This window comes from Prosthecobacter dejongeii (assembly GCF_014203045.1).
Lineage (GTDB): Bacteria > Verrucomicrobiota > Verrucomicrobiia > Verrucomicrobiales > Verrucomicrobiaceae > Prosthecobacter > Prosthecobacter dejongeii.
This window is the reverse complement of the sequence record NZ_JACHIF010000002.1, coordinates 1-57671: the sequence shown is the minus strand read 5'-3', so window position 1 is coordinate 57671 and position 57671 is coordinate 1. Positions and strand designations below refer to the sequence as shown.

Sequence of the window (57671 nt, the reverse complement as noted above, 5' to 3'; positions counted from 1 at the left end):
ATCATGGGTGCGTAGCAGTTCGGGGATCCGATTGGTCCAGCCGATGATCTCCACCCGAGCCTGAGGCATGGCATCGGTAAACTTGCGCAAGACGTGATACAGGCGAGAACTGTGCTTGCCCACAGGGATCGTCAGTTTCACGCCTGCTTCCAGCAAAGGTTTCAGTGCAGCCAAAGTGGTGGCCACCCGACGTCCCGTGGTCGAAGGTAGATAGAGAATACGCTGAACACCGGGCTGAGTGGCCCCTGGAGGCAGTGTTTCAGTAAATTGCAGACTGACCGGAAAGCCCGTGATGGTGACTTTGTTTGCGGGGATGCCCAGTTTCTCCACCACCTCATGAGTTTCCGCATCGGCGACACAGTAGAGATCGCTCGGCTGCATGAGCCAGATGCGGTGCACGCTGATCGAATCCGTGATGATGGTGACTAAGCGAGGTAGCGGCACATGCTGCTTACGCAGGGCATCCATCAGCGCTGCATACAAGGGGTAGGTACTGATGATGAGACGCGGCTGGAGGGTCTCGATCTTCTCACGCAAGCCGCGCACCAGGGGGGCTAGCCAAGCACTGTCCTGGGGGTCCACGTCAGACTTTTCTAACATCCGATAGACCAACCGCCAGCCACTGGGAAAGTGGGTGATGGCTTGCTGATACAGATTCTTCAACACGGTCGCGATGCGGGGCTGCACCTCGCTGATGAGATCACATGTTTGCACATCTTCCCCTGGGCAGAGGCGCCGTAGCGCTTCAGCCGTGGAAAAAGCAGCGGTGTTGTGCCCATCGCCAAAGCCTGCAGTCAGGACAAGAATCACAAAGCTATCGCTGGCGGAAATTTGACGGAACTCAAACAAAATGTCAGTCCGCAGACTCCAGACTGGCAAAGTCTGTCTCATCCCGCATACTGCTGCCATGAATAAAGGCAGTGCTCTTTTAGCTCTCCCCCTCGCTTTGGTGGCCCTAGTTGTTTTCGTGGCTTGTGGCTCGCCCGCAGGCCGCTCAAAAATCGCCATGTGGGAAGCCCGCTACAATGACAATTCGTTGGGCCGAGTCACTCCAGAGCAATTGCTCCGCGAAGTCGGCCTGCGGCCCGACCTGATCCCCGCAGGCAAAGTAGGCCGATATAAATATCGGCCCATGACCCCCAAATACATCACCATCCACAGCACCCAAAACTACAGTGGCGATGCCTACAATCATGCCCTAGCCCTGAAACGTGGGGCGCTGCGGGCCACCAAGCGCCCAGGTGGAAATCGTATCGGCTTTCTCACCTGGCACTTCACCACCCAGTCGAATGTTGCCATCCAGCACCTGCCTTGCCGTGAGCAGGGAGAGCACGCTGACTTCGACGGACCGGGGAATAATTACAGCATTGGGATCGAGATGTGTGAACATCGCGGCAACGACATCGCGCTGACCATTGATAAAACCGCCCGCCTCACGGCCTACCTCATGTATGTGTATGGCATTCCGCTGAACCATGTCGTACCCCACTACCACTGGCCACGCATCAGCCCCAGCATTAAAGACCCACACAAAAATTGCCCGCACTTTCTGTTAGATCGTGGGCGCCCAGGCCCCACCTGGCAGTGGTATTTGCGACGGGTAAATTTGCATTACAATCGCCTTGTCCCAGGCCCAGCACGTACTCTTGGCTGATTCCAAATCCAGCCGATGAATAAACCATCTCTGGCCATCTTGTGTTGCCTTTTGGCAGGCCCCTGCCTGGGCCAGAAGGCTCTTCTATTCCAGGCAGATAAGCCGATCATCCTCGCGGACAAACGCATCCATGAAAGCAGTGGCCTCACTCGCAGCGTTCGGCATCCATGCGTCTTCTGGACACTGAATGACTCGGGTGGTGAGCCGTGTGTCTTTGCCATCGATGAAAAAGGCCAAACACGGGCCAAAGTACGCCTCCCCAAAGCCGTAAACTTCGACTGGGAAGACCTCGCCTCAGGCACGGATGAGAAGGGCCGACCATGTTTATTAATCGCCGATATTGGAGACAATTTAAAAGTCCGGGCCAGCCTCCAAATCTATCGCATCCCTGAACCCGATCTGCCGGAGGACACGAGCAAAGAAATCCAAAGTGCTGAACCTGAGATCTGGCATCTGGCTTACCCCGATGGCCGTCAGAATGCGGAATGTCTCATCGTCCATCCACAGACCCAACAGATGTGGATCCTAACCAAGGAAGAAAATGGCGTAAGCACTCTTTATGAGGTCACAGGTAAACGCCGACCTGACACCGCCCTCAAATTGGAGAAAATCACCACGCTCACCTTCCCCGCCAAAGCCCGTGAGGGCAAACGCCCGGGCATGGCCTGCATGACCACAGCCGCGACGATCTCACCCGATGGCAGACGTCTTCTGGTCGCCACTTACAGCTATCTGCATGAGTGGAAACTCACCCCTGGGCAGCCCCTCATTCAGGCCCTCCAATCCCCGGCATCCATCATCGCACCTCCCCTCACCCGCCAGATGGAAGGTGTCTGTTATGGAGATGACAGTTCCACGATTTGGTTCACCAGCGAGCAGCTCCCCTCTCCACTCTATCGGCTGCGCCGAAAGTAATTTTCACCCATTCCTCCTCCCATGAATCCATCACAGGACTTCATCCCCGACATCCTGGAAGACACGCCTGAAGCCGCGACCTTGAAAAATCTGGGTCGGCGCGATTGGCTCAAAATGAGTGGCCTCGGTGCACTCGCCTTCGCGGGGGGTGGCGCCGGCGTTTATTATTACTCGCAGATCCCCCTGCTGCATTTTGATGGAAGGTATGCACGGGCCACGGCCTACCACCCGCCCGTTCTTCATCACCTCGTTCATTACGCTAATCAACTGGTGGACAAACCTTACAAGTGGGGAGGCGGCCACAAGCAACTGTTTGACAATGGATTCGACTGCTCCGGCTCCATCTCCCACATCCTCTATCGTGCCGGACTGCTGGTGCAGCCGCTTAATTCACGAGGCTTTGCAGGTTATGGAAAGTCTGGTCCCGGGCGCTACGTCTCCATCTTTGTGAAACCTGGTAACCATGTCTTCATGTCCGTCTGCGGCCTGCGGTTTGACACCTCGGGCACGCAAACAGGCGAAGGTCCGCGCTGGCGCTCCTCGGCACGTGGCACCACCGGATTTATCAATCGTCACCCGCACGGTTTGTAGATGCCCTCGCTGTTATGAAACTCCTGCTTCTCCTCACGGCCCTTTCCTTTTCCCTTTCGCTAACCGCAGGTGAGAATTTAGCCCCAGGAGTCCAGTATCCAAAACTGGTGGGAAAATGGGCTTCCTTCAATGTCACCAGCGGCATCAATGGGAAATCCGTCATCGAAGTCAGCCCAGGGCATTATTACCTATTGCATCCCATCTCAGGCAAAGCCAGCACTGGCCTCTACCATACGTCCGATCCGGCAGAGTTTGATCCCACCACGACCCGAATTAATATCAACGCCCTGCATCTAGTGGCGGAGTTTTCGTTGACGGAAGCACGATTTATCCCAGGTGCTTCAGGCGCAGAGCCACAATGGCGGCTAGTGGGCAAACGCCCCAAGACCCAGGAGCTCCAGGCCATTGCGATCACTTGGCATGACCTCGCCCCGCTGGCCCCCATCAAGCGCGGTGAGGGCCCTGTGAGAGTGGCTCTGTTTGATGACTACGGCAGCTTTGGCAAAGGAGTGCCGCGTTGCACAGAACTCCTCAGCCAAGCCTCAGGAGTCAAGGTCACGACCGTTAAACCGCAGCTCATTCGGTCAGGTGGGCTCAAAGATTTCGATGTCGTGATCTTCACCGGTGGTAGCGGTGGCAAACAGGCGGGCACACTCGGTCTTGTAGGCCGTGAGCAGGTGCGCCGTTTCATTGAGGCTGGGGGTGGTTACGTGGGCATCTGCGCGGGCAATTATCTAGCCTGCGATGGTTTTTCCTGGGGATTGAAGATCCTGGATGCCAAGACCAAGTCCTCGAAATGGGCGCGCGGTGTCGGTGATGTGAAGATCGAATTCACCTCAAAAGGTCGTGAAATTCTAGGCATGCCGGAAGGGCTGCTGGACATTCGTTATGCCAATGGCCCCGTCTTCAATCCCGCAGGAGATGACACCATCCCAGACTTCGAACCCCTGGCGTATTTCCGCAGTGAGCTAGCGGAAAATGGATCCCCCCCAGGAGCCCAAGTGAACTCCCCCGCGATGGTTGCAGGCACTTATGGGAAAGGCCGCCTGCTTTGCAGCAGCCCACATCCAGAGCAGCAGGCGGGGATGGAGACCTTCGTCCTCAAGGCTGTGCAGTGGGTGGCAGGGCAATAATTATGCGCACTTCACCGCTGACCTTTTTTCCATGGCCTCCCACACGGCCTCCACCACACGCATGTAGCACACTCCTTCGGTAAAGTCCGGCTTTGGCCGCGGAGCTGCGGGGTTCATGACGGCCTGGATGAAGTCACTCTCCACGGTCCATTCGCGCTGCATTTCGTAAGGCACAGGCACCACCTCCAGGCTGCCGCCAGGTTTGCCGATGCAGACTTCATCCGTGACAAAGTCATAACTCAGCGTGCCTTCGCTACCAAAGAGCCAAAGCTTGTCCGTAGGCGCATGCGCCGCGACACCGCTAAACAGCATCGTAGCCTCTAGACCACTGCGGAATTTGGCCATGACGTGCACAAAATCTGGCGTTTCTACCGTGAAACCCTGGCGCTCTGGGATGACCACATTCCCCCGCGCCTCAACCTCCACAATGTGACCTAACCAACGTTGCAATACCTCTGTGTAAATACCCAAGGTGAGAATTTGAATCCCGCTGACATCCACTTTTTGCCTCCAGTGCGCAGGCTGGTTAGCATCCAACCAAGCCCCATTGAAGCTGTGCAAAAGCGCTTGATGAGGTTTCCCGATCGCGCCTTCCACCAGCAGCTTTTTCACCATCTCCCCAGCCTTCATGCCTTGAGGAGCGGGGCAGATGGCCGTCACTAGATCTGGACAGCTCTGCGCGCGCTCCCACATGTGTTCGGCCTCCTGCAAAGTCGCCGCCATGCGCGCCTGAGTGAAGACATGCTTGCCACATTGCAGGCCAAAGTCCGTCGCATCGTGGTGCATCACGGGGTGCGCGCCGATCCACACCACATCCACGTCCTCATTGTCCACCACATCTTCCCAGCGTGCATGGGCCTTAGCCTCAGGCGCGAACTCCTGGCAAAAAGCTTCCGCGCTGGCCAACGATGAATTGGCCACCGCGGTAATGCGCACATTCGGAAGCGCACGCAAGCCCGGTAGATGACGCTGTTTCACAATGCCACCTGCGCCTACGATCCCGATCCGGATGATTCTCTCTGAACTCATAGCCGCACTACTCCCAAGAAAAGACGGAGGATGCAAAGACTCATTCCGTTCTTGGCGGAGCCCCAGGTTTGGGTGAGAGTCTTCCCATGCAGATCCTCCACATCTACATTTCACCTGAGCACAACTACTTCGGCCACCATGGCCAACCTCCAGGGGAGTCACCTGCGCAGGAAGTAGAAACCGTGGAATGCGTGGCGGGGAAAGGTCTGGTGGGGGATCGCTTTTTCGATTTTAAGGAGAAATACAAAGGCCAGGTCACCTTCTTTGCCCACGAAGTGTATGAACGCCTGTGTGAAGAATTCCAGGCCATGGGAGTTTCCCCTTCCGTTTTCCGCCGGAACATCATCACCAAAGGGGTAAATCTCAATGACCTTGTCGGCGAGGAATTCGAGATCCAAGGCGTGCGCTTTAAAGGCACCGAAGAGTGTAAACCCTGCTACTGGATGGACCAAGCCCTGGCCCCCGGAGCCGAAGCTGCGATGAAGGGCAACGGGGGGCTGCGCGCCCAGATTCTCAGAAGCGGCCTGCTTAAAAGAGGCTGAGAGATAGCCATCTCCACTGCAACTTTCCGCTCGAACTGAGGTTTCTGCAACGCTGTCATACAAGACCGACGACTGCGTCACCCAGTCAAAACCGCATGAAACGTTTTATTCTTTTGCTGCCCTTTGTCCTCACCGCTCCCTTGGCAGCCCAGGCCGCTAGCGTGGCCGAGCGCTTTGCCGGATTCGACAAAAACAAAGATGGCCTCATCGCGGGCGAAGAAATGCAGGCCGCGCCTTTCTTGCCCAAACTGGACCTGAATGGCGATGGATCTCTCACTCTAGAAGAAGCCGAGAAGGCAGTGCAACTGGCTGACCGTGCGAAACAACGCAAGGTCGAATCTCCGCCTGTGGGCAAGACGGGCATCGCTGAATTTGATAACCTCGACAAAAATGGTGATGGTCTATTGACCGAAAATGAGATGCCGCAAAAGCGCTGGATGCGTTTTCTGGATCAGGATAACAACGGCACTGTGACCCTGGCGGAGGCGACTGAAGCCATGGCCCGCCTGCGCCGCAAAGGGGCCACGCCTGAATCCCCTCTTCCCGCCATTCCAGCCGACAAAGATCCAGAACTGAAAGAGGCTCCCATCGTCCTGAAAGCTTCTGATCACGGCGTGGGTCATCTTGTTGCTGATCTGGCTCTCAACGACAGCACAGGCCATAGCCATCAACTAAGTGAACGCATCCACGGCCAGCAAGGCCTCATCATCGCCTTCTTTGGGGCCACCTGCCCCATCAGCGGCAAGCTGGGCCCCGAACTCGCCCGTTTGGAAAAAGTCGCTCAGGAACAGAAAGTCGGCATGCTCCTCGTCTGCCCAGTGGCGGTCGAAACACAGAATGACATCCAGACTTTCGTCACGACTCACGGGCTCAAATCTCCCGTGGTGCATGATCAGGATGGCCGTCTCGCCTCCGCCTTGACCGCCACAACCACCACCGAAGTCTTCTTGCTCGATGCCGCTCGTACTCTGATCTATCGCGGTGCCATCAATGACCAATACGGGCTGGGCTACACGAAAGAACGGCCTAACAAAACGTATCTACGTGATGCCCTCGCGGCCATGCTTGCCCACCAGGCACCCGCCATCGCCGCTACCACCGCCCCGGGTTGTGCTCTGGACATCAAGCCAGCCACCGTTGTCGCCCAGACAGCCGTCACCTATCACCACCAAATCTCCCGCATTCTGCAGGCGAACTGCGTGGAGTGTCATCGCAAAGACAGCATTGGCCCCTTCAGCCTGGAGACCTACGAAGACGTTATCGAAAACGCCGCCATGATCCGCAAGCAAGTGGAGCGTGGGGCCATGCCACCGTGGTTTGCCGCCTCGCCTCCTGAGGGCACACACACACCCTGGATCAATGACAGCTCCCTTTCACCTCAGGATAAAAAAGACCTGCTGACTTGGCTAGCCAGTGACCGCCCTCTAGGTCAAGTAACCGATGCCCCCCAGCCTCGCAGCTTCCCAAAGGAGTGGGCCATCGGAACCCCAGACGCCATCATTCAACTGCCCAAACCTATCGCGATCAAAGCAGAGGGCACCATGCCCTACCAGTTTGTCACAGCGACCACCGCCTTTGCAGAAGACCGTTGGGTGCAGGGTTATGAGATCATGCCGACCGACCGGGGCGTCGTGCATCACGTTATTGTCCAAGTTCACCCGAAGGGCAGCAATGTGAGAGACCGAGGCGAGGGCACTGAGGGCTACTGGGCCGCTTATGTGCCGGGCAATGCAGCCCACATCTGGCCCACAGGCTTTGCCAAAAAACTACCCGCAGGTGCCATCGTCAGCTTTCAAATTCACTACACACCTAACGGCAAAAAGACCGAGGATCAGCTCCGTATGGGACTCGTCTTTGCCAAAGAGAAACCTCGTTACATTGTCCATACCGCCGCCGTGGCCCACCCACGTTTAAACATCCCCGCAGGTGCTCCAGACCATCTGGAGGTAAAGGAGCAAACCGTGCCTATGGATATGAATGTGATGGCCTACATGGCCCACATGCACGTGCGCGGGAAAGCCTTCAAATTTGAGGTCACACCTCCCGGCGGCCAAAGTGAAGTGCTGCTGGATATCCCTCGTTACGACTTCAACTGGCAGCTCCGTTACGACTATGCTCAACCGAAATTTCTCCCGCGTGGTAGTCAGGTAAAAATCACCGCAGTCTTTGACAACAGCGAAGGCAACCCCGCCAATCCTGACCCGACTAAAAACATCCGTTGGGGACCGCAGACCCAGGATGAAATGATGATCGGCTATTTTGAATACTACACTTCAAACGAGGATGTGGCCGCGCGGTAAGCCGCTTCACTTCAGCTTTTCATAGGCATCCTTCACCAGCCAGCCACTCTCATTCAGCGCCTCTCGTGCCCTCTCTTTGGTACAGCCTGTAAGTTCTGAAAGGATACGCACCGCACGGTCCCGCAGCTTCACGTTGGACGGATTTAGATCCACCATCAGATTGCTGATCACCTTGCCCACTTTGGTCATGGCAAGCGTGGTGATGATGTTCAACACCAGTTTAGTAGCTGTTCCAGATTTCAATCTCGTAGAGCCCGTGAGGACCTCCGGGCCAACATTGGGGGTGATCATCACCTGCGGCTTCCAGCTTTTATCTTTCAGTCTGCCCACAGCCCCGCGCATCGCTGGATTGAAAGACAGCAGCACCGTGTAAGCTCCGCGCTGATTGGCCTCATGGATCGCACCCCAGACGAAAGGCGTACGACCGCTGGACGCAATGCCGATCAAAACATCGTCCGCCCCCAGCTCTCGGTGCTGGATGGCCATGGCACCAGCCAGCAAATCATCCTCAGCCCCCTCCACCGCGCTCCACAAAGCCTGCCTGCCACCTGCGATGATGCCCTGCACCTGCTCCCGTGGAGCACGAAAGGTCGGAGGAATTTCACTGGCATCCAGCACGCCCAAGCGGCCGCTCGTGCCTGCACCCGCGTAAAAGAGACGTCCCCCCTTTTCAAAGACCTTGGCCACCTGGGCTACCACCTGACTTATGGAGCGCTTTTCTGCCAAAATGGCGGCAGGAATCTGCGCATCTTCACTGAGCATGAGCTCAATGCCTGCACCTAACGACAAGTGATCCAATTTCAGTGACTTTGGATTTCGCTGTTCCGTAGGCGACTGAGCGAGGACGGCCAGATCAGCGAGGCATCCCGGCAATGCGAAGGTACTCTCCTGCGGCACAGTGCGTGAGCCTCCCGCCTGACTCCCTGCATTCATCCGCTCTGCCTCTTGGCGGGCCAGCTCCACGGCCCCGGCCACAGAGGGCACCTTCAGCGGTGTCACCTGGGCCTGCGGCCAGCAGGAGCGGATCTGCCGTGTCACCTGCCGCATGAAACCGGGATTGCTAAGCAACACCCCACCATTGAAAATAAATTCCACAGGCGTTCCCATGGGCACCAGTTGGTTGGCGCAGGCACAGGCATCGGCTGCCAGAGTCACGGCGGAATCGGACAAAATTTTCTTTGCGAGAGCATCCCCTTTACCCGCCACTGCAAAGACGGTGATGGCAAGATTGGCGATCTCTGTCTTCGGCGCATGCACTGACCAGGGAATCAGTTCGTCAGGCTCATTGAACATCAGCGCGTTCAGCATCGCGGCCCCCAGCGCCCCCAGGCGACCGCGATGATCCAGGTCAGCCATCACGGTGCGCAGAGCCCGCAGGCCGATGTCACAGGCGCTGCCTCGGTCGCCAATCACATGCCCGCGCCCGCCCACCTTCGCAGTTCGCCCATCTGGAGTCCGGCCAAAGCAGCAGGAGCCCGTACCGCTGAGCACCAACACACGCGGGATCGGTTTCTTCAAAGCCGGAGCTGCCGCCAGGGCGGTCTCCAGATCATTCGTTGCCACACAGGGAACGTTAGGCCACACCCGCGCCACCGCCCGCCGCAGTCTCTCCTGGTCTGCTGCCGTGCGTGCTCCGGCTAGGCCGACGCCCACCGCCTGCGGCCAGTGGGGTAAGCGCCCGGCAATGTCCTTGAGGTGCCACTGCAATTCACGATCCGTCAGCAACGAAAGCACCGCTGGCCCAGTTTGGAAACGTGCTAATATGCTGCCTTGTCCATCCACCAAGCGAACACTGGTGCGCGTTCCCCCCCCTTCGATACCGAGGAGCAATGGGCCAGAAACTGCTACAGGCTTTTGACGCTTCATGGCAGGACTTTACGAGATTCCCCCCCGGGCTGCCACTGCGGAGATCACGAAGATGTGAGGGGAGTAAGGAGTTTGTAAAGCCCCCCAAGGACCATTGATTCTATAATTTGAGACGCTAACATGGGCATGTTCTCATTTTTGAAACATCCTCATGGCCACCTCACTCCGCCGCATCATTCGAATCGCCCTGCTCATTTCGGCGCTTCAAGCGGCTGTTCTGACGGCCTTGCCTCCAACTCGCCTCATGGTGGATCTCTCTACCACGCCTGATGCGGTCATGCTCAGCGCCTTCAATCTCTGCATCGTAGATAACGCGGCTGTGGTGGATCTGGAGGCCCAGCATTCTTTGGGGAATCAAATGCTGGCTCGCGTGAACGTCCTGGAAATCCGGCAAAGCTCACCCGAGGCCCTCGCAGCCCAATCGGTCGGCATTCCCCTTCTCGAATCCACACGCCCAGGCTACGTCCGGCTGGATGCCACCCATCCGCATTGGATTCCTCTGGTGGTTTATGAAATCATCCAAAACGCCGCCGAAAAAGGCTTCGATGGCTTTGTCCTCACCGGACTGGAAACCATCAGCCAAGATGCCGTACGGGCCGCCTGCCTCAAAGTCATTGCCGAATTGGACAAGGTCTATCCCGACAAACAACTCGTCATCGAGGGGGGGTTCGACCTGATAGCTGAATCACGCCGCGCTCTTGAAGGAGCCCTCTTTATCGGTCCCCAGGGCACAGTGGAGGAAAGAGATCAACGCATTCGCGAAGTGAAGCGGCTGGGAGTACGCCCTCTCGTCGTGGATTACGCGCCGCCGGATGTCTCGCGCGAGGAAATCATCGCCCGCACACAGCACTTGAGTGCCCTCGGGGCCATCCCCTACTTCACCACGCCGGAGCTCAACGGCCTGCACCTGGGGCCGCTTCATGAGGTGATGCGTCGCGTATTAGTCATTCATTCTGGAGCGGCGGAGGAAACCTTTACCGCTAAAGTTTTGCAGGGCTCTCTGGAATGGCTCGGATACCAGGCACACTACATGGCAGCACCAGCAGCCACCGAACTTGCCTGGGAAAGTGAAGTCCTTCAAGCGGCAGCAGTCATCCTGGATGCTAGCCTTAAACCTCTGCCCTCACACCAGCCCGCCCTCCTCGCGATGGTGAGCCAACTGAAAAAAAATCATACGCCCCTTTTGATCACAGGCATTCCATGGGGCAGTGCGGAAGATTTTGCGGCCTGGGCATCACATCTGGGTTTCAAAGGCAGCGGTCAATCCATCCCGCTAGAAATCCCAGCGACTCTGCGCGTTATCCAAAATGACTGGCTGCAAGACTCTGGAGTCATACGTCCACGCCCCCAGGGCTTTCGTGATCTTCAGGCTCCATCCGGAGCACGCATTCTCAGTTCAGTGAAGGCGGGAAAGATCTTTGATCAAGCCTTTCTGACGACCTGGGGAGGACTGTGGCTTGACCCCCAAGCCACCGTCATCGGCCCACAACTAAAGCCTTTCAAAATTCTAAATGCCTGGTTAGGCCAAAAGGCACTCGCGCCCATCATGGATGTGGCCAGTCAGAATGGCCGCCGCCTCATGGTGCCTACCATCAGCAGTGAAGGCTTCACTCAACTCACCAGTCTCAAAGGCCTGCCTATTGCTGGAGAGGCCATGACCTCACGCATCCTATCTCGGTACTCTCTGCCCTTCACCGCAGCAATCTGTGAAGGCGACATTCGCAGCACCAATCCTGGTCTAGACCCACGCGAGGCCCTGCGATACGAAGCCGCTGCCCGTGCGCTTTTCTCGCTGCCTCAAGTTCATGCTGCATCCGCCAGTCGCACCCGCCCTCAAGACTGGACCACCTGCCAGGACATGGAGCGCGAGATCGCAGGTTCTCTAGCTTACCTTCACCGTCAGATTCTTCCTGCGGGTCGCCACATGGAGCTTATGCTGTGGCCCGAAGGTAGCCATCCTAGCCCTGCTTCTGTTGCTTTCAGTCGGCGTATGGGCGTAGAAAATCTTCAGCTCTTTTTTGACCGTCCTCAGCCTGGCCGGACATCCCCACCTGCGCCCATGATGGCTGGTCAAAAGGAAACTCACCAAACGTTAGCGCCCAGCCCTCGGCAAGCTGGTCCGCTCAATGCCAATACATTCATCGCACGAGCCACGACCGTGGGGGACAATCGATGGATGGCCCCCCTCCATGTCGCGCTCAATTTTCAGGATGCCCAAAGTGAAGCCAGCCTATGGGAAGTGGAACGTGTCCTGGATTGGTGCGCCGCCCAACCCTTCCACGCCATGAGTGCAGCCGACCACGCTAAGCTGGTGCGTGATGCAGCGCAAACTCGCCTCTTCCAGCAGGGCCCAGCGCACTGGATCATCGTCAATGCAGGACACGCCCGCACCCTGCGACTACCCGCCAGTGCGGGCCTGCCGGATCTTAGCCGCTGCGTCGGTATCGCTGGTTATACCCTCCGTGGAGAGGATCTCTACGTCCACACTCTGGGACGCCGCAGAACCGAGTTGGTGCTTTCCGCTGGAGGTAGCCCCGTTTACCTCAGGCTAGCCAGCAGCAGTGGTGAGGTTCGTTACCTGGAAGCAGGGCATCAGCGCGCCTTGCTTCAGGTGTCAGATCTGCGCCCTGTAGAACTGGCCTTTGAGGGCATCCAGCCCGGGGCGATCTGCCAGATCTCCACCACCGAGCAGCCACAGTTCATCACGGCTGACGCTCATGGCCGAGTCGAGGTCACGATCCCTGCACAAACGACGCTTCGCCTCCAAGTTCTCCCCCTCCAGCAGGCTGCCATGAGGTAATCGAATCCTGATATTTTCGTATGAAAGCCACCCGCCGCTCTGCTGGACTGCTCCTGCTTCTTTACACCGCTCTAGTGGCGGTCTGGGTGTTGCGGCTCGCACCGCCCTCTAACAAGAACGTCGTTGCCGAAGAATCCACGTCTCAAGAACGTCAGGAAAAGATCGCTGCGTATCTGGCCAAGGCCCCGAAAGACACCGCCATGCCGGCGCTGATGCGGCTGATGCGACTGCCGGAGGATCAACTCCAAGCGCTTTCAGACTGGGTCAATCTACCCGCCATCTCTCAAGTGCGCCAACTCACGGTGCAACAAGCCCCCATCTCAAAGCTAGGCCCTGAATGGGGAGAGGCCTTATTGCAGACCTTGTTAGGCCACGCACGCCCCATGAATCTCATGGAAGCCCATTTAATGATCGCAGCCTCTGGAGATCGCCTTCGTGATGAAGCCCGACTCGAAGCCCTTCAGGCCTTGGCACGCAAAGCCCTCGCACAGGGAGATTCCGCGGATGCCACCACCATTCTAGGACGTGCCTGTGAACTCCCCTCCGCGAACTGGGAAACCCTGCAAACGCTGGCACAAGCCTGCCGCCGAGGAAACCATCCAGCGCCCGCATTAAAAGCACTCCAAATTTGGATTCAACGAAACGTGGATGGCCCGGATTCAGCACTTGAAGAAGCCCGTGACCTGGAACTGAGCCTGATGCTGGATGCAGATCTCACTGCCGAGGCCTTATCCCTGCAACTCAGTCACCTCACTGGGAAAGCCCCCTACCCCGAACGAGCCCTGGACCGGACCTTTCTAGCAGCCAGGCGCGCTCATCAGGGGTCACGCTTCCTTCCCATTTTAGAGCGTCATTTGCAGAGCTTCCCGGAGCACGTAGTGGAGGCGAGCAAACTCGCCTTTCAATCTCAGGTGAATGCCGACTACTTACGCTGGCTTTCGGCACATGCCGCCATTTGTGATGACGAACAGCCAGGCGCTTTCGCTTTTCAATCCTATCTCCGCCTGGCTGCGGCACGGGTTCCTCATGCCCTGCCCCGCTTGTGTGCACTCGCCACGACTTCAGCCTTGAAAGCTCAGGCGGAACAAGCCTTAGCGCTTGCTCTGGAACGGCCAGAAATGCAACTCACCTTTCTTCAACTGGCCCAAACCGATGCCATCGCCAAAAAAGTCCTGGCCACAAAACTGCGTCTTTCGCCTCACAATCGCGAGCTGCATTTCACGGCGACACTGGCTGCTGTCACTCATCAGAACAATGCCTCCACGGCCATTCTTTGGCAGGAGTTTTTGCACCGATTCCCAGGAGACATCTCAGGTCAGCGAAGACTGATTCAGGCCTACATTCAAGAAGGCCAGCCTGCCCTCGCACTGCGAGCTTATGCCGCCATACCTACGAAGGCTCTGACGGAAGAAGACCAACGGCAGCAGGAAATCCTGCGGCAGCTTTAGATTCATCAGCGAGTCACAAACGATAGTCCAGACTCACAAAGTCCAGCATCTTCATCCACAGTATTTGCCAGACCTGGACCTTATCTCCATGGATTCGCACTGTGCCTGTCATTCCCGGCCGCAGAGTTTCATCTTCATTGGTTAGCTGAACCAAAATGCCATAGGTTACCTCCAAAGGTTTCAACCGTCCCTCTGCATCCGGCTGTGCGGCGACATCCCCGCCAAGAGTGGCGATGAGATTCGGTGGCAACTCTGCATTAGGCGGCGTTTTCAGGTCTTCCTTCACCTCCCCCACATAGGTTCGGTTAGGCTGGGCACTCACTCTTAACTCCACTCTTTGTCCGGGGCTTATGTGCCGCGCCTGTCGTTCATTCAGGGGAATGTAGATTTGCACCGGGCTAAAAGGGGCGACCTCACACAAGGCGTCTCCCGGCCGCAAGCTCCCCGCAGTGAGTCGCTCTAAATCAGGCGTCAACACCACTCCCGAAAGGGGGGCACGAAGGATCAATTTCTCCGCCAAGCGACGAGCTTCCCGCAGTTCCACCTCAGCACTCGCCAGCATCGCTTGAGCTTGCTGATGATAGGCTGGTGCATCAGCGCCTAAGGTCAGATCCACCTGTCGTCTCGCTTTTTCCACGGCCAGACTTGCAGTTTCCACATCTCCTGTCAGTCGAAGATTCTCCAACACCGCCATCGCAGCATCCTTCTCCACGCGCTGCCCAGTCTTTACGTGCACCCTCAAGATACGCCCAGGCACCTCTGCCCGCACCCATCCGACTTGTACGGGCCGTAAAACAGCAGGTCGCTCCACCTTGATTTGCCAGGGCAATAACATCAACATCATGAGGATGAGCACGCCCCCCAGAATGATGCCCACGGGCCGCCGCCAACCGCCTACGATAGCGGCTGACTTCGCCAAATGACCTTTAAAAAACGCACTCACAGGAACAATCAACATCGAGACCACAGCCCCCGCACCAATGGCATCGCCCAACCACCCGAGTCCATAGGGATCGAGCAGATAGTGAAAAATCATCGCGATCCCCAAGGTAATCTGCAACAGATAGAGTTGCGCCGCGAGGCTGTATAAAACAAACCAGACACGATTTCGCCGAGGCAAAAGTCGCTCCACCTGAGGTGGCGTGCACCCACCAAAGATCCAACGCCGGAAAAGATCCCCTACGCACATCTGCGCTTTCACACGCAGATTCGGCACCCCGAGAATATCCGTCAGCATGTAATAACCATCGAATTTCATCAGCGGATTCGCATTGAAAAGAATCGTCCAGACACTGGTGATCAGCATCAAGTTAAACAATAACTGCTGAGTCGGCCCTGGCTGCGAAACAGCCCATAGCAAGGTGGCGATGGCTGCGAGGATCAACTCAATGTAAATACCCGCTGCTGCCACTAAGATGCGATGCCGCTTTTTGGGAAACAGGTAACTATCCGTCACGTCGGCATACAGGAAGGGACTGAAGACGATGACCATTGCACCCATCTCATGCACTTCCCCGCCATAGTGCTTGCAGGTCAGCCCATGACCAAATTCGTGAATGATTTTCACCACGATGGTCAGCACCCACACCAGCGCTAGATTTGGCAAAGTCAGGAAATCATTCAGAGCGGGAGCAATGCGCGGAAAATTCACCGCGAAAACCACCGTGCCTGCCATCAAGATCAGGAGGCTTATGACAAAACCTGACCACGACCACAGCCATCGCAGCGGCCGTTCCAGCCGGATCAACAAGGCATCCGGATCCCACAAAGGCAGCTTCAGGAAGAGAGCCTTCATAAAAAGTCCCCACGGCGTCAGCGGTTTATGACGGAGCTTTTTCAGTTCGATTTGCCTCCGCGCACCCGCTGCCGTCGCCTCCAAAAAACCTGCGGCGAGCAATTCGTTGGCAAAGCTCACGATACGGGCGGCTATGGCCGGACTCCCATCTACCAATCCAGCGTGAGGATAAGCCTGAAGGAAGGCTTCACGAATTTCCTTCACACTGCGCACTCCATCAAAGAGGGCTGCTAGAGCATAGTCCTCTGCTGGTAACCGAAAGTATTTCAAAGACAAAGGATCTTTAATAATCGCAAAGGCACGACCTTCAAAAAGCTGGTGGCTGATCGCTAAATCTGACCTCAGTGCCGAAGGCACGATTGCCTCCACAGACGAGGAAGACTCTGTCGTGACTTCAGTGATGGCTATGGCGTGTGACATGGTCAAGGCTGGGCTAGATCGGCCTCCACCCTCATGCCTGCCTTCAGCCGTAGATCCGCATTATCCACACGCAACTTTACCCGATAAAGCCCACTCTCCGCGTCCATTCGGGGGTCCAGAAAAACGACCTCTCCGAGGATTTCCGCAGACTCGGGTAACGAAGAAACTCGCAGTTTCCGCTTTTCACCCTTCTTAACTTTTAGAGCCTGCGCAGGCTCTAAATAAAACTGAGCCTCAACCTGCCGAATGTGCACGATCTCTAACAACACCTCGTGCAGTTGTACGGCCTCACCAGGTTCCTTCCCGCGATTTACCACCACCCCTTGCAGGGGAGCACGCAGAGTCTTCTGTTCTAATCGCACCCGAGCAGCATCACGCTGAATCCGCGCCAGATCATGCTCGATGCTTTTTCGTAAAGCCTCCTCACGCGTGCTGATGTTTTCCTTCAAAAGTTTTTGCGCCGCTTCATGGTCAAACTTCGCCTTCTCCAGTACCTTCTCAGCTCGCTCAAGATCCAGCTTTTCCAGATCATCCGTTAGCTGGACCACGACCTGTCCAGATTCCACACTGTCCCCTTCGCTCACGAGGACCTCTTTGACCAAGCCTTCCACAGGCGTGCCCACTTTCACTTCATGCAGAGGAATGATGAGCCCTGGTACCGCACCAGCTTCCGCCACACTCACCATCAACAACATGGCAAAAGCAAAAAACCTGAGAGAGCAAAAAAGTCTAGCCATTCCGCTCTATTCTACGTCCCGAAGGCAGTGCAGCAAGCTTGAGCGTTAAAGTTAAGCCGTAGAAATGCCCACAAGCATGGATCTCTAAAATATGCCGAATTAAAATAGCCTGTTCTTTCCCCAATAAATTCCCACTTCAATCGTCCTATTGAGGTGGGCGGTCTGATGACAGACACAACTGCATTGGCCGCGCAGAATCGTGGCCCGACCTGCAAACCGTTCATAAGAACAAGTCTGAAATACAGCCTTGTTTCTCAAGATTCGTTCTGATAAACCGCTTCGGAATTCCAGCACGCCATGTCATCCCGGATCCGCACCTCTCAACCGTTGAAGGTCAATCACCAGCCCCTCCCCCCTGCCAAGATGCGCTTTTGGCTAAAAATCATTGGGCTCAGTCTGACGGGTATGTTTGGCACTCTAGAGACACGCGTGCTTGCGCAGTCTGAGCAAGCCACCCGTTACCATGACATGCTGCTCAAGCGCCCTCAAACTGGGCTGGTGCTAGACCGATTCATCGGTGCCTGGTTAGAGACAGGCACCTCAGACTCTCTCGCCAGTTTTCTCAAGCAACGCAGTAGCACTGCGGCAGACCTCCTGGTGCTGGCGCTCTTTCACGAATATGAAGGTCGCGAACAAGACGCGCTCAAAGCATACACAGAGGCCCTAACCAAAGATAACCAAAACGCCAGCGCCTGGTTACAGCGTGCAAAACTCGAGGCACGACTTTTAGACTTCGAGCCCGCGCTCAAGTCACTCGATCAAGCCTCAGCCCAAAAACCGTCTGCGGAACTTGCACTGGACATTGGCAAGATGCGTGGCCGTTTATTGCTTCGTGTTGGACGCACGGAGGAAGCCTTGAAAACTTGGCAAAGTTTGTTAGCAGCTCGTCCTGAAGACGAGGATCTTACGGAAGAAGTCATCGAACTGCAACTAGACGAAGCCCTTTTCCAAGACGCGGCTAACTTAACGTCCAGCCTCATCGACAAGACCCGCGACCCCTCGGTCAAGGTCACACGACGTCTCCTGCTAGGAGACATGTTCATGCGGAGTTCCAAGCAGAAAGAGGCCCTAAAGGTCTATAGTGAAGCTCTTGCCCAGTCAGGTCAAGATACCTGGGTGGAGAGAGAAGTCTTATCCCAGATCGAGACCGCTTTCCGACGCGGGGGTGACCTCGCAGGTCTATTGGACCATTTGGAAAAACTAGCGAAGGAGCACCCCCAACGAACGGGACTCATTCAGCAGCGAGCCCGCCTCCAAGCGGAAACTGGAGCCGGAGACAAAGCCCTCGCCACCTACCAGGAATTGCTCCAGCGCACTCCCGGCCAGCGCGAACTGCGAGAAACCTATCTGGACCTTCTCACACGCCAACAAAAATACTCCGAGGCCATTGCTCAGACGAAGCTGCTCCAAGAACAAAATCCCACGGATGCAGAACTGCATTTACGTCTTGCTAGCCTACAGCAAAAGCAAGGCGACATACCTTCGGCTAAAGCAGCCCTCGCTGCCTATCTGGCCCAACCTGCCATCGGTGAATACGAGCACCTGCGCGTGGCACGCTTGCTAGAAAGTTGGGATCTAAAGCCTGAGACCAAGGCAGCCTACGAAACGCTCGTGAAAGCTTTTCCTGAAAGCCCAACCGCCAAGGATGCTCAAGCCCACTACCTACACCGGACGGGTGAGAAAGAGCCTGCACTCACCCTCTGGCGTGGCCTGGCCAATACGCAGGATCTGGATCAACTCCTAGCTGTTGCACAAGCTTTGACGACCCGGCAGGAATCGAACACCGCACGTGAAGTGCTCCATGCGCATCAAAAAACTTGGGGGCAAAATGACCGCTTCTTAACGGCCCTCATCGCAGCAACTCTAACGGCTAAAGACAGTGCCGTTAAAGAAGGTCAAGACGCTGCCCAACTGCGCCTCCAGCAACTTACCGAGGCCGTTCCATGGGCGCTGGACCGGGTGCGATTAGCTCAAGAAAGTGGCCAGTTGGATGATGCCATCCGTCAAGCTACGGACTTAATGACACAAGCCGCTGCCATCCAAAACACCGTCAGCAAACTGACCGACAAGAAAAATCTTACCATCCAAGAACGCGCACTTCTTTCAGCCTTGCAAGAAAATTTAGGTGCAACAGAAGCAGCCGAACAAACTTTGCGTTCTTCGTCAAATGAAGATAAACTTACTGCGCAAGGGCGACTTGTACGGCTGCTCGAAAAACGCCAGGACTGGCCTCGGGCAGCCTTAGAAGCGGAAAAGTTACTGTCCTTACCAGAGGGCCGCACATCTGCCCATATCCAACGTGTGGTGGACTTCCACAACCGCTCAGGCGATCCTGAAAAGGCTCTCGCCAGAATCAGCGACTGGAAGGCAATTTCGCCCACCGCTTCTCAACCGTGGTTGATCGAAGCACAAATTCTGGGCAACACTGGTAAAACCACGGAGGCCGTCAAGGTGCTACGCACGGCTGTTCGCAAGTTTGAAGATGAAGAAGCTCTCAGTGTGGCTCTAGCCGCTATGCTTAACGTCAACGGACAGGCGGCGGAAGCACAGCGCATTTACTTACGCTTTTATGAGACTGCCGAATCCCCAGAAGAAAAAAAACGCTGGGTCACCACTCTAGCGCAGTCAGCCTACTCAAGGGGAGAACTCAGCCGCATCCTCGAACTCTTCAAAGAACGCCAGCGTGCGAATCGGGAAGATCCTCAGGCCTGGATGGCGCTGGCTGAAATTCAACGCGTCGGCCAAAATGAAAACGAATATCGGCAGGCCCTCACCGAAGCCTCACGCCTGCAACCTCGGGACGTGGGCCTCCTCCTCCAACTAGCCCGTGCAGAGGAAGAGAGTGGGCAGTGGCAGCAATCCCTACGGACCTTGGAAAAAGCAGCCTCTCTGGATACCAGCAATCGCAGTCGCCAGCAAATGGCCAGCGTCCACATCACATACGGCGATGAGAATGCCGGTTATCGGATGCTCTTTGAAATCGCCGGCGGCAGCCAAATGGATCCCAAAGATGCCCTTCGCATGGCTGATGCGATGGCGGCAAAAGGAGACTGGGCACGACTGAAAGAGTTTTTAGAACCTCTGAGTCTAGCGCATCCCAAAGACTACCGGCTCGCTTATTTCAAAGCCGTAGCTCTGGAAGAAAACGGCCAAACGCCTGAAGCAATCCAGGCCTTTTTGAACCTGATGCAACTCAAGGAAGAGCTACCCGAAATCAAAAAAGCATCGGCGAACACCAACCCGCTCACAGCCATTTATTTACGCATGCAGAAGGCTGCTGAAGAAAATCTGCCGTCAGATTTTAAGACCTTCATGAACCTCATGGGTCCTGGAGTTTACCAGAGCTACTACCATCAATACGTCAAACGCTACAATGTGCGCAGTAGCTCGGGGGTCGTGCGCCTGCCTAGCACGGCGGAGGAATTGCCTTCCCTCGCCGCGCATCATTTGATCATGCTGAGCCAATCGTTAGATGCGGCCCAAACAGCGGAGCTTTGGCAGAAAGCTGCGGCTGCGGGCATGCCAAATACGAAGCAACTTCAGCACCTACAAATTGACATCACTCGCCTGAATATCAAAACAGCGGAAGGTGCCACAGAAAAGTCAGGCTGGGATCCCACCTTGCTCGCCTATGACGCGACACGCAATGCCAGCGAACTCACACCTGAAGCGATCCAGCGAGTGTATCAAACCTTCGGTGCCAAAAGCCCAAACATTGCCTTCTCTGCTGCCCTTGTGGCTTTGCGTAATCAGCCAGAACTAGGCAGCAAGTGGATGGATGAACTTTTGGAAGTCTATGAAAAGCGCCCAGATGCCCCTATAGATTGCCTTTACCCGTTCAGCCAACTTCTAGGGGGTGGCCAGCGCATCAACCCGTCCGACACTCCTGCAGCTCTCACGGATAACCAGAAGCACCGATTTCAAAAACTACTCGTAGCGATCCTCAAAGCTCACCCAGTAGATGCCTCACGCGTGATGCCCTTTGCTTATGTGGCCAATGCCTTGGTAGCCTCGGGAGGTTGGAAAGAGCTGATCGTTTTATTGGAAGAAGAAATCCGACTTTTTGAAGGCGATGGGCTCAAACATAATAGTGCGGTCAAAAGCACGATGGCCCAGTTTGGCAACTCTCACCAGACGCTCCTTGAGCCGCTCCCCTTCCCTGTGGCGGTTGCTTTCCCCAGCCATTTAGCTCTGTGGTTTTACCGCAAAGACATCTACAACCCCAATCCTACCGAAGACGGGCAGCCGGACTTAGCCTTTATAGAGATCAAGCCCTTCCTCTCCGAGGTAAAGCCCCCTCTGCTGAGGATGGCGCTGGCCTACAAGGCCGATGACTTTGCCCAGATTGAAAAAGAGCTAGCAACACGTGCAGACTCCCCAGATGCTAGTCAGGCCGAGTTACTTCAAGCGGCGGCCTTTGCTCAGCGAAGGGATGACCACGTGAGGGCGGTCAAGCTCCTGATCCAGGCCGTTGCTTCGCCGATGGATAAGTCGCTGCGTGAAGACGTGGATGCTGCTTTGCTGAAATCTCTACAACTCGTCTCTTCGCCCACTCCAGATCAGTTGGAACAGGGCGTGCAATCCGTGCGAAGACTTCGCACGGGTAGGCTTTCTCCTCAGCAGCGAGATGAACTGATCGGTGTAATGACGAGCCTGAAAATGACAGAAGAAGCCGCGCAGTTGGCCCGCATCGCGGCGATGACACCCGCCCCAGCATCGTCCACACGTAGCGTCTCATACTCCTCTAGCAACAGCAGTCAGATCCAGAAATTGATCTCACAGGGCAATCAAGAAGCGGCCATGCGTGAGACCTTAAAACAACTCCAAGCCCTGCTGCAGAGCAACTTCCTAAATGGGAACGTGAGTTACGCGAAGTCCGAAGCAAAGAAGCTGATCAATTTGCATAAAGCCAAAGACGCACAGGCCATGATGATTGAAAAAATCAATCCAGGAGAGAATGCTCACCCTAACAAAAAACGCGAATTTGCAGGCTTGTTGGAAATGCTGGATGAGACAGCTAAAGCCGAAGCTATCTACGAAAATCTGCTGGAAACCAACCCCAAGGAAGAAGAATCTTTAGTTAGGCTCATGATCATCAGCGCCAAAACGGATCCGAAAAAAGCAGGTGAACTGCTGCAAAGGATGTCGGTCAAGTCTCTTGGTCAAGGTTTTGGAAATGAACTCACGAACCTATTGAGCAACTCTTATGACATGGAGCTGGAATCTCGACTGAGCTTGACAGAAACCATCGTGCAAAGGCTAGAACTCGCCGCGGACGAAATCGCTGCACAAAAAAACTTGGCTGATACACTCGACTGGGCAGGCAGTCTTCCGTCCATCCTCGCTAACACCGTGTGCAATGGCAGGAATGCGCTGCCTTACATCCATGCGCGTTCGACACGCCGTGGCGCAAGTGCAGATGCAGATGACGCCGAATCCCCAAAATTAAAACGACTTCTAGAAGTTCATCAACGCCTCTGCCGAGCTCTCATGAAACATCCTTCCCTGGCGGATACGGGGTTCAGTTGGTATGCTTGCGCAAGGCTTCAGGAAAAAGGTGAATTGAAAGTCGTTTATGACGATCTCTCTCAGCGAGCACAGGCTATTTTGAAGGAAGCGGCGGCACTGAGTCGCCCACCAGCCCCCATTCGCTCGCGTTATGGTTATTCGCGGGAAGTCACCGCCCACTGGAATCCAACGCCAGTCGAGTTCCTCCTTTGGCGAGCCTGGAAAGAAGGGGATTCTGAACGCATCGAAAAAGAGATCCTGCCTTTAGCGGATCAAGCTCGTGGCAAGACAGAATCAGCGATCTACCGACTTCAGTCCCGCTTGAGAGAAGCATCCGCTGAAGAGTTTTCTTCACTGGCGAACACTTATGCAAAAACAGCATGGCCAAACTCAAACAGTTCATACGGTCCACAACGCCAACTGATCTGGCTGGTTGATCGTTGCGTTGAACGTCAATTACCCGGCACCGTCTTGGATAACGCCGTTCTTGCGAGTCAGAAGACTTCCTCCAATGGCTACACCACGTATTATTACCTTCCCAGCTTCTTGGCGATGCGCCAAAGGCAGGCCCCGGAAGCCCCGATAGAAGACTTTCTCAAACAATGGCTGACCGCCTCTCTTGGCTCTGAAACAGGCTGGGAAAAGCGCATGAATACTTGGGTCACCAACTGGTTTAGCCGAGGAGGTAACAGCAATGACCGAGCAGCCTACAATGTGGGACAAACCCTCCAGCAAATATTAGACGAAGAAGGCGCCCTCTCTCTGGGACTGAAAATTGCTGGCATGATAGGCCTCACCAAGAACGAAGCCTGGTTGGCTAACAACATTTACCAAATGCGCAGCAACGTTACACGTAACAGTGCTGATTTGCTGGCCTTTCTGGAAGCCACCCATGCTTTCTCCGAAGTGGATACTTTCATGACCCTTCAAAGCAGTCGGGCAAACCATCCCCTCACCGAGATTATCCAAAGTGTTCGTGGCAAGCCTACCATTTTAGCAGAACTGCGGGAGGCTATGGCTAAGCGGCAGCCACGCACTTTTGGCACGGATATGGTGGAAGGCATGCTCAAGGAAGACCCCTCTGCGGCACTCAGCAACGTGGCCAAAAAACGAGCGGAGCAACTGAAGTCCGTGCGCCCTGAAAGGGTGGCCACCCTCACTGCTCTTTTCAAGTCCAACATCCCCAGTCTTAAAACTCCCGAGACGGCAGATCCAGAATTGCTCAAGGCACTCGCCCCTCTGTTAAGTGTGGAAAATTCAGCCCAACTAAGCCAAGCGGATAGCATTCTGAAAGCCACTAAATTGAGCGACCTTAATGTCACCGATGATGGGTTTGAAGATCAGATCCCGCGCTTGATGCATGACCTAGTCAACAAGGATCGAGCCAAAGCCAAAGCCCTCTTTCTTCAGGGCGCCAAAATGATCGAGGCCAAGGCTACCAGCAGCGGCTGGCGCGGAGATACTTGGACCATGGGCTGGACCTACCGCAGCGAACTGTTGGATGATTTTAACGACCTCGCACCTGGCCTTCCAGCCCTCGCTTTGGCCATGCAACTCTGCCATGAAGATGAAACAGGATTGCTGATTCTGGATGGTCGCTGTGAAGAGGGCACTTGGGGCCAAACATTGTCAGAAACCTGGAAAAAGGCCGGAGGCATTGCACGCCCAGCCTTAGCTGTGGACGAAATGTTAATCACTCTTCAAAAAGAGTTAGGCCAAACACCACCGACTTTGCTGGCTCTCGGGTTTTATGAATTCTTCGCCAAGTTACCCGCAGGTGCACGCCTCCCAGTCCTCAAGGCCGCTCTCAAAGAAGATACAGGAGATACCGGCCCCCTGCGCATAGAATTAGCGGCTGCAGCACGCATCTTCTTCAGCACGGAAAACAGCTCTGTCACGAATGAAGGTGTGCAAAAGCAACTGGCAGAACTCGGTGGCACATCCCCCGCCTGGGCACATTACCGCCAGACGATGCTGAATACGAAACTCAATCCCCGAATCCGCATCGCCCTCGCCACCCATCTTTGTCGTAAAGAACTCCGCCGACCCGATACTGATGTGGTGCGCACAGCCATGGCGTTGGTAGCAGCAGAACACCGAGAGTTTCATGCGGTCAGCGGTACATTCCATTTCCCAGCTCTCGCCCGCGCTTACTGCCGTTTACCTTTAGACGATGTCTGGAAAAAGACGGCCAATGAACAATGGGAGGCCTGGTTAGCGCGCAACAGCCGCAACAACGAAAGCACCAATCGCAATCGAGCTTACAACCCGCGTGAGGAAGCGCTGTGCGCCATGATCGGCATCGTCGCACGTCTTGGTCACGAGGAGGCCACGACCACTCTACTGCACAGTGACCCCAATGAAGCATTGGAAGACGATCCAAATGCCTTTTTGATCCTCGTCTCAAACGGAGCTCATGAAGTCGCAAAACAGTGGTTAGAAACTTATTGGGAGACCTTCCTCTATGATCCTGCGACAGGCGTCGAATTCACCCAGACTTTGGCCGAACAGTTGCCCAAATTCAAGACAGCCTGTGCCGACAGGCAAGACCTCGCCCTATTGGGAGAACTCATCTGCACGACTCTCAAAGACCCACCCAAACCTAGCCAATGGTCGGGTTTTATGGATCGCAATAAACGTGTGATAGCGCTGGTCCCCCAGATGAAATCCACGCGTTTTGCAGACGAATCTATCCTCGCACGCTGTTTGGAATATACCGCTGAAATTTATGAGACTTATCTGCCACTGAAAGATCAATACGATGCGGTGGCTGCGAAGGCCGATGTCCTGGCCATTTTAGAATTGGGAGAAACTTGGAAAACTTTCAAACGCATGAAGCCCCTGGCCGTCAGTCTGGGCATGAAGTTGTGGGAAAAAGGTGAATCTGCAGACCTCATCGCTAAATTAGAAAAACTAGCCCAGGCCAGCGCTTCAGGGAGCCATTCCGAAGAAGTGCTTGCTTACACTTTCTCTTACCTCGCGGCTCCCATTCTCGATTACCTAGCATGGCACTGGGCAAAGGGTGAGCGCTGCGATGTCCAAGCCGTGATCACCTTTACCGACAAACTCATCGCCTGTGCCCCACGCCATGAAGACTGCTATGTCCTAGGAACCAGCATCCTGTTGAAAAGCATGCTGCACGCTTCGCAGGGCGACAGCACAAGCTACGCTGCCTGGCAAAAAAGTCTCACTCCTGCAGATGCGAAGGCCTTAAAGATGGCGGCTCTGAAAAGAAACACCTTTTTTGTCTGCGCCGGTTTCTTCGGCAAACCTAAGCCCAAAATGTCACTCGATGATCGCCACAAGATTCTTCTTCAAATGATGACTGATCCCTGGGTTCAAGCTAAGTTTCCAAGTTCTGGCCCCGGTGTCCCCAATCTCATCGGCATGCTGGTCAATACCCATAAACTGATCTCGCTGGAAGAGCTGCCTATTAGCGCTCCCCTCTTAGGTAAAAGCTTGCCACGCAAAGGCCGGACCACCGCAGAAGCCGGAGACCTGCTAGCCCAAAACGGCAAGGAGGACGGGCTTCCCCTCTACGATCTCGCCATCCAAGAGGCTGGCGCTGACCAAGGCTTACGGGGCAACTACACCTTGCGTAAAACCGATCTTTTGGAGCGCCTGGGCCGTCAGGACGAGGCTCGCAAGCTACTGACTGAGCTCAGTCGAGAGCCCAAAATCAGCGCCGGTTTAAAGCGCAATGTCGAAGCCGCGCTGAAGCGCCTGCAATAAGTCTCCCCATGAATCTCCAGACGGAATCAACAATCAAGCTTACCCAGGGGTCTATGTCAGAAGGAATGCTGGGGCGGGCAGTCTCCAGTCTTGCTATTTTTAGTCCATTCTGATAAACCCCATCCGAAATCCATCGTCCTATGCCTGCTGAATCACGCATCCAGATTTTCCTCAACGCTGTGCGTGCCCGGCTGGACCGGGTAAGGCTGGCGAAAATGGTATCTTTGGCCCTTCTGATTACAGGGTTTTTGTTAGCCGCGTGGTGTTTATTATGGGTTCTCCAAGGTTACTCCGTGCCACGCATCGGCTATGTTGTAGCCGCCATCGGCTTTCCCTTGCTCACGGGTCTTGCTTGGTGGTTAGGCCGGGATGACGAGCGCCAGGCTGCACGCTTTGCCGATGATCACTTTGGTCTCAAGGATGCCTTGAGCTCCCACCTGGGATTTAGTGAACAGCAGCGCGAGGGCGAGTTCATTGCACTTCAAGTGGAAGATACCGCCCGCCGGGTGGCCTCCTGCCAGCCTGCCACGATTCCTGTGCGTTGGTCACGCAAACTGCTTACCATCGGAGGTATTCTGCTATTGAGTTCTCTCGTCATGGGTTTCAAAAAGCCCTCACCCATCGTCATGGAGCGCCTTTCTCTAGAACAGGAAACCTCCCGCAAAACTGAGGAGATTAACCAAGAGTTAGAAAAAGAAATCGAGCAGCTTCTTACCCAAACGCCCGACGACGAAAAAGAACTTCTCAATCCCGATGAATGGCGTCAATGGCTGAAGGAATTGCGCGAAACTAAGGATCAAAAAGAAGCCATGCGGCAATACGCGGAACTTGAACGCCGCATCACCGAAGCCGCCCAGAAACTGAGCCTGCGCAGTCAAGAACAACTCCTCGCCAAAGCCGCTGAAGAATTGCAGCAGGAAGCCCCCCTGCGCCCCATGGCCAAAGCGCTAGAGCAAAAAGACTACAAGCAAGCTGCCGAGCAACTGCGCCAGATGCAACCACAGGCCGAAGGCCAAAAGCCCGAAGAAGCTCGCCAGCAAATGGCGAAGCTAAAATCCGCCGCCCAGCGCATGGCCGCCGCCGCACGCAATTACCAGCAGCGCAGTGGCCAACAATCCCAGCAAAAGACAGGAAGTGAATCCCAGTCTGCCGCAGGAGCCAATAGCAGCAAAAGTGGTCAATCCAGCCAACAAGCCCAAGGTAGCCAAGGCAATCCTGGAAAAGAAAGCATGGACGAACAAATGATCGCCCTGGAACAACAGGTGAATCAACTCGACCAGCAAATGCAAAAGGATCCAAGCAGTTCCGAATGCAAAAACTGCCAGAGCCAAGTCCAGCAGCAAATCTCAAAACTCTCTCAAAGCCTGTGCAAATCGGCCGCTCAGTGCAATGCTGCGAAAAAGCTTTCATCTCTCAGCCAATGCGCCTCCAAGTGCCAAGGTTACTTAGGCAATAAAGAATGCAATTCCCTCAGCCAATGTCTGGGAGAAAAGCCAAGCGGGAAAAAAGCGGGGATGGGCAGCAGTGAAAACCGCCGAGATGAAAGCGAAATCACGCAGGACAATGGCAATCGCGACCAACTCCAAGGCCAAAAAGGCACGGGCCCCAGCAGCACTAGCATCGAATCGGCTGACAGCGGCAGTGGAGCTGCGAGCCGTCGTGCTAACGAAAGCGAACGTGCTTGGCAGCGACAGGTGGAAAGCTTCGTCCAGCGTGAGGATGTGCCCGCAGAGGTCAAATCGGGTGTGAAGGAATACTTTAAAGCCATCCAGCAAGTGGGAGAAGAACAGCCATCCAAATAGCCGCATTCGTCCATCACAGCCCCCTTGAGGTAGGCTGACAGAGCATTGATGCTGTCCCTCTTGTCCACAATGATCGTTTGTTATCCCCTTTTCATTTCACATGTCTTCCACCCCTGAAACCACAGCCGCCGTTCAGCATTTTCATGACACGTTTGAAAAACTTCGTGCCGAGATCGCCAAGTTCATGGTGGGACAAAGAGATGTCATTGAGAACGTCCTCATCTCCGTCATGTGTGGAGGGCATGTGCTACTTGAAGGGGTTCCAGGACTGGGCAAAACCGCGCTGGTCAACACACTGGCGAAAGCTCTGCACCTGAAGTTTCAGCGCATCCAGTTCACCCCAGATCTCCTCCCTGCTGACATCGTCGGCACGCAAATTCTGGTAGATCGGGATGGCCGCAAAGTTTTTGAATTCCAGCAAGGCCCTGTCTTCTGCAATGTGCTGCTGGCAGATGAAATCAACCGTGCCACGCCAAAGACCCAATCCGCGCTGCTGGAGACCATGCAGGAAAAACGCGTGACGGTAGCGGGCACCACCCACTCCCTCGCCAGACCCTTCTTCGTGCTCGCCACGCAAAACCCCATTGAGCAAGACGGCACCTACCCTCTTCCTGAAGCACAGCTAGATCGCTTCTTTTTCAAACTCTTCGTCCCCGTGCCGAGTCACGATGACTTCCATGAAATCCTCAACCGCACCGGTGGCAGTCATGTGCCTCAGATCAATGCAGTGGCCAGCGGTGAAGACATTCTCAAGATGGGCCAGTTAGTGCGTGAAGTCCCGCTGGATAACAGCATCCAGGATTACCTTGTCAAAATCGTCCGCGCTACTCACCCCACGGATGTGAACGCGACGGACCGTGTGAAAAAATATGTCCGCCATGGCTCCTCCCCTCGCGGTGCACAGACCATCCTCGCCGCCGCCCGTGTTCTGGCTTTGCTGGACGGTCGCTACCACGTGGCCCGCGAAGACATCGCCAAAGCTGCCCTTCCCGCTCTCCGCCACCGTGTTTTGCTTTCCTTTGAGGGCGAAGCCGAAGGCGTGAAGACGGATACCGTCATCGCCGATGTCATTGAGAAGGTGAAGGCCTAATTTTTAGCCCATGAAGTGCGACACGAAAGCCTCAATCTTGGCGTGTAACTAAGCCTGATTTTCAGCTTTCCTTTCGCTTTCTGAAAAGCCCCATGTTAACAGATCCCGCCTTCATTCGCCGGCTCGATTCCCTGTATCTTCTCGCGAGGAAGATCCTCGGCGGATCGTTGCAGGCAGATCGGCGCAGCAACAAAAAGGGTGCCGGCATCACCTTTGCAGATTATGCGCAATATTCGTTAGGCGATGATTATCGCAGCATTGATTGGCGTGTGTATGCCAAGTTTGAATCACTATTAATCAAACTCTTTGAATTGGAAGAAGATGCCACGATTTATCTTCTTTTGGATTGCAGCCCCTCCATGCTTTCCAAGCAGGAGTATGCCAAACAACTCACCGCAGCCCTGGGCTACATCGCCCTCAATACATTAGATCGGCTAGCCGTGTATGGCCTAGCGGATAAGCTCCTACCTTTGTTTGAACCCAGCCGCGGACGAAATCAGGTGCTGCCTTTTTTAAAGTCTCTGGAGCTAGCCACCAGCTTCGGCGGCGGCACTGACCTTTCTGCTTGTGCGCGCGAGTTTGAGGCTCGTCACCGCCGCAAAGGCCTTGTGTGTGTTGTGTCAGACTTTTTGTTACCCGGTGGTTTTGAAGAGGGCCTCAGTCGCCTGCAATGGCACAAGCATGAAGTTTTTTGCCTGCAAACGCTGGATGCGAACGACCTGCATTGCGAATGGAAAGGCGATGTCACCCTGGAGTGCGTGGAGTCCGGTCAAGCGCAGCGTGTCACCATCTCCCCCCGTGAGGCCAAGCTCTACGAACAAGCCGTGGCGGAGTGGAACGAGAACCTGAAAAGCACCTGTGCCAAACGCGGCATCGGCCATATCCGCGCCACGCCGGATCAGCCCTTTGAAGAAGTCATCACCGACCTCCTGCGACGCGGTGGTTTGGTCACCTAATTCTCTTCGACGTGACCTTTCTCAATCCAGCTCTTTTGTGGACTCTGGCAGCGCTCGCCCCGCTGGCAGCCATCTATTTCCTCAAAGTGCGGCCTCGGAAAAAGCCCGTGACGGCCTTCTTTCTATGGCAGAAGATCTTCACAGAGAAACGCTCTTCCGCACTTTTCAAGAGACTGCGTGACATCTGGTCTCTGTTGCTGATGGCATTAGCGTTCGCCGCCATTGCACTGGCTTTAGCTGAGCCGGACCTGGAAGGTGATGAACGCAAGGACCTGCTCATCATCGTGGATCACTCCGCCTCCATGTCGGCCAAAGAAGACGGCCAGACAAGACTGGAACGGGCCCAACAAAAAGCGCGGGAACTCATCACCGCCCTTCACGGCAGCCAGCGTGCTGCGGTGGCCAGCATGGCAGATCGCCTGACCATGCGTGCCCAACCCACCCGGCACCGACGCAGTTTGTTAGAAGCAGTGGATAGTATCCAGCCCAGCCAACTTCCCTCTCAAAGTGAGGCTTTACGTGCAGTACATCCCGGACAAGAGGGTCTGAAAAACACCCGTGTCATTTTAATCACCGACGGCTGCGTGGATGATGCCAGCCTGCTCTCCCAAGTGGAAGTGCTAAAAATCCCCAGTGAAGCCCCCAATATCGGCATCGTGCGGGCAGATCTGCGCCCCGTGCCTGGCGAAGGACTGCGCCTGGGTTTGTTTGTGGTGATGCAATCCACCTTCAAAGAGACCGTCTCGGTGGACCTGATGCTGCGTCATGAAGACAGTCATCAACTCGTCAAACTCATCCCTCTCCAAGTGAAGCCCGGCCTCAATGCGGCGGTTACCCTGACACTGGAAGATGCTCAGACAGGTAACTGGACAGCCAGTATCGAGAAAGAAGATGCCTTAATTCTGGATAACCAAGTGTGGCTGCATGTGCCCACGCGAGATCCCCTACCCGTGGGCGTGCTGGCAGAAAACGCCTTCTTCCTGGAAAATGCCGTGCGTGCCTTTGAGCGCAGCGAGCAGAATCTGCAACTGGCTACCGATGCCAAGCAAGCTCGCCTTTTTTTAGCCATGGGCCGAGCGCCAGCCACGGGCTCAGCTTTAATTTTTCAGCCTCAAGGGGAAAGTTTGCTGTGGAGTGAATTGGGGGATGAACTGAAGACGATCATCCCGCGTGTTCTGCTGAAAGATCATGCCTTGCTACGCTACCTGGATGCTGAGACGATGAACTTCACCGGGGCACGCAAACTCAAGGCCCCATCCGGATCGGTGATCCTCGTGGCGGATGAAAGTGGTGTGCCGCTGATCTATCTCGTGCGTCAGGGAGAGGCCAACCTCTGCGTGGTGAATCTAGATCCCCTAGCAGCTCAGTTTTATCTTTCCGCTTGGTTTCCGGTACTCACCCACAATGCGGCCTCTCATCTGAGCCATCGCGAAGCCGCTCTGCCTGCCACCTTTCCTACAGGTAGCCTTACCCGCATCCCCAGCATGAGCGTGGAGGACTCGGCCCAGGTCCGCACACCCACAGGCCAGTCCTTTGTCTTACCAGCCGATGAGTCACTGCGACTGGAACAGGTAGGTTTTTACCAAGCTCAGACCAAAGAGCAGCAGACCACCGTGGCCTGCTCCCTCATTTCCCCCACTGAATCCAGCGCCGCACGGGCCAGTCTGCAATCCACTACCCGTCCCCTGGCTCAAGGTCAGTCACCCAGCTACTGGCTGCTCGTGCTCGGCCTTGTAGCTTTGGTCGGAGAGTCTGCTCTCTATCATCGCCGAAAAGTCGGCTAACAAACTTTGCTTATTCACGCATGACTTTCACCACCTTCACGCCTCTGTTCTGGCTACTCCTGCTTTTGGTAGCAGGAGCTGCCTACTGGCGTTCGTTGGTGGATCGGCCTACGGGTTTAAAACGGGCCTCATTCCTCTTGCGAGTGCTGGGCATTGTATTGCTTGCCCTGGCGCTGTGCCAGCCCTTTATCCAAGATCAAACAGAGGATGCTCACGTTGCCTTCGTCGTTGATGTCTCCCAGTCCGTGGAGTTAAAAGATGCATTGGAGGCATTAAAGCCCATCGAAGACGGCATTCAGCAACTACGGCCGGGAGACTCCTTCAGCCTCTTTGCCATGGCCAAAGGAGTACGTGAGCAATCACCCAAGGAAATGCGCACCTTGTTGGAAGGCTGGATGAAAGGATTGGCCGATGACGCCTTCCGTTCTGAATCCCGCCTCGGCGATGCCCTTCTGAGTTCACGGCTCTCTTTTCCCGCCGGCAAGGCCAAACGGCTCATCCTTTTCAGCGATGGCGTGGAGACAGACAGCTCGCTAACCGATGCTTTGGACCAACTGCGACGCGAAGAGGTGGACGTTCGTTTTGTTAAACTCAGCACTTTAGACCAACCAGAAGCCGCGCTCGTAGCCCTAGAAAGCACCACCGGATTTGCCTTTCAAGGCGAGATGCTGCGACTGAATGCCAAGGTGCGTGCCAACCGCGATATGCAGGCTCGAGTGCGGCTTTTAAACAAAGGCGTGATGGTGCAGGAAAAATCTGTCTCGCTCAAAGCAGGTGAAGAAACCAAGCTACCTTTTGACCAGGAAATGACCACGCCAGGTCCTGGCGTGTGGACGGCAGAAATCGTGCCGGAGAAAGATCACTTTCCGATCAATAATCAGGCCTCGATGACGCTCAATGTCCAGGGTCAGCCACGCGTGCTGGTACTACATGAAAAAGAGCGCGACATGCGCACCATCGTCCGTGCTCTGAAGGAGCAGGACTTTGAGGTGGACCTGCGAGGCAAACGTGGCCTGCCAGATCGAATGGAAGAACTGCTGGCCTTTGACTGCATCGTCATCGCCAATCTGCCCGCCACAGAGATGAGCGCCCGCCAGATGAATCTACTGCGCAGTTATGTGGCCGACTTTGGCGGCGGACTTGTGATGCTAGGCAGTGACAATAGCTTCGGCCTCGGTGGCTATTATAAAACCCCCGTGGAGGAAGTACTTCCTCTGGTCTCCCGTTACGAAAAGGAAAAGGAAAAACCATCGCTCGCCATGGTCCTAGTGATGGATAAAAGCGGCTCCATGCAGGGCCAACCCATCGCTCTGGCTAGGCAGGCCGCCAAAAGCGCCACGGAGCTGCTTTCTGCCCGTGATCAGATCGCCGTCATCGGTTTTGATGGTCAAGCTCAGATCATCTGCGACATGACCCCCGCCTCCCAGCAGAGCACCATCATGGCCGCTATTGATTCGTTGGAGGCCAGCGGTGGCACCTTCATGTATCCCGCCATGGAGGCAGGGCGTGAGATGTTGGACCGCACCACCGCCAAGGTGAAGCACATGATCTGCCTCACCGATGGTCAAACCCAGGAGGCAGACCACATCGGCCTCACCCAGCAGATGGCAGACTCTGGCATCACCATCTCTACCATTGCACTCGGCGAGGGCTCGGCCGGGGAACTCCTGCAGCAGATCGCCGAAGTGGGGCGTGGACGTTTTTATGAAAGCAATGAGGCTGAGTCACTGCCCCAAATCTTTACCAAGGAGACGACTCAAGCATCAAAATCTGCCACCCAGGAAGGCCTATTCCCACATATTCAAATCACAGATCACCCCATGCTCTCCGGTTATGATGCCGATGGCCTCCCCGTGACTCTGGGTTACGTCATGACGGAGGCCAAACCCGCTGTGCAGGTACTTTTAGCGGCGGAAAGCGGAGATCCCCTGCTCGCCGTGGGCCGTTTCGGGCTAGGCATGGGACTTGCCTACACCGGCGATCTTACCGAAACTTGGGGAGGCGAATGGTTAGCCTGGGATGGCTGCGGGCGCTTTTGGGCTCAAGTCTTGCGCAGTGTGGTGCGTAAGATGGATCGAGCTGGAATGGACGCACGAAGTGAAATCAGCGATGGGCGCTGGACAGTGCGGCTAGACCGCCGAGACGATGCAGAAGCCCCGCTCTCAGGCCTACGTATGGAAGCACAGGCCCTGGATGAAAACGGTCGCCCTTTTAACATCCAGGTGGATGAAACTGGCCTCGGACGGTATGAAGCCACGATTCCCCTGGGCACACGACAACACATCGCCCTGCGTCTGCATGACCGCGACCACGACAAGCTAGAAGTCCGTCACTACCACGCCGCCTACCCCAATGAATATCGTCTGGATGGCAAACCGGCAGATGCTTTGCATGCCCTCGGCAGTTATCAGCCAGCTAGCATCACCGCAGCCCTACCAGCCGCCTTTCAGCTTCGCCCCATCAGTTCATGGTTTGCTTGGTTAGCGATGAGCCTTCTCCTCGCAGGCATTTTACTGCGGCGAATTTAAGCCATCCGCCCGCTCCTTGCAGCGAAGACCGCCTTTCCACCATCTTGAAGATGGTTACTTTGCATTTTGCTGAAAAAGCTCTTGTTCTATCGCTTTTAAACTCTCCCCTGTTCGTGTGTTTCCCACCACACCTGTTATCCCCCCAGCTCATCGTTCCACCTCCGTCAAGCTCCGCCTAGTGAGCACGCAAGATGGTTGGGATTCGCTTAAGGGTGGGTGGGATGAACTGCTGAAAGACAGCCAAGCAGACGCCCTCTTTCTCAGTTGGGACTGGCTAGATGCTTGGCTCGGCGTGTATGGCCAGGGTGGCCAGTGGACCATCCTCGTGGCCGAGGATGAAACGGGCCGTTTGCTGGGCATCGCCGCCATGATGATTGACCAGGGTACCAAGATCCCCGGGAAATGGATTCGAAACCTTCTCCTCATCGGACAAAAAGCCGATACCGCCTCTGAATACCTCGACTGGATCTTGCGACGTGGTTTTGAAGAAGCTGTCGCTACGGCTTTCTGCCAATACCTTTTAGAGGACTTATCCGAGCGCTGGGACCTGCTTCAGTTTGAAGCCATGCGGGAAGATTCCTGCAGCGTGCCCTGGATCCAAAAAGCCTTTGTTGCGCGTGGCATCCAGCCCCGCACCCAGCGCATCACCCAGGCCCCTTACGTCAGCCTTCCTGCGACGTGGGAGGACTTTTTAGCCAGACGTTCTTCCACCTACCGGCAACGCTGGAAAAAGCTGCACCGGGAACACAACATTGTCATTCGCCGGGTCGGTCAGGACTTTACCGTGGCTGAAGGCATGGCCACCTTGCGAGGGCTGAACTCCGCCCGCTGGGGAGACCAGCGGCAGAGTTTCCTCTCCCCTAATTACGTGCGCTTTCACGATGAAATCGCCACGCGCTTTCATCAGAAGGACCAGTTGCTTCTCATCTTTTTAGAAGTGGATGGGCAGATCATTGCAGGCCGTTATGACTTTGCGTATGGAGGCAAAGGCTGGTGCTTTCAGGGAGGCTGGCTGCCTGAACATGAAAAGCTGAGGCCCGGCCGCACCATGATGGCCCACCTCCTGCACACATGCATCCAGCGTGGGCTATGTGAGTATGACTTCCTTGGCGGAGAAGCCTCCTACAAAGGTGAATGGAGCAATGGAGAACGCGGCATCATGAACCTTTACGCGCGCAATCCAGCCTCGCTAAGGGGCAACCTTTTTGAAAAGGCCAAAGCCCTCAAAACCTACCTCTCGCCAAAGAAGAAAGCAGTTCATGCAGCGGCTGATTCACCACAGGGAAATGATACTGCGCCATCTTCGCCTTCCCCCTTGGACTAACTTCCAGCATCCCCGCATCCCAGGCCTGAAGCTGCCGCTCTAACGCCATCGCTATCTCTTGGGGATCATCTTGATTCGGGCATTCCAATCCACAGTTTTGCAGTGTCTGAGCAACCGCACTCCGTGGCGGGGCGATGCCTAATACCGGCTTTAAAAAAGCGAAGTATTCGATCAGCTTAGTCGGCAAAAAAACGCCACGAAGGCCATAAGAGACATCCACCACCACCAGCAGATCCGCCTGGGCCGTCATCTCCTGGCACTGCGCATACGGCACGGCTGGCTTCAAGCTCACGATCTCCTGCAAACCTAAACGGTCCACCAACGACTGAAAACACGTGGTCTCTTCTCCCACACATTCGAGCGATAACCTCCCCTTTAAAGGCATTCTCTCATTCAGCAAGGCCAGCCCCTGGAAGAGGGTATCCGGAGTGCGATAGACTGGATAAAAAGCCCCCATGTGCAATAAGCGCAAAGGTCTTTTGTGATCACGCTCAATGTTAGGCATGGATGGGAAGTTGGCAAACCCATGCGGGATCACATGCACTTTATCTGCCCAGGCAGCGGGATATTTCGCCATCACTTTATCCGCCAGGGGACGATTCGGAAAAACCAGCGCATCTGCCTCCCGCACCACTCGACGCTCCAGCAGGCGAATCCATGTCCGGTGGATCAGCCCATCATAACTGAAATCCCACCAAGGATCACTGAAATGCGCTACCCAGGGTCTGCGCGTATGCTGTTTCAAAACGCGTGCTGCCAGATTGCTAACATTCCGGGGAGCACGTGAATAAATCACCGCTTCTGGATTTTTAGCCAGCCAGCCGAGGCCTAAACGCACAGCTTCTCTTTCCCACATCAAATTAGGACAGGGCAGCCAGCGGCTTTCCACATGCCCCAAAAGCACACGCTGGATCTTTCCCATGTCAGGCTGGCTAAGCCCACCGTTGGATTCAGTCCGTAGAACTTCGATCTCAGGGGGTAAATCCGCCAAAAGGCCAGCATCCACTTTCGCCCGGCTAGAGTGCCGTGGAGAGGTCACCACCCCCACCTGCCAGCCACGCTGGTGCAGGTCCACCGCATTGTTTCTAACCAACAATGATTCAGCTCCATGCAGAGGCGGAAAATTGTGCGATACCAGCAGCACGGCACTGCCTTTTTCCCCTCGCGTCTCGACAGATGTCCGCCCAAGGTCGCTCATACCTGATTGCGATCCATGCCAGACATCAACCACTGGAATTTCATCAAGTCCATATCGTCGGTAATGCCAAAACGCTTTAGCAAATAAGGGCTCTCCCCGGGCTGGGTAAACCCACACAACGTGGTCATAGTAGATTCAAAACCCAAGTCTTTTATGATGCTCTCCGTCTCAGAAGAAAAATCTTCTCGGCTGCCATTCGGGTAGCAAAAGTGGATGCAAGGGCGGCCCGTTTCTTGTTCGATGATTTCTTTAGATCTCTGCACCTCAGCCTTCACCACTTCGGCGCTGCACCGTCCTAAAATCCAATGGCAGTGCGTGTGCGCTGCCAGGGTGATCAGCCCCGATTCCTGCATCTCTCTCACATGCTCCCAGTCCAGGGCGCGAAAAATAGGCGGAGCATTTTCGGCATTTGAATTCTCTAGCCGATGCCCCAACGAAGTCTCCAAATGTTGCAGTGCTGGCATCAGGTCCGCTGGGGCCATGGATTTGAACTTCTTCTTCGTTTCCACCAGCTCTGCCTTAGTCCTGCCAGCATGATCCAGAGCATAGTCCACACGGTCCACCCAAATGGGTTTTTTCTCAGAGACAAACTCGGTCGCGAGGAAGATCGTGGCTGGCATCTTGTACTTCTTCAGCAACGGAAATGCTAAAGTGTAATTGGATAAAAAACCATCATCGAAAGTCAATACGACACTGGATTTCGGCACGGGTAGGCCTAGTCGTAGGCAGCGGATCAACTCATCCAAAGGGATGACCTGGAAGTGATCTTTAAGATGTTGTAGAAACGCTTCAAAACGTTTCACATGCAGGTGCTTGTGTTGGCAATTTTCCAAGCCCGAATGCTGCCGATCCGTCAGGCCATGAAACATCAAAATAGCGGCCCGCTCCCGGTTCCACCATCTAAACAGATGAGGAATGCCTGACCATAAAATGCCCCGCAAAACAAGTTGTTTGAAGACCTGCATCATAACTCAGGCCCAACTAAGCCGCTTTTTCGCAGAGATAGTAAATCGGCGTTTCACGCAATGACACATCCGTAAGGTCACGGTAGGCCCCCTTTTTGTCCAGCGCACGCACATGGGTAAAACCAGCCGCTTTGAGCTGAATGGCCTGCTTGTCTGGTGCGATGTTGTAACGCAACAGGCGAAACGAATGCGCGGCATCCAGATTGATCACATAGTCTTCATGAAACTCCTGATCTTTGCGGTGAAGCACGTAGTTTCTCACCCCTTCCAAAAAATCTCGCGAGGCTCGAGCGATCCCGCGCGGTGACCAACTCAAATATAAATCTTGAATCGCGGCCAAGGACCAGGGAGGGCCACTTATTGAACGGGCATTGGCCGACGAAAAAGCAAATAAGCCGCCGGGTGCCAACACCCGACGAACCTCGGCTAAGATCTTGAGGCGATCCTCATGATTGACGCAATCAATCCCACTCCAAGAGAACATCACAAAGTCAAATTCGCCCTCGCTAAAGTCAGTCAAAGAACGGGCATCTGCAGATCTAAAGTCATTGCCAGGAAAGCGTTGACGACATTTTTCAACCATATTCGGGGCGAAATCGACCCCCACATAACGCTGTGGAGCACACTCCAACAAGAAAGCAGTCGTCCTGCCTGCACCCACGCCAATATCGAGGATGTTTTTCCCTTTTAAAGAAGGGCCAAAATCTCTCAAAATGGTTGATTCACCGAAAACCATCCCTCGCTTGTTTGCATACACATCCACGATCTGGACATCGCCAAAAAGTTTTATGTTTAGTTCGGCAATCATGCTCTCTATTGAGAAGGATGGAGGACGCTGCAAGTAGAGTCAAGAGAATCGCTTTGTTTGCATCTCCCACAAAACACTTCATATACCAGATGTCACTGTCGTGACTCCAACCGTGCCCCAAATAGACTGCCCATTTAGACGTTACCCGGCGATTCGACTCTCCCATCAGTGGATGGCTGAACGTCCCAAATGGAACGATGCCATGCGGCTGACGGCCTATTACAACTGCCGAAGCCAAAAGCCTCATTTCGCCTTTTTGCGTTTTCCAAAACGAGTGCTTGAGGTTCAGCTTCAGGTTGGGCCCGACAACCTTTTGAGCGCCTGTGATGAATCCGTACGCTACAAGATACGCCGCGCCCAGCGGGAGGGCGTGACCTCGGAGATTGAAAGCGACCAAGAGACGTTCAGGTCCTTTTACAATATCTTTGCTGACAGCAAAGGGTTGGAGGAACTCGACTCCAGGCAGCTCAACTTTTACTGGTCCTCCCTCATCGTGACCAAAGCCATGCACCAAGGTGCCCCTCTAGCCATGCACGCCTATATGGTGGATGCAAAGGCTGACCGCGCCACCCTGCTTTATTCATGCTCACATTTCCGAAATGCTGAAGACAGCAAAACGAGGAACTTCCTCGGAAACGCCAGCCGCTTCCTTTACTGGGATGACATGCGGCGATTTTCAGATCTTGGGATCAAGACTTTTGACTTTGGCTACTTCGGTAACGAAGATCAAATATCCCAGGTGAATCAATTCAAGAAGGGCTACCCGTGTGAGGAAAAAAACGTCAGCACCTACATATCACTGCCGCTTTACTTTTTCATGCGTTTGACTCGAAAAAACCCCACTTTTTGACACCTTCCTACGTGGCTCCAGTAGTCTGGAAGCCACATGCAAGAAGCCTTCCCTATACCGCCTTTCGGAAGGCATAGTGAAACCAGGAAGAAACCGAGTCTTCAGCCTCCTCCGTGACCTTTCTGCCCTGCGTATCATAAATGGCTAACAACTCCAAACCCAGGGGTTGCACCTGTGCGATCAAAGAGCTTTTGGTGATGTAATAATGCGGAGCTGAGAATGTATTGCCACTGTCATGACGCAGCGCATACTCTTCACAATCGATGGCAGATGCAGCCGTTCTTTTCCAGGAGCGAATACCTTCCAAATAAAGCAGGATAAATTTCCACATGCGCCCTGGATGTTTGGAACGGTACAAGTATTTCAGTGCGTAAGGATTTGCTTTGGGTTGCTGACGGTTATGGCTGGAAAGAGCAAACAATCCCCCCGGTTTCAAGACGCGGTACATCTCCTTCAGCGTCTGCATGCGCCCCTCGTGGGCCAGGCAGTCGATGCCATTGAATGAAAATAACACAAAATCGAACTCCCCGTCTGCATAAGCAGAAAGATCTCGCGCATCCCTCACCTCCAGCCTAGCCCCTGGAAAGCAAGCCCCAGCGATCTCGATCATGTCTGGAGAATAATCCACCCCCACGTATTCACTGGCCAAAGGCAATAAGAAGCGAGTGGAGCGACCACCTCCGATACCGATATCCAGAATTTTAGCACCTTTTATTTCCTGGCCAAAGTCATTGAGAAAGGCTTGCTCCTCCGGCATGACGTACTGCTTTTTTGCCCATCGTTCCGCCACCTCTTTTCCGAGGTAGCAGCTATGATTGAGAGCATCTGTTTCTCGTTTTAAAGCCATGGTTCACTCTATACGTAGATTTTTAAATGCAAACCTTCCATCGGAGAGAATGCTTAGCGGCTTCTACGCCAAAACTTGATTCTAGGCCGGTTTCAAAAGAGAGTCCGAAAAGCGGCGCTGGGGTCGGGACGATGGGCATTCACCGCAAGCGGGACTTGGCTATTTTCATGAAGATAGCAGACTGCGCTTTTGCCTTGCCACACATCCGCCCGCGTCCGCTTTTTCAATCGGCCCCTCTTTTTGATAACCTGTCTAAAATCATTTCAACGGACGGCTTTGGTTTGACGGCCCAACAACGAAAATTGAAGATGGCGTATGAGAAAACGCAGCCGTGCTAAAGATGGCCAGGCTGGACGGTGATCTCCACTCAACCAGGGCCACAGCCAGACAGACTGCAAGACTAAAGCCAACGCTTTACCATGCAGCCCTGCCATGGAGTAGTTCATCGCGCTTTGATAAAGCTGCACGGCGGCAGATTCACGCCACACCCAGAATGGCTGGGTGATGTCTGGATTATTTCTCGCTTTCTCCAAAACTCGTTGAGTTACGATCTCCTGCTTTTGCGGCTGATGAGATAGACTGGTCGCGCCTAACCGGAAACGATAGAAAACCTGATCCAATAAAATGAAATGATAACGGGCCGCGATGCGGATCCACATATCCCGATCCTCAGCACCACCGACAGAGGCATCGTACCCACCCAATTCCAGCAACACACTTTTACGCAACAGCGCTGTAGGCGCGAGGGTATTGCGCAGAATCAACATGCGCACATTCACCAGGCTAACCTGTGAACTGGCTTTTTGAGTGTAGTCTTCGGCAGATTCAGCACCTTCCCTCCATTCCACCCACTCCCCCATCACCACGGCAGGCGCTTCCCGCTCATTTAAAGCTGCCTGCACAGCCACTTCCACCATCCAGGGAAAAAGAGCATCATCTGCATCTAAAAACACCACCCATTCATGGGAGGCTAAAGTCAGCCCCGCATTGCGTGTGCGTGACACCCCTGCATTGGCCTGCCTCACATAACGGATACGGTCCCCGAAAGCAGCCGCGACTTCCGGCGTGTTGTCGGTGGATCCATCGTCAATGACCAGCACTTCAAGTGCGGGATAAGTCTGTGCTAAAGCCGAGGAGATCGCATCGCCCAGATAGCGCCCATAGTTATACGCGGTGATGATGACCGTGACTCCAGGAAGGGTATTCATGGCATTTCTAGGCGCGATATCCAGCCTCCGTTACCTTTCTCAGGATGCCGAGCAAGGGCTGGTTGATACGATCAATATGGAAACGATCCATGCCCTGTCGTTGAGCCGCTGTCAGCCCCCAACGTCCAGACTCCCACGCCTCTAGCAACTGGGCCAGACACCGTGCGATGTGGTCTGGATCCTTCGAATCAGCCCAATGCAAATGGGTCTCACGAAGGACATCCGCGACAGCACTTTTTTTCTCCGCCAATCCCAAAACAGGATGATCATACGCAAAGGCTTCGATCAACTTCGTTGGCAAAAAGACGCCACCATGGCCGGGCATATCAATGATCAGGGTGAGGTCACTGCTCGCAATTTGCCGCTGACATTCATCAAAAGGCACGCCACCTTGGAGTTTCAGCACATCGCCCACCCCTGCTGCATCCACCTGAGGCTGGAAACACGTGGTATCTACACCGATACAGGTGATCTCCAAACGTCCCGCCAAAGATTGAGTCCGGCCCAAACGACGAAGCGCCTCGATCAAAGCATCCGGCGTACGCAAATTTGGATAAAAGGCCCCCGCATGAATCACTTTGAGAGCACGCCTCATTCCCCCCGGGGAGTCTAATTGGCCCACTCCCGCAGCCTGCGGCTCATAACCATGCGGGATGATGTGAACCCGCTGCCGCCACTCCTGCGGATATTTACTCAGCACACATTCGGCTGTCTGCGGGGCGACGAAAACCAAAGCATCCGCATCACGCAGAATCTTACGTTCAAAGTACAGACCAATCATGCGCTGGAGAGTTTTGTAGCGTAATCCAGCACTGATCCAGGGATCGCTAAAATGAGCCACCCAGGGTAGGCCAGTCGCTCTTTTCAGACGCCACCCCACCACATTGCTCACATGCTTAGAAGCTCTGGAATAGATCACATCAGGCCGCCATTCTTTGACGATGGACTTTGCCCTAACCGTCGCAGGAAACATCCACGGTAAATAAACCTCCGGCAAAATAAACCGCCCCGTCCCCAAGACCGCCAAACGTCCCCAGTGAGGAGACCTTTCCATCACCACGGCTTCTGGACTCGGCACACGGTCAATCAGGATCTCACCGGGTAAGCCACGCAAAAGAGATGCATCCATAGCCTGCGTCGCATGAGCTTGCGTAGTGGTAAGAACACGCACCTGGAGGCCCGACCGATGCAGAAACTCGGCATTCATTTTCACCAAGCTCGATTCCGGCCCCGCCGTCGGCGGGAAATTATGAGAAACCAGAAGTACTTTGGACAGGTTTCCCATAAACTACAGGACTCTCTCGACCGATTTCAAATCCTTCATCATCCACCCAGGCAATCCCGCCCACTGATTAAACCCCGTGTTCAACAGGGAAATCGGCTGGTCGAAACTGGAGGGTTCATGAATCACTCTTTTCACTGCTAATGCATGTACTTTTGACAGAGCGCAATCACACCTTCTCCATAAAATGCACGCGTGAATCTGGGATGCCGGGATTTCATGAGACCTTAAGACTGAAAGCGACTGAAGAATAGACTCAACGTTATCAACGAATATCTAGCATTTTAAAGGCTAAATTCCTCATAAAAACCTCACTCATTTCCTCACACGCCCCATCAATTCGACCTGAATAGAAAGATGTGAATTCACTATTGCAGGCTTACACAGAGGGTGCCCGCTTCAGCAGCTTCCTCCAGAGAGTTTGTCGTGTTGTAGCATCGAAGGCTAACCATGGCACGGTCACGGCAAACACCAGCGTGTAGCCGACACTGCAAAAGAACAATTCACCATAATCAGGCGTCAGCCAGCTGAGCGCCCACCATGCGTAAATGCTGGGTAAGATCAGAGAAAGCAACATCGGCCCCAAAACCATGCCAAAGAGATAATACAAGGGATTCAACTTCGCATAATCACGAATGAGCCACGGCATCACTAAAAGATAAAAGACACACATTTCCAACGCTGTGCCCATCACCACACCACGAACGCCCCAGATCGGACCTAAAATCAGCGCGCAAATGACGGTCACCACGCCCCCGAGGAAATTCGCCCACACCAGCCAGCGCTGTTTATTAAGTGTGTAGAGCAGACTGTGCGCGGGGTACTGCATGAAACGCAACCCATACGGAAAAGCCAGAATCAACATGACATCATGCGCACGACCAAAATCGGCCCCCATCCAGCGTTTGAAAAAAGCTTCTCCGAAAAACGCCAAGCCACCTACAGCCCACGCGGAAAAAATCACCGTTAAACGCGTGACCTTCCGGAATTGATCACGCAGGGCCTCTTGATTATCGGCCCCATGCAGTTGGCTAAAAGCCGCCAAAACTTGTCCCCCGAAAAGCGCATTGACCACATCTTCGAGAATCGTGATCAACCTCATGCCGATCGAATAAACCGGCACCTCAGCCAAGCCACTCATCTTGCTGATCAGGAAGGGATTCACCTGAATACGAAAACTCTCCCCCACATTCAGTAACAACAGGGAGTTGCAGTAACTGAAGAGCTCACGTCGCGTTTTTTGCGTCAACTCATGCGGCAAACCTTCCACACTCGGGCGCTTGAGACGGCGGGCCATCAAAGTCTGCAACCCCAGTTCAAGGCAGTCCCCTGAACCATGCGCCACCGCCGCGCCAATAAGACCGAATCCCGAACGTAAAGCCACCGTCATCATCACCACCTGGAAAAGAGACCTCCCGATGGAGCACCAGGCTAGCAAGTCATAGCGCACGTGGGCACGTAGCAGGACCATCGGCATCCGGAAAATAAATCGCAGAGCCGTCGTGGTGCCACACACCGCCAGAGGCATGGTCACCTCCAGTGGGGAAAAGGCATGCGAAGCTAGCCACGGCATGAGAGGCAGCGACGCCATCGTGCAGACGAAGATCGAAATACCGATGACCTGAAAAAAGTGTCGCGATACCGACAATACAGCTCCTTCCCGAGATTCATCCCCTGAACCCACCGCCATCGCGAAGTACCGTGTGCTCGCCAGCGTGACGCCAAGGTCGAGTAGAAGAAAGAAACTGATGACATTCATGGCCAAAAGCCACGAGCCGTAGCCATCATCCGTCAGGCATTGCAGCATCAAAGGAGCGGTGTAAAAAACCACCACGATCTTGACCATGTGATCCAGCAAATTGGCACCGGAACCGCGAAGGAGATGTCGGCCTAGACTCATCAGAAAAACTTCAGCATTGGGCGTTCTTTATCACCATTCATCTTCATCCAAAATAGATCATCTCATCAAACATGGGGTCGCCATTGCGCTTGAGGCACCTCAAATTGTCAACCTCAAGCCGACGGCTGATGGATAGCAGTGATTCATGATCCGCCAACCCGTTTACAGAAAACATTCCTCAGATTGACACATTTTCCGAAAGCTCAAAACGTCCACGGCGTCGCTTGACGCCTCCCCTCACCCCGCCAAGGGTGCCCGTCCCATGCGCTTTCGTTCATTCCAAGGTCTCGTACCAGCCCCAGAACACGCCGCTGATGTTGCGGCGGTGCCTTACGATGTTGTCAATCGTGAGGAGTCCTATGCCCTCGCTCATGACAAGCCGCTGAACCTCCTCCACGTGGACCGAGCAGAGATTGATCTCCCCCTGGAGGTGGATCCCTATTCCCCAGAAGTCTATGTCAAAGCCCGCGAAAACTTTGAAAAACTGCAAGCTGAAGGCGCTTTAGTACGGGAAACGGCTCCCAGCCTTTATCTGTATCGTCAGACCATCGGCGAGCACAGCCAGACCGGACTCGTCGGCGTCTGCCACACTGAAGATTACGAAAACGACGTCATCAAAAAGCACGAGAAGACCCGCCAGGATAAAGAAGATGACCGAACCCGCCTTGTGGACTCATTGAGTGCCAATACGGGGCCTATCTTCCTGACCTATCGCGGTGTCCCAGCGATTGACATGATCGTCAATGATTTCCGTCTCAGCAATGATCCTGTGCATGATTTCACCGCACCAGATGGTGTACGTCATCAAGTCTGGCGTCTGCCCGTGGGCACATCGGCAGACATTGAGAAGCTGTTTTCGCATCAAGTCCCCGCCGCTTATGTGGCAGATGGCCACCATCGCGCCGCGAGCGCTTTCCGCGTAAGCAAGCAGCGCAAGGCCTCCAACCCTGAACACAATGGGACGGAAGATTATAACTGGTTCCTCTGCGTGCTGTTCCCGGGAAATGAGCTGAACATCCTGCCCTACAATCGCGCCGTGAAAGACCTGAATGGTCATGATCACGACAGCTTTTTAGCTCAAGTGGGTAAGATTTTCAAAGTCTCTAAAACCGATGTCAAATCCCCGACCAAGCCTGGACATGCCAGCATGTATCTAGCAGGCCAGTGGTATGACTTGGAATGGAAGGCGGATGCGGAGGCTAGCCCGATTGACCAATTGGATGTCAGCATCCTGCAAGACAATCTTCTAAAACCTCTCCTCGGCATTGATGACCCGCGTACCAGCAAGCGCATTGACTTCATCGGCGGGATCCGCGGCACAGCTGAATTGGAAAAACTGGTGGATGGTGGGGACCACGCTGTGGCCTTCAGCATGTATCCTGTGACGGTGGATCAGCTCATGGCGATCTCCGACGCCACCCAGATCATGCCGCCAAAGAGCACGTGGTTTGAGCCGAAGCTTCGCTCAGGCCTCTTCATTCACACGTTCTAAAAGAACCTTCCACACAATGCCGGACGAGGAATCTCCTTGTCCGGCATTTTTTGTTAGGGGGAGAGGCCTGCTTTCACCCCTTGAATGACGTAGTCAATGACGACCTCCGCATACCCCTGCTGCTGCAACGCATCACGGGTGTGACGAACAATGAGGCCTGCATCCCCAGACTGTCGACTGTGAACGAGTGCAGCGATCATTCTATGGCCGATGTCATCCAAACGCGGCCGCACTTCCGTGGTCAGATCTGGCAAGGGTCGGTCCCTCCAGGATTCAGGCTTGGGGCGTGACAGCCAGTCCTCCTGAAAGGCCTTGGCGGCCAGGATCTGGCAGGCAAAGAACTGCCGCACACGCTCCGGTGGTAGGCCAGCCTCCTTCCCCTGCTTTTCCATCGCCTGAAGTAGCACCTCCTCACGCACTGGATCCGAAATAGGTGCAGCTTTGGCACGCTTCACCTCTGCCACTTCATCCATCCAAGACAAACGCTCAGCGACAAGCAAGGTCAATGAATTTGGCGCTTTTTCATCCGCCCATCCCAGGGAAATAAACGCAAAAAAAGCATACAGGCCCAACCACGAACGAGACAATTTTTGAGTTCTTTTTTCCCACATCTCTTCAGCTCTTGAGTGGTTCACTTTCATTTCTGGGGGCGTAGATCAAAGCAAACCAACTTCTCGCGTTGCCTAACAATAAGCTTGCCATGACTCAGGGCGGGGGAAGAGCAGCCCATCCCCTCCACTTTCGCCCGGGCTAGCTGTTGGTAGGCACCAGGTTGAGCTTTGACGATGCGTAAATGCGTGCCGTTATTTTCATAAACGAGGAGTTTGCCATCCGCTATGATGGGTGAGGTAATAGTGCTGTTCACTTCGTTTTCCAGCCATGTCACTTTGCCAGTGGCCAGCTCCACACACTGGTGCTTCCCCCCGCAGGTGAGGTACACGTGATTTTCATGGATGATGGGGCTACCGCTGTATCGCATCGTTACCCAAAAGTGCGACCACACCGCCTTGGGCGCAGCATCCTTCACGTATTGGTAAGCGCGCAATCCCACATCCTTGGCACCACTGTAAACGACCAGCCAATCTCCCTGTGTCACTGGAGTGGACTGGCCACCGCCTTCCGCCGTCCACAGAACCTTGCCATCCGCTGGTGAAAGACCATACACCGCATTGGCCCCGACGATCAGCAGCACAGGCGCCCCTGAAGTTGGTGTCCACAGCGTAGGGCTGCCTGTATTACCTTTAGCTTCCTTTTGCTCCCACAGCAGTTGGCCATCTTTTGTGGAAAAGGCCTGGGCACGCCCTGCGGCCATGTAAACACTGTCGCCGATGACTAACGGAGACGCGGCAGGTCCACCCGCTGGCAGCGCAGCTTTCCAGATCATTTGGCCATCCTTTTGGTTCAGGCAATAAAGATGCGTGCTACCTGCGGCATACACTTTTTCATCAACCACAGCTGCGGTGCTGCTGGAGCTGCGTCCGGTGGGCTTTCCCTCCACCTCAAACTTCCAAACTTGCTTGCCTGTGTTCAAGTCCAGGAAGACAACCACGTCCTTTGCCACCTTGATCGTATTTGGCACAGCAGTCATCAGCTTGTCTTTGACAGCTTGAGAGAATTTTTCGTCTTCCATCCACTGCTTGAGTTCATCCACATCGGAGAAAGGTTTTCCTTCACGCTTAGCCACCCGGCTTAGTTCTTCCAAAGGGAGCGCGCTCTTCCCGGCCTTGAAGCGTGACTCGGCCCATTTCCCTAGACTCACGTCTTCTTTAGGCGTGAGGTTTTCCTTGCGCCAAGCTATCAGCCATTCGTCCAGTTTGGAGCCACGCATGGCAGGCATGGAAAGGCGATCCGCTTCCATTTTCTTCATCAGTTCAGGCGAGACACCGCGGTAGTTCATCTGCTGCATGACCTCACTATCAATCTCACGCTTCTCGGAAGACACCTTGTCATGCCAGACCACGGAAATAAAGGCCTGCTCCCCAGCAATGACGGGACTCCCGTGACCGCCGAGGTGATCGCTAGGAATGAAGTCACTTTCCCACACTTTGGTCAGGCCAGCTTCGGGGAAGGTTTCCGCAATCGGCGTGGTATCGGTAGAAACACCATCGCGGGAAGGACCCCGCCATTGAGGCCAGTCAGCCAGGGCGGTGGTGAGAGACAAAAGAAACAGCGTGGTGACAAGGCGCATAAAGATGCAAGGATCAACGAAAGGGTGATCACGGGCCTTTCATTTCGGAGTGGAATGTCCCAAGATGCCCCCATGAAGTGGCTTTTGCCTCTGCTCGTTTTATGCCTACCCCTGACATCGCAGGCCCATCCTGCCGATGTCACACCTCTAAAGGTGAAGGTGGAGAAGAATAAGTTAGAGTTCCGCTTCACTTTAAATCTGTTCATGCTCGGGAAAATGGTGAAGCTGGATACGGATGAGGATCTTCGTCTAACAGCTTCGGAACTGGAGGCTGCGAAACCCGAACTCACACTTTTTCTTCGCGACCATCTGCTGCTACGGCTCAATGAAAAAACGGCCAAGCTAGGAGGCATCGCCCAGCTTGAACCGCTCTGGCCCTCGGCAGAAAGCGTAGATGTGCGTGAGGTCGAACGGGCTGTGGATGTGACGTTTATTTTGCCCTGGCCTGAAATCATCGCCAACGTCTGGATGGAATTCACGGGCTTTCCCCAGTGGGGTGAATTGGCGACGATCCAGGCCACCTACGAGCAGGGAGATTTGCGCATGCAGGTGCCGTTTAGCCAGACAGAGCCTGACTATCTCTATGACACAGGCTTTGGGGCTGAGGAGATTTTCCAGACACCGCCTGCCAAGTCAGCTCCAACCACGCCCATGTGGGCCGTGTATGCGTTTGAAACCTTCATTTTCATCGTGCTGCTAAAGGCTTTCTTCTCCTTTTTTCTAAAGCCTACGAAAGGCTGACGGCAAAGTATCCCGTAAGGTTGACAAAGCGGCTGCTTCTGGCCGATTACACCCCTCATGAGAGTCCCAACCTGCCTCTTCGCCCTTTTGTCCCTCCATCTCGCTGCCCAAGCGGCTACCTCGGAGCACGATGTCGTGATCTACGGCGGCACTTGCGCCGCCATCACCTCAGCTGTGCAGGTGAAAAAGATGGGCAAATCCGTCATCATCGTCAGCCCAGACAAACATCTCGGCGGCCTCAGCAGTGGGGGCCTGGGTTTCACTGATACGGGTAACAAGGCGGTCATCGGTGGCCTTTCCCGCGAGTTTTATCATCGCATTTACATGCACTATCAGAAGGACGAATCCTGGGTGCAGCAGAAGAAAAGCGAGTATGGCAATAAAGGCCAGGGCACCCCGGCCATGGATGGCGAGAACCGCACGATGTGGATCTTTGAACCGAGCGCGGCGGAAAAGATCTTTGAAGCCTGGATCAAAGAACAAAACATAACGGTCGTGCGCGATGCCTGGCTGGACCGCGCCAAAGGCGTGAAAAAGGAAGGCGACAAGATCGTCTCCATTACCACGCTGGATGGCAATACCTATGCAGGCAAGATGTTCATAGATACCACCTATGAGGGCGACCTCATGGCCGCAGCAGGCGCTGACTACCACGTAGGTCGCGAGGCTAACAGCGTCTATGGTGAAGAACACAATGGCATCCAGGTGGGCGTTCTGCATCACCGCCACCACTTCGGCGCGGTGAAGGAACCCATCAGCCCGTATAAAATCCCTGGTGATCCCAAAAGCGGAGTATTGGCCCGCATCAGCACGGAGGCTCCAGGCGTCAAAGGCGAGGGTGATAAACGCGTGCAAGCTTACTGCTTCCGTGCCTGTTATACCAATGATCCAGCCAACCGCATCCCCTTCCCCAAACCCGAAGGCTATGATGCCAACCAGTATGAACTGCTCCTGCGCGTGCTAAACACCGGCTGGGGGGAGTTCTTTGAAAAGTTTGATCCCATCCCTAACCACAAGACAGATACAAATAACCACGGCCCCTTCAGCTTTGATAACATCGGTTACAACTATGACTATCCTGAGGCCAACTACGAGCGCCGCCGTGAGATCATCGCTGAGCACCGCACGTATCAGCAAGGTCTGCTTTGGTTTGTCGCCAATGATCCTCGAGTGCCAAAAGAATTGCAAAAGGAACTGAATACCTGGGGCCTACCCAAAGATGAGTTCACGGATAATGGCAACTGGTCCCACCAGCTCTACATCCGTGAAGCCCGCCGCATGATCGGCCACTTTGTGATGACCGAAAACGAGCTGCGCAAGTTGAAGCCCACTCCTGAATCTGTCGGCATGGGGAGCTACACCATTGATAGCCACAATGTTCAGCGCCACATCACCGCTGAAGGCTACGTGCAGAACGAAGGTGACATCGGTGTGAGCACCAATGGCCCCTACGAGATCGCTTACGGCTCCTTGGTGCCGAAAGAAGGTCAGGGATCCAATCTCCTCGTGCCAGTGGCCATGTCCGCCAGCCACATCGCCTATGGCTCCATCCGCATGGAGCCTGTGTTTATGATTCTGGGTCAGTCCGCCGCCAGCGCTGCTGTGCTAGCCATTGACGGAGACCTACCTGTCCAAAAAGTGCCCTATGCCAAACTGCGGGAGCAGTTGCTCAAGGATGGCCAAATTCTCGAATACACTGCCCCTAAAAGCGCTCGCGGCCTTGATCCTCAGGGTATGAAGGGCGTCGTCGTGGATGATGAACAAGCCATTAAAATGGGTCACTGGCAGGAAAGTGGCGCAGCCAAGAAATTCATTGGCAATGGCTACAGCCACGATGGCAACAGCACCAAAGGCGAAAACACCGCCTCCTTCCGTGCCAAGCTGCCAAAGGCCGGACGCTATGAAGTAATCTTCGCCTACGCGCCTAACAACAACCGTGCAAGCAATGTTCCTGTTACAGTGAAGCACGCCGCCGGTGAAACCAAGGTCACCGTGAACGAGAAAAAAGACGGAGCCTTCGATGGGCTGGGTATGTCTTTAGGAACCTTTGATTTTAATGCTGAGGCGGAAGTCAATGTCACAACCGCAGGCACCGATGGCTATGTGGTTTTGGACGGTGTCCAGTGGATTGCTCGGTAAATTCCAACCATTTTAGAACCCAAAAATCCAAGCCCGATTGCGTCCTCGCAATCGGGCTTTTTTATCCGATGAAAATCCAGGCCAAGAGCAAACCACGCACAGTCCAGGCAACAGTGCGAAGCCAGTTTGTGCGGACAAGTTTTTGGATCACGGATTCAGACCAACCGAACTCCGTGAGTTGATCGTGAATCGGCACCTGAATCAAAAAAGTGGCCAACCACACCATTGCAATCCACGGCAGGCTGAACAGAAAAAGCGAAGCCCTCTCCCCCAGCCAAAGCACCCCTATCGCTGAGGCCACCTCCAACAGCATCAAAGGGACTACCACGAAGGCAATGCGCAAGCAATGCCCGCAGTGGTAACGACTGAATGCCTCACGCCCCACGTCTAGAAACAAAGGATACTGGACGATCTGGACATGCCAGATTAACCCGATCAGGGCCCAAGTAATGAAAGTGTGGAATTCGAGCATGGAGCAAAGTTTGCACGCAAATTTAAAGCGACTTAAAATGGATGCATTGAATCTTTCCAGATTCGCGGCATGAAAGGAGGTCTCTACGCCTGATGCCCAAACCAGTCAGGCCGCTTTTATTTCTCTATGTCAGGCCATTCCCCTCTCGAACTCGGCAAAGCATTCCTCGCAGAAAATGCCACTCAACCTGGAGTCATCACGACTGCCAGCGGGCTGCAATATTTGGTTCTTCAAGAAGGCACCGGGAAAAGCCCGACTCTCAAAGATACCGTGGTCGTCCATTACCGCGGCACCCTCATCAATGGGGCAGAATTTGACAGTTCTTACCGCCGCGATGAACCTGCCGAGTTCCCACTGAAACGTGTCATCAAGGGCTGGAAAGAAGGGGTGCAGTTCATGAAAGAAGGTGCGAAATTTCGCTTCTTCGTTCCTCCAAAACTCGGCTATGGCAGCAAAGGTTCTGGCATCGAAATCGCCCCGAATGAAACCCTGATCTTCGAGGTGGAACTCCTCAAGGTCTGGGAAGACTGAGCTAGGTCGGCACTTTCGCGCAATCTTTGTGATCGTCGTATCGTTTCAGCGGATGTCATGATCCGCTGCATTCTCTTTTGCCTCCTTAGCTTAAGCTCCCTGGTCTTTGCCGATCTGGCGGGAACACGACCTAACATTGTCTTCATCCTCACCGACGACCAAGGCTATGGGGACCTCTCAGCGCACGGTAACCCCATCCTTAAAACACCCCACCTGGATCAACTGCGCAGTGAAAGTGTGCGTTTTTCAGATTTCATCGTTAGCCCTACCTGCGCCCCCACTCGCAGCGCACTCCTGACAGGTCGGCATGAGTTTAGAAATGGCATCACTCACACCATCCTGGAGAGGGAACGTCTAGACCCCAAGGCGACCACCATTGCTCAAGTTCTAAAAACGGCCGGCTACACCACCGGCATTTTCGGCAAATGGCACCTGGGGGATGAACCTGAATACCGCCCTCGTGCCCGTGGTTTTGATGAACAGTTCATCCATGGCGGCGGTGGTATCGGCCAGAGTTACCCTGGCAGCTGTGGGGATGCCCCTGGCAACACCTACTTTGACCCCGCTATTTTGCATAACGATAAGTTCGTCAAAACCAAAGGCTACTGCACCGATGTCTTTTTCGCTCAAGCTTCGCAATGGATGGCGAGTGTCAAAGGCAAGCAGCCGTTCTACTGCCACATCGCCACCAATGCGCCTCACAGCCCCTACATCGCGCGCCCCGAAGACAAAGCCCTCTACGCTGGCAAGGTGCCTGATGATGACGCGGCGAGTTTTTTTGGCATGATTCATAACATTGATGAAAACGTCGGTCGTCTCATCGCTAAGTTGGATGAGTGGGGCATCGCCCAAAATACATTGGTCGTTTTCATGAATGACAACGGCGGCACTGCCGGTGTCAAAGTTTACAATGCGGACATGAGAGGCGCGAAAGGCACCCCCTGGCGTGGTGGCACTCGCGCCATGTCCTTTTGGCGCTGGCCGGGCAAGATCCAAGAGGCTGAATGCACGGCACTCACGGCTCATGTGGATGTCTTTCGCACCTGGGCCAGCCTTGCTGGAGCCAGCCTGAATCCAACAACTGAAATGCAGGCGGAAGGGCGTAACCTGCTACCTTTGCTGGAAAATCCAAAAGCCGAGTGGCCTGAGCGCACCCTCTTTAGCCATGTGGGCCGCTGGCAGAAAGGAACGGACTATCATGCGGCCAAAAACCGCAACGCCAGCATTCGTACTCCGCAGTATCAGCTCGTCAGCGAAGGCCCACGTCCACAACGCCCTAAAGCGGAAACCCCTACCGCAGGTTGGCAGCTTTTTGACCTCCGGGCAGATCCCTCTCAAACACGCAACCTTGCAGCAGAGAAACCTGAGATCGTCAACTCGATGCTGGCCAGTTACGACCAATGGTGGGACTCTCTCAAAGGCCAGATTGATCTCAATGAAACAGCCAAAGGTCCAAAGCTGAATCCCTTTGCTGAGGAATACTGGAAACAGTTCGGCGGGCAACCCACGGCCGAAGATCTAGCCCGCATGAATCCAGATAAAGCCTGGACCTTTGAAACCCAGAGAGCGAAGAAAAAGTAAGCTCACTTTTTATCGGGAGATACTCACCTTCGGCCCGTAGAACTTTGGTTCCGTTTGCAACAAAGTGACATCCAGCACAGCATTCACACGGGCCAGATACTCGCGCAGGTGAGTCATCAAACCTACAGAGCGAGAAACATCTTTGGCATTGAATCCCACGGCATCCAGGTCGTGATGGAGCGCCAAAAAGACGGCTCGTTCATTATGAAAGCGTTGAGAAACCACTATGAACTTTTTCTGGTCGAAAATGGCTTTGGCTCGCACCACTGAGTCGAGAGTGCGAAATCCTGCATAGTCACAGTAAATGTCATGCTCTGGCACACCTCCCGCGATGAGAGATTCCTTCATCGCTGTGGGTTCGTCGTATTGATGAGTGCCATTGTCCCCACTGACGATAAACGCTTTCACTTTATCTGCCTTGTAGAGCTCAATAGCCGCTTCAATACGATAGCGATAAAACAAATTTTCCTGGCCAGCAATCCTGGGGGAGCACCCTAAAACCAGAACAACTTCCGCAGCAGGCAATTTGGCCACATCATCATAGCACCTCCCCTCACCTTCATACCTCACCCACTGATCGCTGGCGAAAATGAGGCCCATGATAAGGAACAAGATGAAGACCAAACCTAACAAAAGGCGCTTCAAACTAACTTTGAAGTTAAGCTTCATTAATTACTGGGAGGAGATTGCCGAATCAAAGCCACATGCTGGAGAAGCAGGCGATAATTATCAATCCAACGGCTTGAGCCTTCTTCATTCATCGCTTTAGCCTCACCAGCCCAGAGATAAGCGGCCTCGGCCTTTTCAAACTGGCCTAAACGATGCCAATGCACCGCCAACGCCATGCGGGATTCTTCATGCAAAGGAGCCAAGATTAATGCTCGATGCAGTTGTTCTAAGGCTTCTTGATGACGGCTCTGTGCATCATAGGCATCAGCCAAAGCTAGAGCATATAGGTAGTGGTGTGGATTCAGCTTCACTGCCTGCGCCAGATCTTCGGTAGCACGTTTTAGAACTGGGTGATTGGGCGTTCGCTGATCAGCACGCAGTTTGCCCAATAAAGATAGCCCCCGCAGATAGCGAGCCTCTGGATTCATGGGGTCTTTATCCACCGCTGCATTGAGCTCCTGGGATTGCTCAAAGGCATCCTTCTGTGCCTCCGCTATTTGGGCTTTCGCGACGTGATAATCACTCAAGCCATAAAACCAAGGGCCTGTGATTAACAGAACAGATGCTAGCCCTAACAGGATCTTTGTCATCAGCCGAACAGGCGGTAACCGCAAAGAACGACGTTCACTCCCTTCAAATCCAGGATTGGCCAACAATCCCAAAAGCAATGCCGCCGTGAGCGTGGGGGCTGCAACATGAAATTGAAATTCAAAAATCGCATGCACGAGCATCGCCGTCAGCGCAGCCAGAGCACCTAAACAAAAAGCTAGGTGATTGCTCATCAGGCGCCCCGTTTGAAGGAAACGATGACGGGTAAACCAACCGATAAATGCCAAGCCATTCCAGGCGTGAGCCATGATCACCAGTACGAGAAGAACAAGACCAACCCAGCCATAGTCGGCCAACATTTGAAGGTATTCATTGTGGGCAAAAAGCGCCTCCCCTGCATACGCGGGCAGCTTCTCAGAACGATATTGCACACTGCCATCATAAAACATTCGACTGCCCGCGCCCACCCAGGGGGATTGCGCATGCTGTGCCAAAGCCGCCTGCCAGATTTCCAACCGCACATCATTTGCCATGGGGCTGGTGATCTCACGTCCTCGCAGATACTCTTCGTTCACCTTCCATAAAACAGCTCCTCCTAAAACACTTACAACCAACCCACCACCTAACAAACTCCAGAACAAATGACGTTGCGTCTGCCAGACGATCCCCAGAGCCAGCAGTGAAAATAGAGCGGCCCCTATAGCCAAGCCCGTCAGAGCTCCACGGCTAGCTGTCAGAGCTACACCGATCATCATCGAAATGATCAGAAACCCAAGGCACATTTTTAAAGCCGCTCCCCCTCGACCAAAGCAGAGAAACCCAGCCGCTAAAAAAAGCACCATCGAAAAGAAAGCGCCGAGGTGATTTGGATTTGCAAAGAAACCGCCAATCCGGCCCTCCGTGGCCGACCGCAGAAAAAACGGCACCACATGAAACTGCCAATTTCCTGAAAGGTGGATAAAGCCCACGACCAAGTTCCCAAGCACCAAAGTGAGCAACACCGCAAAAATAGCGACCCGCCAGCGCGGATGACTGGCGGCTGTGACCGTGAGCATATAAACCACCCATGCTCCCGCCAGAATAAACAAGTCCTCCCGCGCATAGGCAGCCACTGGCGATAACCAAGCCCGGCTCGCTACATAGCCCGTGAATAAAACACTTGTTGCCAGACAAATATCACTTGGTGGAAAGAGCACCCGCAAGCGCCAACGCAGGGTTGCCACTAGCCCAGCCAGCCCCAGCAAAGCAGCCCCTGGCCAGAAAAAAAGCAGCCGCGTCTCAGTGCCTAACACCCCAGTGAAAAGCAGGCCCAAAAGAAAAAACACCAAGGCGACGGATTGCATAGAACCTAACTTTCTGCCGCTAATTGAGCCAAGATGCAATCCTGCTCTCAGCCAAGAGTTAACTCCGTGGGTTCAATCCGGAAATGAACATTCAAAAAATCGTGCAGCTCTTGTGCGGCTTCGCACAGTTCACGTTTCGCAACTCCGCCAGTTTTTGTCACGCCTTCCTGGCATCGCTCCAACAATGGGCGCCCATGTGTTTCATTTCCACATTCATGCAGAAGGTGTTCCACCCGTGCCACTTTCGATTTCGCTAGCGCTATGATTTCGAGAGCTTGATTTTCTGAGGTCTCTTCCGAACTCAATTTCTTGATTTGCTGACACTCAAACAAACGGCATCGCGATGGCCTGTCGTTGTAAATCTGGCAGGTACAGTCCTCAAGAAACCGGCAGGGCTGATTAAAATACGGCTCTTTTTTCTTCCGATTGATCTTCAGCCCCAGTGACTCTAGCCGCTTCACCGAATCCACCTGCTGCAGGCGAACGATGTGGAATAAAACCCCGTTGCAGCACATGCCACAGGCTAAGCAAAGGCGGGAGGCTGCTGCAGTAACATCCGGGAAAAGCATGATAGCTATTATCTGAGCCAGCATTTACCTGGATCGGCAAGCATGTAAGCAAACACTTTGTATTTTCCTTTTGAATGAGCACAAAAAAGCCGGAGCGCTTTCACGCTCCGGCTTCTCTCACGCAGGGCATGCCTGCGAAATCTTAGTGCTCGTAACCTGCCTCACCGTGCTCAGCCAGATCCAGACCGATCTGCTCAACTTCAGGCGTTGGGCGAAGGCCTACCAGCAGCTTCACAATGATGGTGATCACCACGGTTGCAGCCACGCTCCAGAGGATTGTCAGGGCGACGGCCTTCAACTGATTCATCAGCAGTCCTTCTTTCAGACCTGCCACGATGGAGTTGGCTTTCTCATCAGCAAACACACCTGTCAGGATAGCGCCCAG

General features: G+C 54.4%; 39 protein-coding genes and 1 pseudogene (1 of these 40 running past the window's edge). 21 read left to right on the top strand and 19 right to left on the bottom strand.

Going from position 1 to position 57671, the window contains the following annotated elements; all coding sequences use genetic code 11:
• A protein-coding gene (locus tag HNQ64_RS05460; protein WP_221305351.1) for an MGDG synthase family glycosyltransferase crosses the window boundary here: on the bottom strand, positions 1 to 849 show its 5' portion. The gene continues 336 nt to the left of window position 1, outside the view; the window shows 849 of its 1185 coding nt (coding positions 1-849); the start codon lies at positions 847 to 849; the stop codon falls past the left edge of the window.
• Position 850: 1 nt separating this feature from the next.
• On the opposite strand from HNQ64_RS05460, the gene HNQ64_RS05455 reads away from it, so the two are divergent.
• Genes HNQ64_RS05455 through HNQ64_RS05440 form a run of 4 tightly spaced genes read left to right on the top strand, consistent with a single transcriptional unit; the run spans position 851 to position 4293 of the window.
• A complete protein-coding gene (locus tag HNQ64_RS05455; protein ID WP_246430957.1) occupies positions 851 to 1654 on the top strand; it encodes a peptidoglycan recognition protein family protein in 804 nt (267 codons plus the stop codon).
• A 15-nt stretch (positions 1655 to 1669) separates the two neighbouring features.
• Positions 1670 to 2569 carry a hypothetical protein gene (locus HNQ64_RS05450; RefSeq protein ID WP_184206252.1) on the top strand — a complete coding sequence of 300 codons (900 nt, stop codon included), beginning with the start codon at positions 1670 to 1672 and terminating at the stop codon, positions 2567 to 2569.
• Between the two features lie 21 nt (positions 2570 to 2590).
• On the top strand, positions 2591 to 3160 hold the full coding sequence (locus tag HNQ64_RS05445) for a C40 family peptidase (protein WP_184206250.1): 570 nt from the start codon (positions 2591 to 2593) through the stop codon (positions 3158 to 3160).
• Positions 3161 to 3174: 14 nt separating this feature from the next.
• Positions 3175 to 4293, top strand: a complete 1119-nt coding sequence (locus HNQ64_RS05440; RefSeq protein ID WP_184206248.1) for a BPL-N domain-containing protein — start codon at positions 3175 to 3177, stop codon at positions 4291 to 4293.
• Here HNQ64_RS05440 and HNQ64_RS05435 read toward each other — a convergent pair whose 3' ends face one another.
• A complete protein-coding gene (locus HNQ64_RS05435; protein ID WP_184206246.1) occupies positions 4294 to 5322 on the bottom strand; it encodes a Gfo/Idh/MocA family protein in 1029 nt (342 codons plus the stop codon).
• Between the two features lie 86 nt (positions 5323 to 5408).
• On the opposite strand from HNQ64_RS05435, the gene HNQ64_RS05430 reads away from it, so the two are divergent.
• Together HNQ64_RS05430 and HNQ64_RS05425 are read left to right on the top strand one after the other, a co-directional pair.
• A complete protein-coding gene (locus tag HNQ64_RS05430; RefSeq protein WP_184206244.1) occupies positions 5409 to 5864 on the top strand; it encodes an MOSC domain-containing protein in 456 nt (151 codons plus the stop codon).
• A 95-nt stretch (positions 5865 to 5959) separates the two neighbouring features.
• Positions 5960 to 8164, top strand: coding sequence for a redoxin domain-containing protein (locus HNQ64_RS05425; RefSeq protein WP_184206242.1), 2205 nt, complete (start codon positions 5960 to 5962; stop codon positions 8162 to 8164).
• A gap of 6 nt (positions 8165 to 8170) precedes the next feature.
• Here HNQ64_RS05425 and HNQ64_RS05420 read toward each other — a convergent pair whose 3' ends face one another.
• Positions 8171 to 10030, bottom strand: a complete 1860-nt coding sequence (locus HNQ64_RS05420; RefSeq protein WP_184206240.1) for an N-acetylmuramic acid 6-phosphate etherase — start codon at positions 10028 to 10030, stop codon at positions 8171 to 8173.
• A 151-nt stretch (positions 10031 to 10181) separates the two neighbouring features.
• On the opposite strand from HNQ64_RS05420, the gene HNQ64_RS05415 reads away from it, so the two are divergent.
• Entirely contained in the window at positions 10182 to 12830 is a 2649-nt protein-coding gene (locus HNQ64_RS05415) for a hypothetical protein (RefSeq protein ID WP_184206238.1), read from the top strand.
• A gap of 20 nt (positions 12831 to 12850) precedes the next feature.
• Positions 12851 to 14278 (top strand): hypothetical protein, encoded by a 1428-nt coding sequence (locus HNQ64_RS05410; protein ID WP_184206236.1) that lies wholly within the window; start codon positions 12851 to 12853, stop codon positions 14276 to 14278.
• A gap of 13 nt (positions 14279 to 14291) precedes the next feature.
• Here the strand turns inward: HNQ64_RS05410 and HNQ64_RS05405 are convergent, their stop codons facing one another.
• On the bottom strand, positions 14292 to 16493 hold the full coding sequence (locus tag HNQ64_RS05405) for an efflux RND transporter periplasmic adaptor subunit (RefSeq protein WP_184206234.1): 2202 nt from the start codon (positions 16491 to 16493) through the stop codon (positions 14292 to 14294).
• A 2-nt stretch (positions 16494 to 16495) separates the two neighbouring features.
• On the bottom strand, positions 16496 to 17188 hold the full coding sequence (locus tag HNQ64_RS05400; RefSeq protein ID WP_184206232.1) for an efflux RND transporter periplasmic adaptor subunit: 693 nt from the start codon (positions 17186 to 17188) through the stop codon (positions 16496 to 16498).
• Positions 17189 to 17527: 339 nt separating this feature from the next.
• On the opposite strand from HNQ64_RS05400, the gene HNQ64_RS05395 reads away from it, so the two are divergent.
• From HNQ64_RS05395 to HNQ64_RS24265, 7 genes are all read left to right on the top strand, one after another.
• Positions 17528 to 26470, top strand: coding sequence for a tetratricopeptide repeat protein (locus tag HNQ64_RS05395; protein WP_184206230.1), 8943 nt, complete (start codon positions 17528 to 17530; stop codon positions 26468 to 26470).
• Positions 26471 to 26610: 140 nt separating this feature from the next.
• Positions 26611 to 28272, top strand: a complete 1662-nt coding sequence (locus HNQ64_RS05390; RefSeq protein WP_184206228.1) for a hypothetical protein — start codon at positions 26611 to 26613, stop codon at positions 28270 to 28272.
• A gap of 100 nt (positions 28273 to 28372) precedes the next feature.
• Entirely contained in the window at positions 28373 to 29362 is a 990-nt protein-coding gene (locus HNQ64_RS05385) for an AAA family ATPase (protein ID WP_184206226.1), read from the top strand.
• Between the two features lie 92 nt (positions 29363 to 29454).
• On the top strand, positions 29455 to 30318 hold the full coding sequence (locus HNQ64_RS05380; RefSeq protein ID WP_184206224.1) for a DUF58 domain-containing protein: 864 nt from the start codon (positions 29455 to 29457) through the stop codon (positions 30316 to 30318).
• A gap of 11 nt (positions 30319 to 30329) precedes the next feature.
• Entirely contained in the window at positions 30330 to 32102 is a 1773-nt protein-coding gene (locus tag HNQ64_RS05375; RefSeq protein WP_184206222.1) for a VWA domain-containing protein, read from the top strand.
• A 20-nt stretch (positions 32103 to 32122) separates the two neighbouring features.
• A complete protein-coding gene (locus HNQ64_RS05370; protein ID WP_184206220.1) occupies positions 32123 to 34630 on the top strand; it encodes a VWA domain-containing protein in 2508 nt (835 codons plus the stop codon).
• Positions 34631 to 34745: 115 nt separating this feature from the next.
• On the top strand, positions 34746 to 35954 hold the full coding sequence (locus tag HNQ64_RS24265) for a GNAT family N-acetyltransferase (RefSeq protein WP_184206218.1): 1209 nt from the start codon (positions 34746 to 34748) through the stop codon (positions 35952 to 35954).
• Here the strand turns inward: HNQ64_RS24265 and HNQ64_RS05360 are convergent.
• The 3 genes from HNQ64_RS05360 to HNQ64_RS05350 are packed head-to-tail and all read right to left on the bottom strand — an operon-like array spanning position 35854 to position 38925.
• Positions 35854 to 37152 carry a glycosyltransferase gene (locus HNQ64_RS05360; protein ID WP_184206216.1) on the bottom strand — a complete coding sequence of 433 codons (1299 nt, stop codon included), beginning with the start codon at positions 37150 to 37152 and terminating at the stop codon, positions 35854 to 35856. The two genes, HNQ64_RS24265 and HNQ64_RS05360, sit on opposite strands and share 101 nt — an antisense overlap.
• Complete coding sequence (locus tag HNQ64_RS05355) at positions 37149 to 38120, bottom strand: polysaccharide deacetylase family protein (RefSeq protein ID WP_184206214.1); 972 nt, start codon at positions 38118 to 38120, stop codon at positions 37149 to 37151. The genes HNQ64_RS05360 and HNQ64_RS05355 overlap by 4 nt, the downstream gene beginning before the upstream one ends.
• A gap of 13 nt (positions 38121 to 38133) precedes the next feature.
• Positions 38134 to 38925 (bottom strand): class I SAM-dependent methyltransferase, encoded by a 792-nt coding sequence (locus HNQ64_RS05350; RefSeq protein WP_184206212.1) that lies wholly within the window; start codon positions 38923 to 38925, stop codon positions 38134 to 38136.
• Positions 38926 to 39097: 172 nt separating this feature from the next.
• On the opposite strand from HNQ64_RS05350, the gene HNQ64_RS05345 reads away from it, so the two are divergent.
• Positions 39098 to 39775 carry a hypothetical protein gene (locus tag HNQ64_RS05345; RefSeq protein WP_184206210.1) on the top strand — a complete coding sequence of 226 codons (678 nt, stop codon included), beginning with the start codon at positions 39098 to 39100 and terminating at the stop codon, positions 39773 to 39775.
• Between the two features lie 52 nt (positions 39776 to 39827).
• On the opposite strand, the gene HNQ64_RS05340 is transcribed toward HNQ64_RS05345, so the two are convergent.
• The 4 genes from HNQ64_RS05340 to HNQ64_RS05325 all read right to left on the bottom strand — a co-directional run bounded on the left by HNQ64_RS05340 (position 39828) and on the right by HNQ64_RS05325 (position 45012).
• Complete coding sequence (locus HNQ64_RS05340; RefSeq protein WP_184206208.1) at positions 39828 to 40622, bottom strand: class I SAM-dependent methyltransferase; 795 nt, start codon at positions 40620 to 40622, stop codon at positions 39828 to 39830.
• Positions 40623 to 40885: 263 nt separating this feature from the next.
• Positions 40886 to 41830 (bottom strand): glycosyltransferase family 2 protein, encoded by a 945-nt coding sequence (locus HNQ64_RS05335; protein WP_184206206.1) that lies wholly within the window; start codon positions 41828 to 41830, stop codon positions 40886 to 40888.
• Between the two features lie 7 nt (positions 41831 to 41837).
• Positions 41838 to 43115 carry a glycosyltransferase gene (locus HNQ64_RS05330; protein WP_184206205.1) on the bottom strand — a complete coding sequence of 426 codons (1278 nt, stop codon included), beginning with the start codon at positions 43113 to 43115 and terminating at the stop codon, positions 41838 to 41840.
• Positions 43116 to 43491: 376 nt separating this feature from the next.
• A complete protein-coding gene (locus HNQ64_RS05325) occupies positions 43492 to 45012 on the bottom strand; it encodes a lipopolysaccharide biosynthesis protein (protein ID WP_184206203.1) in 1521 nt (506 codons plus the stop codon).
• A 262-nt stretch (positions 45013 to 45274) separates the two neighbouring features.
• Here HNQ64_RS05325 and HNQ64_RS05320 point away from each other — a divergent pair, with 262 nt between their 5' ends.
• Positions 45275 to 46504: a DUF1015 domain-containing protein gene (locus HNQ64_RS05320; protein ID WP_184206201.1), complete on the top strand. Its 1230-nt coding sequence runs from the start codon at positions 45275 to 45277 to the stop codon at positions 46502 to 46504.
• A 53-nt stretch (positions 46505 to 46557) separates the two neighbouring features.
• Here HNQ64_RS05320 and aroQ read toward each other — a convergent pair whose 3' ends face one another.
• Together aroQ and HNQ64_RS05310 are read right to left on the bottom strand one after the other, a co-directional pair.
• Positions 46558 to 47010, bottom strand: coding sequence for a gamma subclass chorismate mutase AroQ (gene aroQ, locus HNQ64_RS05315; RefSeq protein ID WP_184206199.1), 453 nt, complete (start codon positions 47008 to 47010; stop codon positions 46558 to 46560).
• A 131-nt stretch (positions 47011 to 47141) separates the two neighbouring features.
• Positions 47142 to 48692: a PQQ-binding-like beta-propeller repeat protein gene (locus HNQ64_RS05310; protein ID WP_184206197.1), complete on the bottom strand. Its 1551-nt coding sequence runs from the start codon at positions 48690 to 48692 to the stop codon at positions 47142 to 47144.
• A 72-nt stretch (positions 48693 to 48764) separates the two neighbouring features.
• Between HNQ64_RS05310 and HNQ64_RS05305 the strand changes: the two genes are divergently transcribed.
• A complete protein-coding gene (locus tag HNQ64_RS05305; RefSeq protein ID WP_184206195.1) occupies positions 48765 to 49433 on the top strand; it encodes a hypothetical protein in 669 nt (222 codons plus the stop codon).
• A 57-nt stretch (positions 49434 to 49490) separates the two neighbouring features.
• Positions 49491 to 51572, top strand: coding sequence for an FAD-dependent oxidoreductase (locus HNQ64_RS05300; RefSeq protein ID WP_184206193.1), 2082 nt, complete (start codon positions 49491 to 49493; stop codon positions 51570 to 51572).
• Positions 51573 to 51633: 61 nt separating this feature from the next.
• On the opposite strand, the gene HNQ64_RS05295 is transcribed toward HNQ64_RS05300, so the two are convergent.
• Positions 51634 to 52044, bottom strand: a complete 411-nt coding sequence (locus HNQ64_RS05295) for a hypothetical protein (protein ID WP_184206191.1) — start codon at positions 52042 to 52044, stop codon at positions 51634 to 51636.
• A gap of 126 nt (positions 52045 to 52170) precedes the next feature.
• On the opposite strand from HNQ64_RS05295, the gene HNQ64_RS05290 reads away from it, so the two are divergent.
• Both HNQ64_RS05290 and HNQ64_RS05285 read left to right on the top strand, forming a co-directional pair.
• Positions 52171 to 52575, top strand: a complete 405-nt coding sequence (locus HNQ64_RS05290; protein ID WP_184206189.1) for an FKBP-type peptidyl-prolyl cis-trans isomerase — start codon at positions 52171 to 52173, stop codon at positions 52573 to 52575.
• A gap of 57 nt (positions 52576 to 52632) precedes the next feature.
• On the top strand, positions 52633 to 54156 hold the full coding sequence (locus tag HNQ64_RS05285; protein ID WP_184206187.1) for an arylsulfatase: 1524 nt from the start codon (positions 52633 to 52635) through the stop codon (positions 54154 to 54156).
• A 9-nt stretch (positions 54157 to 54165) separates the two neighbouring features.
• Here the strand turns inward: HNQ64_RS05285 and HNQ64_RS05280 are convergent, their stop codons facing one another.
• From HNQ64_RS05280 to HNQ64_RS05265, 4 genes and pseudogenes are all read right to left on the bottom strand, one after another.
• Entirely contained in the window at positions 54166 to 54825 is a 660-nt protein-coding gene (locus tag HNQ64_RS05280; protein ID WP_184206185.1) for a SanA/YdcF family protein, read from the bottom strand.
• A complete protein-coding gene (locus HNQ64_RS05275) occupies positions 54825 to 56717 on the bottom strand; it encodes an O-antigen ligase family protein (RefSeq protein WP_184206183.1) in 1893 nt (630 codons plus the stop codon). Before HNQ64_RS05275 ends, HNQ64_RS05280 begins: the two co-directional genes overlap by 1 nt.
• A 47-nt stretch (positions 56718 to 56764) precedes the next feature.
• Entirely contained in the window at positions 56765 to 57286 is a 522-nt protein-coding gene (locus tag HNQ64_RS05270; RefSeq protein ID WP_184206181.1) for a YkgJ family cysteine cluster protein, read from the bottom strand.
• Between the two features lie 142 nt (positions 57287 to 57428).
• Positions 57429 to 57671 (bottom strand): annotated as a pseudogene (locus HNQ64_RS05265) (ammonium transporter); the annotation flags it as partial.

Bases quoted from the DNA above. Each gene is read 5' to 3' on its own strand.
- HNQ64_RS05430 (WP_184206244.1), top strand. From the start codon at position 5,409: ATGCAGATCCTCCACATCTACATTTCACCTGAGCACAACTACTTCGGC.
- HNQ64_RS05405 (WP_184206234.1), bottom strand. From the start codon at position 16,493: ATGTCACACGCCATAGCCATCACTGAAGTCACGACAGAGTCTTCCTCG.
- HNQ64_RS05410 (WP_184206236.1), top strand. From the start codon at position 12,851: ATGAAAGCCACCCGCCGCTCTGCTGGACTGCTCCTGCTTCTTTACACC.
- HNQ64_RS05300 (WP_184206193.1), top strand. From the start codon at position 49,491: ATGAGAGTCCCAACCTGCCTCTTCGCCCTTTTGTCCCTCCATCTCGCT.
- HNQ64_RS05425 (WP_184206242.1), top strand. From the start codon at position 5,960: ATGAAACGTTTTATTCTTTTGCTGCCCTTTGTCCTCACCGCTCCCTTG.
- HNQ64_RS05450 (WP_184206252.1), top strand. From the start codon at position 1,670: ATGAATAAACCATCTCTGGCCATCTTGTGTTGCCTTTTGGCAGGCCCC.
- HNQ64_RS05285 (WP_184206187.1), top strand. From the start codon at position 52,633: ATGATCCGCTGCATTCTCTTTTGCCTCCTTAGCTTAAGCTCCCTGGTC.
- HNQ64_RS05380 (WP_184206224.1), top strand. From the start codon at position 29,455: ATGTTAACAGATCCCGCCTTCATTCGCCGGCTCGATTCCCTGTATCTT.
- HNQ64_RS05340 (WP_184206208.1), bottom strand. From the start codon at position 40,622: ATGGCTTTAAAACGAGAAACAGATGCTCTCAATCATAGCTGCTACCTC.
- HNQ64_RS05295 (WP_184206191.1), bottom strand. From the start codon at position 52,044: ATGCTCGAATTCCACACTTTCATTACTTGGGCCCTGATCGGGTTAATC.
- HNQ64_RS05270 (WP_184206181.1), bottom strand. From the start codon at position 57,286: ATGCTTTTCCCGGATGTTACTGCAGCAGCCTCCCGCCTTTGCTTAGCC.
- HNQ64_RS05345 (WP_184206210.1), top strand. From the start codon at position 39,098: ATGGCTGAACGTCCCAAATGGAACGATGCCATGCGGCTGACGGCCTAT.
- HNQ64_RS05435 (WP_184206246.1), bottom strand. From the start codon at position 5,322: ATGAGTTCAGAGAGAATCATCCGGATCGGGATCGTAGGCGCAGGTGGC.
- HNQ64_RS05330 (WP_184206205.1), bottom strand. From the start codon at position 43,115: ATGGGAAACCTGTCCAAAGTACTTCTGGTTTCTCATAATTTCCCGCCG.
- HNQ64_RS05360 (WP_184206216.1), bottom strand. From the start codon at position 37,152: ATGAGCGACCTTGGGCGGACATCTGTCGAGACGCGAGGGGAAAAAGGC.
- HNQ64_RS05385 (WP_184206226.1), top strand. From the start codon at position 28,373: ATGTCTTCCACCCCTGAAACCACAGCCGCCGTTCAGCATTTTCATGAC.
- HNQ64_RS05320 (WP_184206201.1), top strand. From the start codon at position 45,275: ATGCGCTTTCGTTCATTCCAAGGTCTCGTACCAGCCCCAGAACACGCC.
- HNQ64_RS05445 (WP_184206250.1), top strand. From the start codon at position 2,591: ATGAATCCATCACAGGACTTCATCCCCGACATCCTGGAAGACACGCCT.
- HNQ64_RS05305 (WP_184206195.1), top strand. From the start codon at position 48,765: ATGAAGTGGCTTTTGCCTCTGCTCGTTTTATGCCTACCCCTGACATCG.
- HNQ64_RS05395 (WP_184206230.1), top strand. From the start codon at position 17,528: ATGTCATCCCGGATCCGCACCTCTCAACCGTTGAAGGTCAATCACCAG.
- HNQ64_RS05370 (WP_184206220.1), top strand. From the start codon at position 32,123: ATGACTTTCACCACCTTCACGCCTCTGTTCTGGCTACTCCTGCTTTTG.
- HNQ64_RS05310 (WP_184206197.1), bottom strand. From the start codon at position 48,692: ATGCGCCTTGTCACCACGCTGTTTCTTTTGTCTCTCACCACCGCCCTG.
- HNQ64_RS05335 (WP_184206206.1), bottom strand. From the start codon at position 41,830: ATGAATACCCTTCCTGGAGTCACGGTCATCATCACCGCGTATAACTAT.
- HNQ64_RS05415 (WP_184206238.1), top strand. From the start codon at position 10,182: ATGGCCACCTCACTCCGCCGCATCATTCGAATCGCCCTGCTCATTTCG.
- HNQ64_RS05350 (WP_184206212.1), bottom strand. From the start codon at position 38,925: ATGATTGCCGAACTAAACATAAAACTTTTTGGCGATGTCCAGATCGTG.
- HNQ64_RS05420 (WP_184206240.1), bottom strand. From the start codon at position 10,030: ATGAAGCGTCAAAAGCCTGTAGCAGTTTCTGGCCCATTGCTCCTCGGT.
- HNQ64_RS05325 (WP_184206203.1), bottom strand. From the start codon at position 45,012: ATGAGTCTAGGCCGACATCTCCTTCGCGGTTCCGGTGCCAATTTGCTG.
- HNQ64_RS05400 (WP_184206232.1), bottom strand. From the start codon at position 17,188: ATGTTGTTGATGGTGAGTGTGGCGGAAGCTGGTGCGGTACCAGGGCTC.
- HNQ64_RS05390 (WP_184206228.1), top strand. From the start codon at position 26,611: ATGCCTGCTGAATCACGCATCCAGATTTTCCTCAACGCTGTGCGTGCC.
- HNQ64_RS05440 (WP_184206248.1), top strand. From the start codon at position 3,175: ATGAAACTCCTGCTTCTCCTCACGGCCCTTTCCTTTTCCCTTTCGCTA.
- HNQ64_RS05355 (WP_184206214.1), bottom strand. From the start codon at position 38,120: ATGATGCAGGTCTTCAAACAACTTGTTTTGCGGGGCATTTTATGGTCA.
- HNQ64_RS05290 (WP_184206189.1), top strand. From the start codon at position 52,171: ATGTCAGGCCATTCCCCTCTCGAACTCGGCAAAGCATTCCTCGCAGAA.
- HNQ64_RS05275 (WP_184206183.1), bottom strand. From the start codon at position 56,717: ATGCAATCCGTCGCCTTGGTGTTTTTTCTTTTGGGCCTGCTTTTCACT.
- HNQ64_RS05280 (WP_184206185.1), bottom strand. From the start codon at position 54,825: ATGAAGCTTAACTTCAAAGTTAGTTTGAAGCGCCTTTTGTTAGGTTTG.
- HNQ64_RS05455 (WP_246430957.1), top strand. From the start codon at position 851: ATGTCAGTCCGCAGACTCCAGACTGGCAAAGTCTGTCTCATCCCGCAT.